This is a genomic window from Bacillus sp. T3, from assembly GCF_033449965.1.
In the GTDB taxonomy this organism is placed as follows: Bacteria; Bacillota; Bacilli; order Bacillales; family Cytobacillaceae; genus Bacillus_BU.
The window spans coordinates 3,575,633-3,633,303 of record NZ_CP137761.1; the positions used below are offsets into that span (position 1 = coordinate 3,575,633).

Below are 57,671 nucleotides of genomic sequence, written 5' to 3' on the forward strand. Positions count from 1 at the left end.
CGCCAGCCGTTTTAACATTGTTAGCAACAATCATATCGGCATTTTTCTTTTTTAATTTTCCCATCGCATATTCCTCAACATGCTCCGTCTCCGCAGCAAAACCAACTAGGATTTGATGGGTCTTTTTTTGACCAAGTTCAAATAGGATATCCTTCGTTCTTTCAAGCTCTAATACCTTTTCACCAGGTTGTTTCTTCATTTTCTGTTCGTGGCTTATTTTTGGACGATAATCTGCCACAGCAGCCGTCTTTATCACGATATCGGCCTCATCATATTGCGTGATGACAGCTTGATACATATCCTCAGCACTCTTTACATTGACAACGGTCACACCATTTGGGACAGGAATATTTACCGGTCCGGAAATTAAGATGACTTCTGCCCCTGCCTTTGCTGCTTCTTCAGCAATCGCATAGCCCATTTTTCCTGTTGAATGGTTGGTTATATAGCGAACAGGATCAATTTTTTCCTGGGTTGGGCCGGCTGTAACAATCACTTTTTTACCGACAAGCGTTTGGTTTGATTGATTAAAATAATGATCAATGATTTCGACAATCTTTTCCGGCTCTTCTAATCTACCTTTGCCGACATAACCACATGCTAAGTAGCCTTCACTAGGTTCAATAAAGCGATAGCCGTATTGTGCTAAAATCGCGATATTTTTTTTGACCGCAGGATGATCATACATATGGACATTCATGGCTGGGGCAATCCAAACTGGTGCGGTTGCGGCAAGTAATGTTGTCGTAATCATATTATCAGCAATTCCATTAGCCAGCTTCCCAATTGTATTGGCAGTAGCTGGTGCAACGATTATTAAGTCAGCCCAATCCGCTAAATCAATGTGAGCGATAACCCTTGAATCCTTTTCATCAAATGTATCGGTATACACATCATTTTTTGATAATGCTTGGAAGGTTAATGGTGTCACAAACTGTGCTGCTGCATCACTGAGGATCACTTTTACATTGATTCCTGCTTGCGTGAGCTTACTTGTTAGTGCTGCAGCCTTGTAAACGGCAATGCCACCTGGTTACACAAAGTAAAATCTTTTTTCCGTTCAACATATAGGTACCCCCACTATAACAATTTCTATCTTCCATTATGCAAGAATACTTCTTTTTTTTCACCTAAAATAAAATAACAACCTGCTAAAGGTTGTTATTTTACTTGTTTATTATTCAACAGAAGTATCATCATGTTTTGGTTCGTTCGTAAATGTTAGCTTTCCTGCATGGATTTCTTCCAATGAGCGACCTACATTTTTATGAGAAACGTATTTCCCAAGCTTGTAGTCGTTTGTTTCTTGTAGATTTCTAGCTCTTTTGGCTGCAACAGAAACCAATGAGTATTTTGAATCAATCTTAGTTAATAAAGAATCAATCGAAGGATAAAGCATGTTTAATCAACCTCCAGCATATTTTTATAGCGTTGTTCAATTCTTGTTCTACGGCAATGCTCTGCGATGACGATGGCCTTGATTTTCTCAACAGCATGTTCTACTTGATCATTCTCAACTACATAATCATATAAGGACATCATTTCTATTTCTTCTTTGGCAACTGTCATTCGATTATTAATAACTTCCTCAGTTTCTGTGCCCCTTGTCGTAATTCGATTCTTCAATTCGCTTAAAGATGGAGGGGCTAAAAATATAAATAAACCTTCAGGAAATTTTTCTCTAACCTGCTGTGCACCTTGAACTTCAATTTCGAGAAATACATCTTTTCCATTATCTAATGTTTCTCTCACATAATCAACAGGGGTGCCATAATAATTCCCAACAAACTCGGCGTACTCAAGCAACTTCCCTTGTGATATTAAGCTTTCAAATTCAGCTCGTGTTTTAAAGAAATAATCGACTCCATCAACTTCACCCTCACGTGGCAATCTCGTTGTCATTGAAATCGAATACTCAAAAGCCGTATTGGGATGGGAAAAAATTGCTTTCCGAACTGTACCCTTTCCAACACCGGATGGTCCTGGAAAGTACAATTAATAAACCTTTATCCTGCATATCTGTAAATCCTACCCTTCTTCAATGATATCCTCACGGTTATTTAATCTTTGCGCAACGGTTTCAGGTTGAACAGCAGATAATATCACATGATCGCTATCCATAATCATTACGGCTCGAGTCCGTCTCCCGTAAGTTGCATCAATTAAAGACCCTCGATCGCGAGCATCTTGAATAATTCTCTTAATCGGTGCGGATTCAGGACTTACGATAGAAATTATTCTATTTGCAGAAACAATGTTGCCAAAACCAATATTGATTAATTTTATCCCCATAGGAATCCCCCAACTTACCTCTCATTATTTTTACCGCAGATTTGATACCCTAAACCGTTTTACTCGATATTCTGTACCTGCTCTTTAATTTTCTCGAGCAAGCTTTTCATTTCCACTACTTCACTGGCAATAGTAGAATCATTTGCTTTAGAACCAATTGTATTGACTTCTCGATTCATTTCTTGAACAAGGAAATCAAGTTTTCTACCAACCGGCTCCTTAAGCAGGATAATTTTTTGAAACTGTTGTATATGGCTATCGAGCCTGGTTAGCTCTTCGCTAATATCCGCTTTTTCAGCAAAGACGGCGACCTCGGTTAATATTCTGGCTTCATCTATTTGTCCAGCAAGGAAATCCTGCATTCGCTTTGTTAATCGCTCTTGATACTGATTTACAACTCTCGGTGTCAGTTCTCTTAGCCCAATTACACGTTGTTTTATCTGGGTTAAATTTTCTGAGATATCTCGTGCTAAAGCCTCTCCTTCTGTCTGTCTCATCGCTTTGAGACCAAGTGCAGCTTCCTCAACCGCTTCAATAACTAGAAGTTCGAGTTCACCATTTTCTTCATCGCTTTCTTCAATGCTAATGATTTCTTCCCTTGCGATGAGTTCATTTAGAGAGATTTGTTGATCCAATCCGTATTTTTGATTGATGCTCGTTATGTATTGGTAGTATTGATCAAGCAGGCTCCAATCGATTTGAACTTTTCGATTAACAACGGCTTCACCGGATAAGGTTACAAATACTTCTACTCTTCCTCTAAGTATATGGTCACCTAGCTTCTTTTTCAATTTATCTTCTATTTTTAATAGTTGTCTTGGCATTCGAAAATAAAATTCACAAAAACGATGATTCACTGTTTTCAGTTCGACCGTGACGCTAAGGCGATCCGATTCTTTTTACTACGACCAAAACCTGTCATGCTTACGATCATAATTTTTCCACATCCAATCTATGAAGAAAATCAATTAAGGCAGGTGAATCCTTGGATCTTTAAGTAATATTCTCTGTTTAGCCTGTCTGTTGTTTTCAGCTACAGCTGCTCCAATAAACAACAGGCTTCTATAATAACAGTAAAATTAATTTCATTACAAAGAAAAGGTAATAGAGCCTCCCCTATTACCTTGTGAATTATATCATACTTTATTTTGATTTTCTTGCGAAAAATGAGCCGGCAAGTAAAAAAGTTGGAATAGAGGATAATGCTGTAATTAAGAACCAATCTTTCGGGATAATTGGAATCGTATGGAAGATTGGTTGTAATGGTGGATAGTAGATCACCACAAACATTAATAAAAATGAAGAAATGACCGCAAGCACTAAGTACTTATTTCCAAACGGATTCCGCGACAGAACTGAACGCTCACTGCGGCAGTCAAATACGTGAATTAACTGTGCCATTACTAATGTTGCAAACGCAACGGTTTGTGCATAAGCAAGCGTGTCTGGCGATTTGTATGTCGTCATAAACGCTGCTAACGTCACTACACCAATTAGGAAGCCCCGCGAAATAACCTTCCAACCTAGACCTCTTGCAAATACACCTTCTCTTGGACTGCGCGGCTTACGTTTCATTACATCCCCTTCAGGCTGATCAAGTCCGAGTGCCATCGCTGGCAGACCATCGGTGACAAGGTTTACCCACAGGATTTGAATCGGAACCAATGGTAACGGAAGCCCCATCAGCATCGCAAATAACATGACGAGGATTTCCCCTACATTTGAAGCTAACAGGTAACGGACGAATTTTCTAATATTTTCGTAGATATTCCGTCCTTCTTTAATCGCAGCTTTAATGGTTGCAAAATTATCATCTAATAAAACAATGGCAGAAGCTTCCTTGGCAACATCGGTACCGGTAATCCCCATGGCTACCCCGATATCTGCTGCTTTAATCGCAGGTGCATCGTTGACCCCGTCCCCTGTCATCGCTACAATATGACCACGATTTTGCAATGCTTTTACGATTTTTAATTTATGCTCAGGTGAGACTCGAGCAAACACGGATACATCCTCAACAACTTCTTCAAGCTCTTCAATTTCCATATCCGACAATTCCTTGCCTTCCATCACCTTACTCTTGCCGGTTAAAATCCCCAACTGCTTGGCAATCGCTTTTGCCGTAATGACATGGTCACCGGTAATCATCACGGTCTTGATTCCGGCTTCACGACATTCTCGCACCGCATGCTTTACTTCAGGTCGAGGCGGATCGATCATACCCTGTAAACCGATGAAAATTAAATCCTTCTCTGCCTCATCCTCATGAAGGATAACTGTATTTTCCGGCATTGGTTTAAAGCCGATGGCAATGGTTCTTAATGCCTGTGAAGCTAGCTCGGTGATGGCAGCTTGAATCGTCCCCTTTGTGTCTGCTGATAGGAATTGTGTTTTATTATCCCAAAGCGCCGATTGACATTTTCCTAACAGCACGTCCAGGAGCACCTTTCGTGACAATAAATTGCTTACCAGCTTGATCTTTAACCACGACGCTCATCATTTTCCGAGTTGAATCAAATGGAAATTCATGAATGATGTCAAACTGATTAAGCAATTGTTTGCGCTCATAACCAGCTTTCATTCCAGCAACGAGTAAGGCACCTTCCGTAGGGTCGCCATCGATAATATATTCTTTATTTTTCTGAGTAATTTCAGCGTGATTACAAAGCATACCAAACATCAGCAATTGTTGAAGTGCCTTATTATTTTGTGGGCTGATAGTTTGGTCACGATGATAGAAGCTTCCTCTTGGTACATAGCCCACTCCATCAACTGTCCATGTCTTGCCCCCACTCCACAAATGAGTGACGGTCATTTTGTTTTGAGTCATCGTTCCCGTTTTATCAGAACAAATCACCGAAGCACACCCAAGTGTTTCGACCGCTGGGAGCTTCCTTACAATTGCATTTTTCTTAATCATCCGTTGTACACCAAGGCTCAGGGCTACTGTTACGATTGCTGGGAGGCCTTCCGGTATGGCAGCAACGGCTAACGATACACCCGCTAAAAACATCGTATAAAGATCATGGCCTTGAAGCACACCTAAAACAACAACAAGGACGGTTAATAATAGAGCGGCAACAATTAATATTTTGCCTAATTGCTCCAAACGGCGCTGTAATGGAGTTTCCATTGTTTCTGCGGATTGAAGTAGGTCTGCAATTTGTCCCATTGCTGTTTTCATCCCGATCGCACAAACAATCCCAACCCCACTGCCGCGGGTAACCATTGTTCCCATGAACGCCATATTTTCTAGATCACCAATGCCAAGCTGCTGGTCCGCATTAAGAGAATCGGTATGCTTTTGGACAGGTAACGATTCCCCTGTTAACGCAGATTCTTCTATTTCCAAGCTTAATGCTTCTATTAATCTCACATCGGCACCAATTCGGTCGCCACTGACAAATTTTATCATGTCACCCGGAACGACCTCTTTCGATGGAATCTTAATCCAGTTCCCATCCCGTAATACTGTTACCTGCGGTGCAGACAGTTCCTTTAACGCCTGCAGCGATTTCTCTGCTTTTCTTTCTTGAAAAAAACCAAGAAAGCCATTCACGATTACAATCGCAATGATCGCAATTGCATCAATATATTCACCTAACAAACCCGAAATCAATGTGGCAGCAAGAAGAACAAGTACCATAAAGTCTTTAAATTGACTTAAGAATAGAAGTAAAGCGGATTGCTTCTCGCCTTCTTCGAGTTCATTATATCCGTACTGTTTTCTACGTTTGTTCACATCCTCATCGGACAATCCTAATGATAGGTCGGTGTTTAAGGCTTCTTCTACATCATTTCTACTCATTTCATGGAACTTCATCCGGCCATCTCACTTCCTCCTCTTATATACAAAGCAACATGAAAAGCGGAAGGCGCCCGCTTATCGGCTTGTGACCTCGAACCGATGGCGCCCGTAGCTAGACATTTATCTAAATAAAGCTTATTCAGACTCGTCCCAAAAAATGATAAAATGATTAGAAAAGCGGAAGAAGCACCCAAAGCAAGTTAATTACTCAGTGACTGGGACACTTGCGCCAAACTAATGGAATAGTCCTTATGCATATTAGCTTTGGACTGTACATAGAGAAAAGGATGTAATAAACATGTCTTTTGATGGATTATTTACGCGCGAAATTACGAACGAGCTTTCCCTGGCGCTTAAAGGGGGAAGAATCAATAAAATACAGCAGCCCTTTCCGAATGAACTGTTAATGGTGATTCGAGCAAATGGAAAAAATCAGCGATTACTGCTCTCGATTCACCCAAGCTATGCTAGAGTTCAGCTAACAAATGAGGTTTATGAAAATCCGAATGAACCTCCGATGTTCTGTATGCTGATGCGCAAGCATTTAGAAGGATTTATTTTGGAAGATATTCGGCAGATTGAACTGGACCGAATAATCGTGTTCGAGGTGAAGGGCCGGAACGAGCTTGGTGACATCTCTTATAAACAGTTAATCATTGAGATCATGGGCCGCCACAGCAATATCATTCTCGTTGATAAGGAACGGCAGATGATTCTTGACAGCATCAAACATGTTTCCTTTGCCGTCAACACGCATCGGGCCATTTTACCTGGACAGCCTTACATTCTGCCACCACAGCAGGATAAGGTGAGTCCGTTTGGTTTAACTGATGAAGAAATTTTGAAGCGATTGGACTTTAATGCTGGAAAGCTTGATAAACAGCTGGTGAGTAGCTTTGCTGGAATATCTCCATTGTTTGCAAAGGAAATAGTGCATCGAGCAGGGCTTGCCAATCGAGTGACACTGCCTAAATCTTTTTTAACGGTATTAAATGAAATAGAAAAACATGACTATCAGCCGGCGATAACAGTAAGTGAGGGGAAGGAATCTTTTTACTTATTCCCATTACAGTCATTGCGCGGGGAATCAAAAACATTTGCAAGCTTAAGCGAAATGCTCGACCGTTTTTATTTTGGCAAAGCGGTAAAGGATCGCGTCAAGCAGCAGGCAACTGATTTGCTGCGCTTTATCATCAATGAAAAAGAAAAGAATGAGAAGAAAATTAAGAAATTAGAAGCAACCATTGTAGAGGCTGAAAAAGCGAATGAATATCAACTGTTCGGAGAATTATTAACCGCGAATTTATTTGCTGTTCAAAAAGGAATGAAGGAAATCGAGGTCATCAATTATTACGATGAAGACGGGGCAAGCGTGACGATCCCGCTCGATCCACAAAAATCACCTTCAGAAAATGCCCAAAAGTATTTTAGTAAATATCAAAAAGCGAAAAATGCATTAGATATTGTGCATGGTCAAATTGAGCTTGCTCGTGATGAAGTCACTTATTTCGAATCGTTACTCCAGCAGGTGGAGACTGCTTCCACTCGTGATATTGAAGAAATTCGGGAGGAATTGGTGGAGGGCGGCTACATCCGCGACCAGGCGCAAACGACAAAATAAAAAGTCACAAGCATCCGCTAAACCGGTATTAGATAATTATTTTTCCTCTGATGGAACTGAAATCATCGTCGGCAAAAATAATAAACAAAATGACTATTTAACCAATAAACTGGCAGCGCGCGATGAAATTTGGCTGCACACGAAGGATATTCCCGGCTCGCATGTGGTGATTCGCAGTAAGACACTGGCCGAGCAAACGATTCTCGAAGCGGCTTCACTTGCTGCTTATTACAGTAAAGCACGGACCTCAAGCTCAGTCCCGGTTGATTATACATTAGTACGGCATGTAAAAAAACCAAGTGGGGCAAAGCCTGGCTTTGTGATTTACGATCACCAGCAAACAGTGTATGTGACGCCTAGTGAGGAGCTTGTGTTAGATTTGAAGAAATAATGGAAAAGATGCTGACTATTTGGTCGGCATCTTTTTTTGAAATTAACTGCTTTTTGAATCAATTTCTACTTTGGTTTCCGCTTTCTTCCTTTTTTGAGGCTAGTGGGCACCTAAGTGTTATTTGATTTCTTAATTAATAGCTCTTATGTCATACATAATTTTCTTCTTTTTCTGCACCCTATCCTTAGGAGGTGGCAGAGATGACCGAACCACAGCAACCAGGAAATAAAAAGATACCTGATTTCAAAGATTTAAACGACCAGGATAATTGCTGATAGTACCGAAGGACCCACTTTAGTAATAAAAACAAACCTCGATCCAAACGACGCAACTGAGGATAATCCATATTACAAAAACAAAGCACAAACAGATAAAGAAGCCTTTTTAGATTTTTTTAAGGAGTAGATTGTAGGATGGATAACACACTTGGATATTTACGGGAAACACTATCAAATTACACCGATCAATATGATATTGGCAAAAAGATTTATAAAAAACTTGTCGGTCACCATCATCATGGCGAGGGCGACTTCATTAAAGTGCTCAGCCAGGAGGAAATTGATTTTTTGGACCGGATTTTACCCGGATGAAATTAATTATGCTAAAGAAGAACAGGATAATGAGCGCGCTCGACAGTTAAATGAGGTTTACGAGCTGTTGTTTTAGGGTGGATGTCCGGAGCGGAGGTGAGTCTAGCTTGGGTTATTCGCCTGTTTTGGAGATTTATTCGCCAAAATTAAAATTTATTCGCCGATTTCGTCATTTAATCGCCGAAAATTAAATTTATTCGCCTAAATCTCAATTTTATTCGCCAAACACAAAATTCCATACAACAAAAAAGAGGATCAACCCGCACAACCAGGTTCATCCTCTTCCTCTATCTACTCAAAAATTACGCAAATTGCTTGCCCCATTCAGCTGGATCAACCCGCCATGCCGCAAGTGTTTCTGCATCCGCTGCTTCAATATAACCTTTCGCTGCAGCTACCTCAGCAAGCGTTGTAAAATCTGTTAACGAAACTGCTTTAACCCCTGCCTCAACAAGCATCTCTTCACCCTTAGCGAGCTGGTATGTAAAGATTGACACGACGCCCAATACTTCACAGCCTGCTTCACGTAACGCTTCTACTGCTGTAATCACGCTGCCGCCAGTTGAAATTAAATCCTCGACGACGACAACCTTTTGCCCTTCTGAAACACGACCTTCGATCTGGTTCCCTTTACCATGGCCTTTCGGCTTTGAACGAACATAGCACATTGGTAAATCAAGCAAATCGCTTACCCAAGCTGCATGTGGGATCCCAGCTGTAGCCGTTCCAGCAACAACCTCAACACCACTAAAATTCTCTTCAATCAACGTTTTCAAACCACTCGCGATTTCCTTGCGCACTTCAGGATAAGATAAAGTTAAGCGATTATCACAATAAATCGGTGAACGCAAACCTGAAGCCCATGTAAATGGGTTATTTGGCTGCAATGCTACAGCTTCAATTTCTAATAATCTTTCGGCAATTAAACGTTTCATGTTAAACTTACCCCTTCCCATGCTTGCTTGATGATGTGATAGCTCGCCACTGGATCTTCGGCCTGTGTAATTGGACGTCCCACAACAATAGCCGATACTCCCGCAAGTCTAGCCGTTTCCAGGAGTAGCGATTCGTTTTTGATCCTGCGTCGCATCAGAATTCAAACGAATTCCAGGTGTTACGGTCAAAAAGTCCGGTCCTAGTAAAGAGCGAATTTTTCCTGCTTCCCAGGTCGAACAGACCACTCCGTCCATTCCCGACCCTTGCGCCACACTTGCATAGTGAAGCACCGATTCCTCAATTGAAACCGGAATAAGCTGCTCTTTCTGCATTTGTAGTTCTGAAGTGCTTGTCAGCTGAGTCACCGCGATACAGTTTGGGCGAACCAAGCCGCTCGCTGTGCCAGCCTCGAGTCCTTCAATTGCCGCCTTCATCATGTCACTGCCACCAGCAGCATGAACATTGACCAAATCTGCTCCAAGACGTGCTAACCCCTTCATTGCCTTGTTCACGGTATTAGGAATATCATGTAGCTTTAAATCAAGAAATACTTGATGATTTTTATCCTTTAATTCCGCAATAATCGCCGGACCTTCTTGATAAAATAATTCCATTCCAACTTTTACAAAAAGGGACTCACCTTCAAAGCGATTAAGAAACTGGAATACCTGCTCCTTCGATGCAAAATCAAGCGCGATGATGAGCGAATTGTTCATGGCGTCCCCAGCTCCTTCCCGTACATTCTGAAATATGTTCATAGCCTAATTTTTTCAATAGATCAGGTAATTCATCGATAATGGTTGGACATACAAATGGGTCGACAAAGTTGGCTGTCCCAACTGCCACAGCACTTGCTCCAGCATAGAAAAATTCGATTACATCTTCTGCACTAGAAATTCCGCCCATACCGATGATTGGAATCAAAACCGCTTGACTGACATCATGAATCATTCGAATCGCGACCGGTTTAATGGCTGGACCGGATAATCCACCTGTGCGGTTAGCTAAAATTGGTTTCGCCGTTTTCAGATCCAAGCGCATGCCAAGTAATGTGTTGATCATCGTTATTCCATCTGCACCACCCGCTTCAACCGCCTTGGCGATTTCCACAATATTGGTGACATTTGGTGACAATTTCACATACACTGGAACCTCTGAAACTTCCTTCACCAATTTTGTTAAATGCTTTGCTGTATCTGGACAAGTACCAAAGGCAATACCGCCCGTTTTAACGTTTGGACAGGAAATGTTCAATTCTAACGCATGGACATTTGGTGCTGTTGAAATTTTTCGTGCTACTTCAACATAGTCCTCTTCCTTAGAGCCAGCGACATTCGCAATAATTGGAACAGAGAAGCGCTGGGCTAACCATGGGAGCTCCTCCGCCATAACTTTCTCAAGTCCCGGATTTTGCAGGCCGATTGCGTTAAGCATTCCTGCTTCTGTTTCCGCAACCCGTGGTGTTGGGTTTCCAAAGCGCGGCTCACTTGTTGTCGCCTTGATCATAATCGCGCCAAGCTTATCTAAATCAAATAGCTGACTATATTCTTTTCCAAAGCCAAAGCAGCCCGATGCAGGGATGACTGGATTTTTCAAAGACAGACCTGGTAATTCGATGTTTAATGAACTCATATGACGACCTCCCCTGCTTTGAACACTGGACCATCTGTACAAACCTTTTTATAAGTATGTCCGTCTGGATTATCCCCTGTATGGCATACACAAGCGAAGCATGCGCCAATACCACAGCCCATTCTTTCTTCAAGTGACAAGTACACCTTCTGGTTAGGGAAGCTGGTTTCAAGTGCCTTTAGCATTGGTTTAGGACCGCAGGCATAAAGGGTGTCAAACGCAATACCTTCACTCGTGATGACATCTGTCACAAAGCCTCGATGACCATGGCTTCCGTCAACAGTCGCCACATAGGTAGCACCTAATTCGGAAAATTTCTGTTCATAAAACACGACATTTTCTGTTTGGAAGCCAAGGATATGGATCACCTTGACTCCCTTTTTTACTAATTGCTGTGACAGTTCATAAAGTGGTGGAACTCCGATACCTCCGCCAATTAAGAGCGCTGTTTCTCCAGTCTCAGTTGCATCAACTGGAAATCCGTGACCAAGCGGCCCTAATACATCGACGGTTTCCCCACTTTTTTCTGGGAAAGAAGCGTCGTACCTTTCGCTTCTTTCCTATAAATCATCGTAAATTGACGATTTTCCTTATCAATATTAGAAATACTAATTGGTCTTCTTAATAATGGATCAATTGCGTTGGCAACCTTCAGCTGAACAAATTGTCCAGGTTCCTGCATTTCGAGCACTACTTCACCCTGTAACGTTAGTTCATAAACGTCTGCGGCAATTTCTTGTTGTTTTATAACGGTACATTGCTCTTTTTTGATCACATTAAGACCGCCTTTCGGACCTCAGGTGCACCTTCCATGGCTTCAGCTGAGAATGTCATCGATTCAATCACACTCAAGATCGCATCTGCTGTATCAAGTGAGGTTAAGCATGGAATTCCATTTTCAACCGATTCACGACGAATGCGGAAGCCATCACGCTCTGGCTGTTTACCTCGTGTAAAGGTATTGATAACTAATTGTGCTTCGCCTTTGCGAATGACATCAAGGAGATTTGCATCGCTCGCATCGATTTTTTCGACAACCATTACCTGGAATGCTGTTTTCTTGTAAATACGTAGCCGTACCACTTGTTGCTAAAAGCTGATAGCCGATGGCCGCAAATCTTTTCGCAAGATGTAATGCTTCTGCCTTGTCTTTATCGGCTACCGTTAACAACACTGTTCCCGTTTTTTGAATATTCATTTTCGCAGCAACAAAGCCTTTGTATAATGCTTTTTCAAAGGTTAAGTCTTTGCCCATAACTTCCCCTGTTGATTTCATTTCAGGTCCAAGCGTTATGTCGACACGACGTAGCTTTTCAAAGGAGAAGACTGGAACTTTTACAAATACACCTTTCTTCTCAGGAACTAAGCCAGATTCATAACCTTGGCTTGCAAGGCTGTGACCTAAAATCACTTTTGTTGCGACGTTAGCCATCGGTACGTTTGTGATTTTACTTAGGAAAGGCACAGTTCTACTAGAACGTGGGTTAACTTCAATAACGAATACGTCTTCATTAGCTACCACGTATTGGATATTTAGAAGTCCAATAATCCCTAATCCTTTTGCAAGCTTATCTGTGTACTCAATTAATTTCGCTTTAACTCCATCAGAGATTTTTTGTGGAGGATACACGGCGATTGAATCCCCTGAGTGAACTCCTGCACGCTCGATATGCTCCATAATTCCAGGGATAACAACATCCTTACCGTCACAAATCGCATCCACTTCGATTTCTTTTCCTGTTACATAGCGGTCAATTAGGATTGGATCAGAATTTTCTTTAACAGCATTTTTCATGTAATATCTTAATTCATCTTCTTTATTTACGATTTCCATTGCTCTTCCGCCTAGTACATATGAAGGACGAACAAGAACCGGATAACCGATTTCAGTCGCAACCGCAACCGCTTCTTCAACCGTTAAAGCCGTTTTCCCTTTAGGCTGTGGAATGCCAAGCTGCGATAGAGCACTTTCAAATTGATTACGGTCTTCAGTTCGGTCAAGATTTTCTAATGTAGTTCCTAAAATCTTAACTCCTCTTTCCACTAATTGACCTGCAAGATTAATCGCTGTTTGACCACCGAATTGAACAATAACGCCTTCAGGCTTTTCCAAATCGATAATGTGCATAACATCTTCAATCGTTAATGGCTCAAAGTAAAGCTTATCTGAAATACTAAAGTCGGTTGAAACTGTCTCAGGGTTGTTGTTAATAATGATTGCTTCATAACCTGCTTCCTTGATGGCCCATACGGCATGAACAGTTGAATAATCAAACTCAATCCCTTGACCGATGCGGATTGGCCCAGAGCCTAGGACGATTACGCTTTTGCGATCAGTTACTAGTGATTCATTTTCTTCTTCATAGGTTCCATAGAAGTAGGGTGTTTCCGATTCAAACTCCGCTGCACACGTATCAACAGTTTTATAAACAGGAACGATTCCAGCTTGTTGAGTTCTCCAGTTATACACATCTATTTCTTTCGCATTCCATTTTGCAGCTAAGGTTTTATCGGAGTAACCCATTTCTTTTGCTTTTCTGGTTACTTCTACATCAAAGGCGTTCTGCTCGACAACCGCGTCAAATTGAATGATTCCTTCAAATTTTTTGAGGAAAAATAGGTCAATTTTAGACCATTCATGAATCGTTTCAATCGTTACTCCGCGTTTAAGTGCTTCAGCAAGATAGAATAGTCGCTCATCTCCTGCTTTACGGATTCGTTTTTCAATTAATTCATCACTCATTTGGTCTGCTTCTTTAAGCTCGAAGTGATAGATTTTTGCCTCTAATGAACGGATTGCTTTTAATAACGATTCTTCAAAGGTACGACCAATCGCCATAACCTCACCAGTTGCCTTCATTTGCGTACCAAGCAAGCGGTTTGCAGATTCAAATTTATCAAATGGCCAGCGTGGAATTTTTGTTACGATGTAATCCAGAGCCGGCTCAAAGCATGCATACGTTTTTCCAGTTACCGGGTTCATCATTTCATCAAGAGTAAGACCGACGGCAATTTTTGCAGCGAGCTTCGCAATTGGATAGCCCGTTGCTTTAGATGCTAGAGCAGATGAGCGGCTAACACGTGGATTTACTTCGATAATATAGTAGTTAAAGCTATCTGGATCAAGAGCTAGCTGAACGTTACAACCACCTTCGATTCCAAGCGCACGAATAATTTTTAACGATACATTTCTTAATAATTGGTACTCACGGTCACTTAGCGTTTGGCTAGGTGCGACAACAATGGAGTCACCAGTATGAATTCCGACTGGATCGATATTTTCCATGTTACAAACAACAATGGCACTGTCATTCGCATCACGCATCACTTCGTATTCAATTTCCTTGAAGCCTGCAATGCTCTTTTCAAGTAAGCATTGATTTACCTGGGCTATTTTTTAATCCGCTCGTAACGATTTCAATTAATTCTGCTTCATTGTGGCAAATCCCGCCACCAGTTCCTCCAAGCGTATAAGCTGGACGAACAATGATTGGGTAGCCCACCACATCTACAAAGCGGTAAGCTTCTTCTAAGCTATGAATGATATCACTTTCAGGGACTGGCTCACCAAGCTCGTTCATTAAGTCCCTGAACAACTCGCGGTCTTCTGCTTGTTTAATGGCTGATAATTTCGTTCCTAAAATTTCGACATTGAGTTCATCTAAGATGCCAGACTCAGCTAATTGTACTGCTAGGTTTAAGCCTGTTTGCCCACCTAATGTTGGTACAAGTGCATCTGGACGTTCTTTGCGGATGACTCGAGAGATAAATTCAACCGTTAACGGTTCGATGTAGACAGCGTCAGCAATCTCCGTATCCGTCATGATCGTTGCTGGGTTTGAGTTAACAAGAATGACACGGTACCCTTCTTCCTTTAGTGCCATACAAGCTTGCGTTCCCGCATAGTCGAATTCAGCGGCTTGGCCGATGATAATCGGTCCAGACCCAATTACTAAAATACTATTAATATCGGTACGTTTAGGCATTATTTAGCACTCTCCCGTTCTCTTGTTTGTGTTGTTCAATCATACTGATGAAACGATCAAATAATCCATTTGTATCTTCTGGTCCTGGTGAAGCCTCAGGATGGAATTGGACAGTGAAGGCAGGGTATTCTTTGTGCTTTAACCCTTCGACTGTTCCATCGTTAAGTGCAATATGAGTCACTTCTAAATTTGTTCCAGAAATCGAATCTTCTTCCACTGTATAACCGTGGTTTTGTGAAGTTAATGCGACTTTGCCTGTAAGTAGGTCTTTTACTGGATGGTTTGAACCACGATGACCAAACTTCATTTTTTCTGTGTTTGCTCCACATGATAGTGCGAATAATTGATGCCCTAAACAAATTCCGAAAAGCGGAACCTTACCAATTAGACCAGCGATCATTTCCTTCGCTTCAGGTACACTCTTTGGATCCCCAGGTCCGTTCGAAAGCATCACACCATCAGGGCTTAATTGTAGAATTTGTTCTGCTGAAAAGTGGTATGGTACGACAATCACATCACAATCACGATGGTTTAATTCTCTTAAGATACCGTGCTTCATCCCGAAATCCACTAACACGACACGATTTCCTCTACCTGGGCTAGCGTAAGGTGCAACTGTAGAAACTTTTTTCACCTGATCCGTTTGGAGAGGCTTTTCTCTTAACATTTCGACTATTTTTTCTGCATCTTCTTCGATACTGCAGATAGCACCCTTTAATGTACCATGATTACGAATGATTCTTGTTAATTTTCTTGTATCGATACCGGCAATCCCTGGAATGTTTTTGATTTTAAAATACTGATCAATCGGCATTTCATTTCGCCAGTTTGATGGGAAATCAGTTGCTTCCTTAACGATAAAGCCTTTGATAGCTGGTTGAATCGATTCAAAATCATCTCGATTAATTCCATAGTTTCCAATTAACGGATAGGTGAGGGTAACAATTTGTCCACAATAGGATGGATCCGATAAGATTTCCTGATAACCTGTCATCCCTGTGTTAAAAACGACCTCTCCAATTGTGTCGGTATCACTTCCAAAACCTTCCCCAATCATGATCGTTCCGTCTTCAAGTATCAATTGTCTTTTCATAGCTTCACCGTCTCCTTTTTCCAAACGATTTTTCCTTCAACGATAGTTAGCACTGGCCAACCCTTACAATTCCAACCGTCAAATGGTGTATTTTTTCCTTTAGAAAGAAAATTGGTTGAATCGATTTTTTCTTCATGCTGTAAGTCAAGTAACACAATGTCTGCTGTTGCCCCTACTTCGATTTTTCCAAACGGAAGATCAAAAGGTTCTGCAGGCTTTATGGTTAAGAAATCAATTAGTTGTTTTAGTGTTAAAATTCCTGTTTCAACAAAATGTGTATACATTAGCGGGAATGCTGTTTCAAGTCCAACGATTCCGAATGGTGCCAGCTGCATTCCTGCGTTCTTTTCTTCCGCAGTATGTGGTGCATGGTCGGTTGCAATGAAGTCAATCGTTCCATCTAGTAACCCCTCAATCAGAGCCATTTTGTCTCCAATACCACGAAGCGGTGGATTCATCTTAAAGTTTGGATCCAACCCCGGGATATCCTCTTCACTTAACAGAAGATGGTGAGGCGTTACTTCTGCTGTGACTTTAATTCCGGCACGCTTTGCATCTCTTACCGTACGCACAGATTCCTTTGTGCTGATATGACAAACATGATAGTGACAGTTTGCTGCTTCAGCTAATAATACATCACGGGCAATTTGGACCGATTCACAAACAGATGGAATACCGTTTAGACCATTAGCTTTTGAAAATTCCCCTTCATGTACACAGCCTTTATTGATTAATGAATTATCTTCACAATGAGCGACAATCGCCATGTTAAGCTGTGCTGCTTTTTTCATTGCCTCAAGCATCATTCCTGCTTCCTGAATCCCAACACCATCGTCGGTGAATGCAAATGCACCGGCTTCTTTCAATTCTTCAAAATTAGTAAGTTCTTTACCTAGCTCCCTAATAGAAATGGAAGCATAGGGTAAAACCCGAACAGCAGCTGTTTCCTGAATTCGGTTGTTTAACCAGCCTAATTGTTCTTTTGAATCTGGAACAGGTCTTGTATTTGGCATTGCCGCAAGTGTTGTAAACCCACCTCGAGCAGCAGCCTTTGTTCCAGTTTCAATTGTTTCCTTTTTCTCTCCCCCTGGCTCACGAAGGTGAACGTGCAGGTCAATAAATCCTGGTGCAATTAGAAGTCCAGCTCCATCAATTACTTCATCTGCATCCCTAGTAATCTCTTTATTTATCTCGACAATTTTTCCATTTTCAATGTAAAGTTCTGCTTGAATTTGTTCTCCACTCTCAGTTAGCAACTGGCCATTTCTGATGATGATTGACATTCTCACTACCCCCTTGTGATGTTTCAATAACCCGTTTTAACACTGCCATCCGAACATAAACTCCATTCTCCATTTGCTTGAAGATTCTGGACTTTTCGCATTCAACTAGGCAATCTGCAATTTCCACACCTCGATTAACTGGTGCTGGATGCATGATAATACTTCCTTGCTTCATCCTTTGTTCTCTTTCAACCGTTAGACCATATTGAAGATGATATTCATTGAGATCTGCAGTTTCTGTCTCATTATGACGCTCATGTTGAATTCTAAGTAACATAACGACGTCTGATGTCGAAATCGCACGGTCTATCGGTTCCATTATACACCCATGTGGCATTTCTTCGTCAAACCAAGCCTCAGGCCCTGAGAAAACAACCTGTGCTCCAAGGCGAACTAATGCATCTGCATTTGATCTTGCAACACGGCTGTGGCGAATATCCCCTATAATTGCTACCTTTAAGCCTTCGAATTTTCCGAATTCCTGTTGTATCGTTAAAAGATCCAAGAGCGATTGGGTTGGATGATGACCGCAGCCATCCCCCGCATTAACGATGGAAAGATTAAATTTATTTTTTAACTCATTAAAGTAATTATCTTGCTCGTGGCGAATCACGACTGCGTCAAGGCCAATAGATTCTAACGTGCGGACTGTATCGTACAATGTTTCCCCTTTTAATACACTTGAGCGACCTGCTTCAAACGGAATTACCTGTAATCCAAGCTTTCGTTCAGCCATTTCGAAGCTGCTTTTCGTTCTCGTGCTCGGTTCAAAAAACAAATTAGCCACATATGTAGTTTTCTGTGGTGTCCACTGTTTTCCTTCGGCAAAGAGCTGTGCATCACTTAATATTTGTCTTATGTCCTCGGTTGATAGCTCCGTAGTTGTAAGTAAATGACTCATTTACACCCATCTCCTTGGTATTGAAAAATTTTTAGGTCACCAAAATCTTTATAAAAAAACACCCAGATTTTAAGATAATCTGGGTGTCAAAATAAAATCTCAGCGAAGATAAGAGAATGATTCAGCTCTTATCTCCTTGAAATTAACACCCTTGTAAGTCTCTCTGGACCTAATTAAAAGGTTTAATTATGCAACATCATTTTTTTCTGTTTCAAACATATCTTCTTTCATCGGTTCTCTTCCAGGAAGAACTAGGTTGAGTAACACACCAATGATGGCAGCAAGTGCCATTCCTTGGATTTGGAAGTCATCACTTACTTTAATAAACGCACCGCCAATTCCGATAACTAGGATGACAGAGGAAATCATTAAGTTACGATTGTTTCCAAAATCCACTTTGCTGTCAACGAGCATTCTTAAGCCTGATGAAGCAATAATTCCGAATAATAGGATCGAAACTCCACCCATAACCAGGGTCGGTATCGTTGAGATCAATGCTGTTATTTTGCCAACAAACCCGAAGATTGTAGCAATGACAGCTGCACCGAATAATACATACACACTATAAACCTTTGTAATCGCGAGGACGCCAATGTTTTCTCCATAGGTTGTTTTTGGCGGACCACCGATTAAACCGGAAATCATGGTCGCCATACCATCTCCTAAAATCGAGCGGTGAAGACCTGGGTTTTTAATATAATCACGACCAACAACTTTACTTAGAACTAACTGGTGTCCGATATGCTCTGACAATGTTACAATCGCAACCGGTACCATTAGCAGAACAAGATCTAATGTAACTTTTACTTTATAATCAACAAATGGGAAGATGAAGTCTGGCATTTCCAACCATTTTGCTTCTCTTACTGGTGAAAAATCAACAACTCCGACAGCTAGCGCATAAACATAACCAACAATAATTCCGAATAGGATTGGGATTAAGCTTAACATCCCTTTCATGTAAATCGAGCAAATAATCGTTGCTGCTAAAGTGACAAGCGCGATTGAAAAGTAAAGTAAGCTGTATTCGCCTTTAGCGTTATTCATCGCCATACCAACCGCTGTCCCAGATAATGCTAAACCGATAACAACGATAATCGGTCCTACTACAACTGGTGGAAGTAAATTCATAATCCATCGGTAACCTGCTTTGTAAATCACTAAGGATACCAAACCATAAACTAGACCGGCTAAGAATGTTCCGATCATCGCACCGCCAGGACCGCCGCTCGCTTTGGCTGCAATAACTGGAGCGATAAAAGCAAACGATGAACCAAGATAAGCTGGTACCTGCCATTTCGTAATAATCAAAAAGGCGATTGTACCGAGACCACTTGAGATAAGGGCAATTGAAGGGCTCAATCCAACTAAGTATGGAACAAGGATGGTTGCGCCAAACATTGCAAATAAGTGCTGGAGACTTAATGTTAACCATTTTCCTGGTGATGGTACTTCATTGATATCTAATGCTGGTTTATTCATAATCTCTCTCCTTAAATAATAACCCTCTTTCACCGAAGGCAAAAGAGGGTAAATAGCTTTGGCGACATACTAGTAGCATGTTTGCCATCCCCCCTTTCGCCAGCCTCACAGGACTGCATTTAAAAGGGTTAATTTATTTGTCGTAAATACTTACCTGATCTGTTTCATCAACTTCTGTTAATTCAACTACAATTTTTTCAGAGCTTGAAGTGGGAATGTTTTTTCCTACGTAATCCGCTCGAATCGGTAATTCTCGATGTCCTCGATCCACCAATACAGCCAGTTGAACAGATGCTGGACGACCGATGTCAATTACTGCATCAATTGCAGCTCTGACCGTTCTGCCAGTAAACAAAACATCATCCACTAAAATCACGATTTGATTGTTTATATCAATCGGGATGTTATTTCCTTTTACAAGAGGCTGTTCGTCTACTGTTATTTTTGTCAAATCATCACGATATAATGTAATATCAATTTCACCTACAGGAACTTTTGTGCCTTCGATTTGTTCGATCCGTTCACTTAATCGATTTGCTAAATAAATCCCTCTAGTCCTAATTCCAACGATGACGCAATTTTTAATTCCTTTATTTCTTTCAATAATTTCGTGGGCTATTCGTGTAAGTGCTCTGCGTATTGCTTGTTCATCCAAAACAATTGCTTTTTGGCTCAATGTTGATGTCCCCCTTTCCAATTGAAAGTAAAAAACCCTCTCACCGTAAAAGTGAGAGGGTTGTGTGTGTACACATAAAGACATTCCTGCCGTTAGATGATTTCATAAATCTTCCAACGAGGAAATCCGTTTCCTTCTCAGCCTCACGGGACTGTATTAAAGGTTCATTTAGCTATTGTTAGATTAAATTAAAAGTCGATTTTTGTCAACGATTATTTCGAAGTTGGTCTAAAATTATTTCGAATTCTGAAGGAAGTGGTGCTTCGAATTCTAAATGCTCGCCTGTTCGCGGATGCTCAAATCCAAGCACACCAGCATGAAGCGCTTGCCCATCGAGGTCAATTGTCTTTTTCGGCCCATATTTCGGGTCCCCCGCTAATGGATAGCCAATGTATTTCATATGAACACGAATTTGATGAGTTCTTCCTGTTTCTAATTGACACTCAATAAAGGTGAATTCACCGAGACGCTCCAAAACATGAAAATGGGTCACTGCATGCTTTCCATTATCCACAACAGTCATGCTTTGTCTATCCTTCGTGTCTCTTCCGATAGGAGCATCAATCGTCCCGAATTCATGTGGGATGTTTCCATGTACAATGGCTTTGTATTTCCGTACGACCGTTTTATTTACTAATTGATTCACTAGGCTCTCATGAGCGAGATCATTTTTTGCAACCATTAAAAGCCCTGACGTATCCTTATCAATTCTATGCACAATACCCAGGGCGTAGAACACCGTTTATTCCTGATAAATCCTTACAATGAGCCATCAGGCCATTTACTAGTGTGCCACTTAAATGACCGGGAGCAGGGTGTACTACCATTCCACGAGGCTTATTCACAACCAATACATCCTGGTCCTCATAGTAAATATCGAGATTCATTTCTTCGGCTTCTACATCTAGATTTTCCGGCTCAGGGATGGAAACGGTTAATTCATCTCCAATATGACATTTATAGTTCGTTTTTACTGCTGATCCGTTGACAAGGACATGGCCTTCTTTAATCCACTGTTGAACCTGAGTGCGGGACCATTCTGCATTTATCGCCGCAATCACTTTATCAATACGATCGTTTTTTTGTTCTTCAGGGATGATATATGTGATGGATTCCATTATTTACTCCTTTTTGCTTCACTTTCTTCTTTTAACATTTGAATCATTAACAAAATAACACCAATTACTAACGCAGAATCGGCTATATTAAATACCGGGAAATCATACCCGAAAATATAAGTATTGATAAAATCGACAACTTCTTTTCGAACTACACGGTCAATAAAGTTTCCAATCGCACCACCAAGCATTAGTCCGAGCGAAACTCCCATCAACCACTTCCCTTTTACTGCCTTTTGGATATAAATTACAATCGCAACAATGACAACGATGGTAATCGCATAGAAAAACCACATTTGCCCCTGTAATATGCCCCACGCTGCACCACGATTTCGATGGGAGGTGATATAAAGAAAGTTTTCGATTATCTCTATACTTTCCCCAATCTTGAGATTTTTAACGATTAACCACTTGGTAAGTTGGTCGAGGAAAATAACAAACAAAGCAATTATGTAATAAAACACAAAGGTACCTCCAAGTCTACACAAATATATACCTTTGCATTTTAGCATACTCTAGCAAAAAACGATAATGATTCTTCTACAGTGAGACATTATAAGTGATCGGTTTACGATAAAAATGGTGGAGTCCGTCGATGTCCTCCATTGTCTTAATGGTTGGCATAACTTTTAAAAAATCAAAAGGGATTTGTTCGCCCGAGATTTCACATTTTCCGTAATTCCCTAGTGTGATTTTTTGGATTGCATTTTCGACATCTTGAATTTCTTCCATTATAAGGGATTGTAGTGTAGGTGAACCAGTGTTGACGTTTAAACGATTCTGTAATTCCTTGCTTGATTTACGGAGTTCGGTATAAAGCTTTGCTAAATCTAATGTCGCTTCCATATCTATACCTCCGATGATTTTGTTGATTATATTATGACCCTAACGGAGGTGAGCACACGTTTAAACAATTGTCAAATGGCACAAAGATTAGTGGAAGTGGATAAATAAAGAAAGTACCTGTGTGGGATGAAGATGTATTAGTGTTAAGACTGCCAACAACAAAAAAAGGCTAACCCATAATTGAGTTAGCCCGTAAAAAACGCTTAATAATTTTCCTTAACTACATTAGCGCAGCGTGTACAAAGTGTTGGGTGCTCTGCAACTTTTCCAACTTCAGGAGTAACCGTCCAACAACGTTCGCAAGTTTCACCATCTGCTTTAGAAATAACAATTGCCGCATGCTCTAGCTTCAAAGCAATTTCAGGCGCATCACCATAAGTTCCAGCCACTTCAAAGCCTGAAACGATGAATAATTGCGTTAAGCTTTCATCGATCGAATCAAGCAATTCCCGTGTTGATTCATTAACATAAAGAGTGACTTTAGCCGTTAATGATTTTCCGATTACCTTTTCATTACGAGCTTCTTCAAGTGCTTTTAATACATCATCACGAAGCTTCATGAATGAAGACCATTTATCTTCAAGCCCTTTGGCATTTGGTAACTCCTGGTACTCTGGGAGATCTGTCAATTGTACACTAGCTTCCTTTGCGGTTGGGATATAAGACCAAACCTCATCTGCAGTATGTGGAAGAATTGGTGTAACAAGCTTCACCAAGGCAATTAAGCACTCGTGTAATACTGTTTGAATACTACGACGCTCGAGGTTGTTGCTCGCTTCAATATATAAAACGTCTTTCGCGAAATCTAAATAGAATGAGCTCAAATCTAATGTGCAGAAATTATTTACTGCATGATAAATTGTTGCAAATTCATAGTTCTCATACGATTCACGAACGGATTTAATGACATTGTTAAGCTTCACTAGCATAAACTGATCAACTTCACGAAGTTGTTCAAAAGCAACAGCGTCACTATCAGCGTTAAAATCAGCAAGGTTTCCTAATAAGAAACGGAATGTATTACGAATTTTACGATAGACTTCAGCTACTTGTTTTAAAATCGCATCGGAAACGCGCACATCCGCTTGATAGTCAACAGAAGCGACCCATAAACGGAGGATATCGGCACCAAGCTGTTGCATAACCTTGGCCGGAATAACCACGTTACCAATTGATTTACTCATTTTTCTTCCTTCACCATCTAGCGCAAATCCATGGCTGAGAACACCTTTATACGGTGCCTTGCCTGTTACAGCAACACCTGTTGAAAGTGATGAATTAAACCAACCGCGATATTGGTCAGATCCTTCTAAATAAAGATCGGCTGGACGCTGAAGATCATCACGCTCTTCTAAAACAGCTTGGTGAGAAGATCCAGAATCAAACCATACATCCATGATATCCGTTTCTTTCGTAAATTCACCATTTGGACTACCCGGATGCGTAAATCCTTCAGGTAATAGCTCTACCGCTTCCCGCTCAAACCAAATATTTGATCCGTTCTCACGGAACAGTCCTGAAACATGATTGATCGTTTCGTCTGTAATAATCGCTTCACCATTTTCAGCATAGAATACTGGAATTGGTACACCCCATGCACGTTGACGGGAAATACACCAGTCACCACGATCGCGAACCATGTTAAACAAACGTGTTTCGCCCCATTCAGGTACCCACTTTGTTTCCTTAACAGCTTCTAGAAGCTCGTTACGGAAATCTTTAATAGAAGCAAACCACTGTGCAGTCGCACGGAAAATGACAGGTTTCTTTGTTCTCCAGTCATGCGGATAAGAGTGAGTAATAAAGGATAACTTTAATAGCGCTCCATTTTCTTCTAGCTTTTCCGTAATTGGCTTATTGGCATTTTCATAAAATAACCCTTCAAAGCCTGGAGCCTCATGTGTCATGTGCCCCTTATCATCTACTGGATTTAATACATCTAAGCCATACTTTTGACCAACATGGAAATCGTCTTCACCGTGACCAGGTGCTGTGTGTACACAACCAGTACCTGCATCAGTTGTTACGTGCTCGCCAAGCATGACCAGTGATTCACGACCATAAATTGGATGAAGGGCGATAATGTATTCCAATTCGCTTCCTTTAACCTTTTTGACGACCGTTGGATTTTCCCAGCCAACTTCACTAGTAACAGCTTCTAATAATGCTTCAGCCACAACGTATTTGCTTCCGCCTTCTTCAACGACAACATACGTTAATTCTGGATGAACAGAAATTCCAAGGTTGGCCGGAATAGTCCATGGAGTTGTAGTCCAGATAACGATTTTTGTATCGGTATCTAATACATTTTTTCCATCTTTCACGTTAAAGGCAACATAAATAGAGGCAGAACGCTTATCCTGATATTCGATTTCTGCTTCTGCTAAGGCTGACTCACTTGACGGTGACCAATAAACAGGCTTCAGACCTTTATAGATGTAGCCTTTTTTCGCCATCTCGCCAAACACTTTGATTTGCTGTGCTTCATATTCAGGCTTTAAAGTAATATATGGATTATCCCAGTCAGCACGAACACCTAGACGTTTAAACTGGACGCGTTGATTGTTCACTTGTTCATAAGCATATTGCTCACAAAGTTTACGGAATTCAGCAACGGTCATTTCCTTCCGTTTAACTCCTTTGTTTGTTAAAGCCTGCTCAATTGGTAAACCGTGTGTATCCCAACCCGGAACATATGGTGCATGGAATCCGCTCATTGATTTGTAGCGAACGATGAAATCCTTGAGGATTTTATTTAATGCATGGCCCATGTGGATGTCACCGTTGGCATATGGAGGACCATCGTGCAATACAAACATTGGTCTCCCTTTCGTTCTTTCTTGGACTTGCTGATAAATATTCATTTCTTCCCATTGTGCCTGCATGTCAGGCTCACGCTTTGGAAGATTCCCACGCATCGGAAATTCCGTTTGTGGCATCAATAACGTATCTTTATAATCCATTTCATTTCCTCCTATGGAATTTATTTTTGGTTGTTTTAAAGTTAGTTGTTGATTTCCGCTGCAGGTGCTCACTTTCCGCGGGGCGGGCGGTGAGCCTCCTCGGCGCATAGCGCCTGTGGGGTCTCACCTGTCCCACTGCTCCCGCAGGAGTCTCGCACCTTTCGCTCCAATCAACTTTGTAAATACAAAATGACAACAAAAAAAACCTTTTCATCCCTGATGAAGGGACGAGAAGGTTTTCCCGCGGTACCACCCTAATTGACAAAGCATATGATAGCTCTGTCCTCTAGTTATTCGTATCGTGAATTCACGCCAAAGTTTACTTTACCTATCAAAAATAGTGTTCAACCTGGAACTCAAGGGTGATTTTTCGAATTTTCGGCTTTCCTAGGCTTACACCATCCCTAAGTCGCTTTAAAAGCATGTTGAAAAAACGTACTGTCCCTATCATCGTCATTCTTATTTAAGGTTCTATTGTTATGCATTATATGCGATTTATAATTCGTTCGTCAAGTTATGCTAATGAATCTTCTTCAGCTGCCTTCAATTCAGATGCATCTAACTCATATTGGAGTAAATGATCCCAATCATCATTGCTTAATAAATCAAGCTGTGCTTCAATCAGCATTTTAAAGCGAGTTCTGAATACCTTTGATTGCTTCTTAAGATCTTCTATTTCCAAGGCAATTTTTCTTGCCTTTGTAAGCGATTCATTAACAATCCGATCAGCATTTTTTTCTGCTTCCTTGATGATTAATTTTGCTTCCTTTTGCGCATTTCTACGTACTTCTTCCCCAGCTTCTTGAGCAATTACAATCGACTTGTTAAGGGTTTCCTCAATACTAGAGAAATGCCCCAATCTTTCTGTTTGATCTTTTAATTTTTCTTCTAATTCCTTTTTCTCACGGATCAACAATTCATAATCTTTAATAACCTGATCAAGGAATTCGTTTACCTCATCCTCATCATAGCCTCGAAATCCCTTGCTGAATTCTTTATTGTGTATATCTAACGGTGTTAACGGCATAACGCCACCTCCAAATCAAGACTCGTATGTATAACCATGTATTCGACAATCCCTTTTATAATCCTGCTAAATCCAATAATTTATTTTTGCTGTTTCGCTATAATTCGCCATTTGTCCTTTTTTGTCTTTCCTTCGATTGAATCAATCTTAACACGGCCAAAGCCGCGGACCGATAAAGTATCACCTTCACCACATTCGAATGAAGAAGATTCAATCACTGTCCAATTAACTTTAACCAGGCCTTGTCCAATAATAACCTGTGCTTTTTGCCGCGATAATGGATACGCAGTAGAGACTAAAACATCGAGGCGAAGTGATGAACAGGTCATTGAAAGGTCCTGCCATACTTCCTCCACTTTGACTACTTTTTCAAATGGTATTTCATTAATTCGAACCTGCGCCCTTCCAATTGACTGCAACTCCATTCGAATATACCCATCAATTTCCTTGGCTGCAAAAAATTGAACAGTATCACCATGAAAGAGAATGTCACCAAACTTCCCTCTTTTTAACCCAATTGACATTAGGCTTCCTAACACTTGGCGATGCTCTATTGTGACAAATTTACTAGGATAATGAATTTCAAACAAAGAAATTTGGAAATCCTCTTTTGTTTCTTGGTAAAAATCAGGTGAAAGAAGTGCTCTTTTTCTTTCAGCTTTTTCAACTCCACCAAAAAAGGCCACTTTTACTTCTCCATGTTCACCAATAATCGTTTTGACAATTTGTTGCTCACGAGGATCTAAGAAATCGGTCAACTTTGGTGTATAAGTACTTTCAACATTGTATTTCCAATCTACAACTTGATCGATAAAATCTCGTTCTTCTGGCCGAAAATGTTGGTAGATGTTCATAAAAAATACTGCCTTTCTGCTAGATAATCTAAAATAAAAAAGGCTCATTTTATTTTAAACAAAAAGAGCCTTTATCGATTAGATCATATTTGCCAAAAAGTGTAGACCTCTAGTTGCGAAGTTAAGCACTAAAATTGCCACAATTGGCGAAATATCAATCATTCCAAGTGGAGGAATAATTCGACGAAACGGATCTAAATACGGCTCACAAATATTTGTTAGGATGCGGCCGATTCCCGTTTCACGTGCATTTGGAAACCATGACATTAAAATATAAATAATCAATGCCCAGGAATACAACTGAATTACTTGTATTAATATGCTAAACAAAAAATCCATTTAAAACTCACCTCGAATTTTGAAAGTCGTGTTCTTGAAGAAATTCGGTAATATTTCCGGAGACTTCTACGTTGTCCGGAGTACAAAGAAAGATTTCGTTACCAATTTTTTGGATTTCGCCACCAATGGCATAGACCGTACCGCTTAAAAAGTCAACAATTTGACGCGCGTGGCCGGCATCACTACGCTGCAGATTTACAACAACAGAACGACGGTTTTTTAAGTGGTCTGCTATCTCCTGAGCTTCAGCATACACTCGAGGCTCACATAAGACAAGCTTTGAAGATTTTTGAATACTTTGCAGACTGACTACATTTTGTTTGGATACTGGCTGAGGCTGCTTATATTCCTTATATTCTCGTCTAGGTTCAGGTTCCTCTTGGACGTATTTTTCCTCATAATCATCTTCTTCCTCATCTAAAAAAAAGAAGGTTTTAATTTTCGATTTTATGCTCATCCCTGTGCACCTCCTCTGCTTCATTTCCTACGAGTGCGGTTCCGATACGGACCATGGTTGCACCCTCTTCAACAGCTATTTCGTAATCATTGCTCATTCCCATTGATAATTCATGACAAGGGGCATACTCTAGTCCAATGGCTTGTATTTCAGTCCGAAGTATTCTTAATTTGCGGAAGCAATTCCGCAAAATGTCTTCGTCATCAATATTAGGAGCCATCGTCATCAACCCGGCCACGATGATATTAGGAAACTCGCCTAGTTGTTGGACAAATTCGATTACCTGGTTAGGTTCTAATCCATGCTTTGATTCTTCACCCGAAACGTTAACTTGTACAAAACAATTGATTTTCTTTTTTGAGCGTTTACTTATTTCTGCTGCTAATGATATTCGGTCAACTGAATGAATATAGTCTACCTTATCAATAATATTTTTAACTTTTCTAGTTTGTAAAGTTCCGATGAAATGCCAAGTAGGCTTGTCCTGCAATACATTCCACTTATTTAATAATCCATCATCACGATTTTCTCCCAAATGATGAATTCCTGCATCTAGGGCTTCTTGGGCTCGTGCAATGCTAACATACTTGGTCACAGCAATTATCGTGATTTCAGAAGCATCACGACCAGATTTGACGCAAGCATTGTCTATTTGCTGCTGGATTGTTTTTAAATTTGCTGAAACATTCATTTCGAATGCTAAACCTCCTTCCAGCCGATAAAACTTATCATTCTTCCTGATTTTCCATTGTCTTTGCGATGCGAGAAAAATAGGTCTCCATTACAGCTCGTACAGTATTGGGTCATGTTTATTTGATTTTCCTGCACCCCTGCGCTAATTAACAATTGTCGATTGGCTTCGGGCAGGTTAAGTTGGTATTGATTGGCTTTTATTAAATTATAAGGCTTTTCTTCGACAGCTTCTAGTTTATTTTGCAAAAGCGAGATGACACGATCGTCAACAACATAACAATTTCCGCAAATAGATGGGCCGATTACGACAAGGACCTCACTCGGGTCAACGCCCTCCTCTTTAAAAGAGGCAATCATTTCAGGACCAATTCCAGCAACAGTCCCCTTCCAACCTGCATGCGCTACGCCAATAATTCTTTTTTTCGGTGCAAAAAAATAAAGTGGTACACAGTCAGCAAAAGCTAATGTTAATAATATTCCTGATTCCGTTGTGAAAAAACCATCGGTATCTTTAAATGAATCCTCATAGCTGATAGATCCTTTTCCTTGATCCGTTCTGGTTACCCTTTGAATTTTTATCTGATGAGTTTGCTCTGCCCCCACCCATTTAGTTAAAGGAAAAGCCAGCTGTCTCGCTAACGTTTGTCTGTTTTGAATGACATCCTGATTGTTGTCCCCTACATGAAATCCAAAGTTTAATGATTTAAAAGGGGCTTTACTAACACCACCGTGCTTTGTTGTAAAGCCCGCTGTTAACTTCGAATCTATATTTGTCCATTCATTGATTTCAAAAAACGTTTTTTCCTTCTGAATAAACGGCTCCATGAATCAGTCCCCATTACATTTTCCTCTAGTTTACCACATTGCTCCTACTGCTCACAGTAAAAAAACGTCACTTAAGCTCGGTTTCAAGGTATTTTCCACTTCTTGTGTCCTGGTATCGTACAAGTATGACATCCTGACCAATTTTAATGATATTCTTCCATGGAATGACAATTTCGTCATCCCTTCCAAACAATCCGAGGACTTTACCTGCCCCCCCTATCACAACAGCATCTATTTTGCCTGTGTTTAAATTTATATCGATATCAGCTATATGGCCAAGTCTTTTGCCATCAAATACGTTCACAACATCTTTAATTTGAAATTCGGAAATTTTCACCATCAGTTTCACCTCTTTTGAGCTACTATTTCATTATATGATTCATAGGTGTTAGTTTAGAATGTTGATTTCCGCTCCAGCTACTGAACCTAAAAAACGAAAAGCTGCCAATTGGCAGCTTAGTGTTGAATGTTTTTATTCATTTGTTTGATGGCCGCCTTCTCTAACCGAGAAACCTGCGCCTGAGAAATTCCGATTTCTTCAGCGACTTCCATTTGTGTTTTCCCTTGAAAGAATCGCTTTCTTAAAATTAGTTTTTCTCGTTCATTTAATCGCCGCATACCTTCTTTTAAGGCTATTTCTTCAATCCATTGTGTATCTTTATTTCGCTCATCACTTAATTGGTCCATTACATAAATTGGATCTCCACCATCATTATAGATAGGCTCAAATAAAGAGACAGGGTCTTGAATCGCATCTAACGCAAAAACAATTTCTTCATGCGGTACTTCTAAGACCTTTGCAATTTCCTCTGCAGTCGGTTCGCGGGAAGTTTCACTCATTAATCGTTCTCTTACTTGAAGTGCCTTATAGGCAATATCTCTTAATGAACGAGATACCCGAATTGGATTATTGTCCCTTAAATAGCGACGAATTTCACCAATTATCATTGGAACAGCGTAAGTAGAAAACTTTACGTTTTGACTTAAATCAAAATTATCAATTGATTTCATAAGGCCAATACAACCAACCTGAAACAGGTCGTCAACAAACTCGCCCCGGTTATTAAATCTTTGAATTACACTAAGTACTAACCGGAGATTGCCATTCACGAGTTTTTCTCTGGCGGTAATATCACCCTTATGCATTTGCCTGAAGAGCTCTCGCATTTCCTCATTTTTTAAAACTGGAAGCTTTGATGTGTCAACCCCGCAAATTTCAACTTTGTTTCGAGTCAATCCATTCCCTCCTCACAGGAGTTGCTGTACAAAAAACAGTATCTCCTTGAAAAGGAAAAATATGCACAAGCTCAAATCGACCAAATTTGGAAAAAATCATAAAAACGGTGATAAATATGGAAAAGGCTAGCTAAAAAAATTTTAGCTAGCCTTAATAATATCCAGTTTTATTTTAATGAATTTCAAAACTCAATCCTCTTGATTTAAACCATTTTATTAAATTCCTTGCGCAGTCTTTTAATAATTCTTTTTTCTAATCTTGAAATATAGGACTGAGAAATACCTAGCATATCAGCCACGTCTTTCTGGGTTTTTTCCTCACCACTCCCCAACCCAAACCGCAGTTCCATTATTTGTTTTTCTCGATCTGATAACTGATGTAAAGCTTTAACTAAAAGCTTTCGATCAACATTTGCTTCTAAATCCTTCGTTATGATGTCATCCTCAGTCCCAAGCACATCTGAAAGTAGCAATTCGTTGCCGTCCCAATCGATGTTTAAGGGTTCATCAAACGACACCTCAGAACGGATTTTATTATTTCTCCTTAAATACATCAGGATTTCATTTTCAATACAGCGGGAAGCATATGTAGCCAGTTTAATCTTCTTTTCAGGATTAAATGTATTAACAGCCTTGATTAACCCGATTGTACCGATACTGATTAAGTCTTCAATGTTAATCCCGGTATTCTCAAATTTTCTAGCTATATAAACCACAAGGCGAAGATTCCGTTCGATCAGCATCGAGCGAGCTGTTTTATCTCCATTTGGCAGTTTTTTTAACAGGACTTCTTCTTCCTCTTTTGTCAACGGCGGCGGGAGTGCTTCACTTCCACCAATATAATAAACCTCATCGCTCTTAAGTCCTAGCTTCATTAATAATTTATACCAATAATAATAAAGGCGCAGTTTGATTCTTTTCATAAATTGTCCTCACCTTCTAAAATTTTGTTTAATGAGTATAGTATTATTAGCTTACTTTTGATGTGGTGCACTCTTTCGGTCCAGACATCATTTTAGGATGAACGATACATTGAAAAGAATCCTCACTCGATAACTCCTGCATAGTGAAGGAAATTAATCCCTTTTTACTGGTATAACTATGCTCTTTATCTTGAATCACAATTTGATCAGGCTTCAATGCAATGATAAGCTGATGCTCTTTTCCCACCACCTTACAAGGAATAATCCTCATTCTTCCTTCTAAATCACCTGACACCTGTTCATTTCCAAATAAAACGGCTTCAGGATTTTGAGCTAAATGAAGCAATTGAGGCGGAAGTTCTTCTAAATGGTTTTTCACAGAAACTAACATGACTGGGGATTTAGAGATGGGATCATAAAGTTGATTCCCACTATCGACTAATCCTAAAAACTCAAACCTCAGCTGATCTAAATAAATATGCACCTTCACAATATGATCAAATTGAATCTTAGCTGTTTCAATTTTTTCAATATTTGTGTTTGAAAAGTGCCACGCAATTGGGAATCCAAGAAGGACAAAAAACCAACTAATGGGGTCTCCAAATCCTTTCACACTTGCCAGCATGACCGATGAAGATAATTCGAAATCAAAGTTAACGAAATAATGTGTTCCTATTAATGCACCACCAATCAAAAAAGTGGTGAAATAAAAGGTCATTAATCCCGAAATAAAATACCTAAATCTCTTGTAGCCGAAAACAATTAACACCATAAAAATAGAAAATAGCAACTTTGATATTGGGTGTCCGGAATAGGGCTGAAGAGGAGTCACAGCTAATAAAATAATGATTGAACCAAGTAAACCACCGCTGAAGATTCGCCACTTAGAAACCTGCCTCTTCAAAATAATTGCAGTTAAAAAAAGAAGAAGACTATCAAACAGCAGATTCAAAGCCCATATTACATCGAGGTAGACGGTCACATAGTACCCCCCTTCCCTAGACCGTTTCTAAATGAATCGTGACTTCGGCATGATTTTATACTTTGGCATTACGGCAAATCTAGTAGTCTGTTACGAAAAAGTATAACGTATATAGGTAACAGAAGTATGTCACTTCCTGTACACAAAAAAGGGGAAGTTTTCACTATATGCTACGGTTTTTGTCAGTTTATTTGGAAAGATTTATTTGGGGAGAAAATGAAGGATAACAATAAAAAACATGGCTCATTTCTGAGCCATGTTTAACGATTCTATTATCTTCTACGATTACGGTTACGTAGAAATGTTGGAATATCAAGTGTATCTTCCGTTTGTTGTGGAGTATGTGTTGCACGGATTGGTTCTGCCTGAATTTCCTCACGCTTTGGCTCACGTTTAACTGAATTCAAACCTGGTTTAACTTGTCCAAAACCTGGACGAGTCATTTTTTGTGGCTGAACAGTTTCTTCATTAAAGCCAGTAGCAATGACAGTTACAACAATTTCGTCCTTTAAATTCTCGTTAATTACAGAACCAAAAATCATATTTACTTCTTGATCTGAAGCAGTAGCAACGATATCCGCAGCTTCCTGAACTTCATAAAGACTCAAGTTTGTACCGCCCGTGATATTCATTAGAACACCTTGAGCCCCATCAATGGAGGTTTCCAATAGTGGAGAGGATATGGCCTTTTTAGCTGCTTCTGTTGCACGATTTTCACCTGAGGCTACTCCGATTCCCATCAATGCTGAGCCTTTAGATGACATAATCGTTTTAACATCAGCAAAATCGAGGTTAATTAGTCCTGGTACAGCGATAAGGTCGGAAATACCTTGAACACCTTGGCGTAGGACATTATCTGCTTCACGGAAAGCTTCAAGCATTGGAGTGCTCTTATCAACGATTTCTAATAAGCGGTCATTCGGGATGACAATTAGCGTATCGACCGCTTCTTTCATTGCCGCAATCCCACCAGCTGCTTGTCCAGCTCGTTTCTTGCCTTCAAAAGTAAATGGACGAGTTACAACCCCAACAGTAAGAGCCCCTAATTCTCGAGCAATTTGCGCGATAACAGGAGCTGCTCCAGTTCCAGTGCCGCCACCCATTCCAGCTGTAACAAACACCATATCGGCACCTTTTAAAGCTTCTTCTATTTGCTCTCGGCTTTCTTCCGCTGCCTTTTTCCCAACTTCTGGGTTTGCACCGGCACCAAGTCCTCGTGTTAATTTTCCACCAATTTGCATTTTAATTTCTGCTTTTGATAGGTTCAAAGCTTGGGCATCCGTATTGACTGCAATAAAATCAACTCCTTGAACGCCATGCTCAATCATTCTATTTACAGCATTGTTTCCGCCGCCACCAACGCCGATGACTTTTATTGTAGCTAGTTGATCTAAATTTGTATCAAACTCCAACATGACAAATCCTCCTAATTCGTCGTATTCGTGATAGCCGTTTACTCAAAAAAGTACCCTAGGAACTTTTTCATCCTTGTTGACATTTTCTCTTCTGGATGTTGCTTTTCTGGCTTTGCTTTTGGTTGCGGCTGTTTTTGAACACGCTTTTCCTTTAACTCTTGACCTTGTGAAAATTGATCAAGCTTTTTGCCTTTTAATCTTGCATTCTTATAGGCAAATTGAATTAAACCCACCGCAGTGGTATATTGTGGTTCACGAACACCAATATAGTCTGGTATAGCCATTCTAACACGGTTTTGGAAAACTACCTGTGCTAATTCCAATACTCCCTGCATGTTTGCTACTCCACCTGTTAGGACAATCCCACCAGGTAGATCCGCAAAACCTAAACGTCGTATTTCTGATTGAATCAATTCATAAATTTCTTCCATGCGTGCTTCAATAATATCAGATAATTCAACTTGATTAAATTGTTGATGTTGATCACTGCCAATTGTTGGAACACTAAAAACTTCATCTTCTGAAGCATGGTCATAAAATGCATGTCCATACTTAATTTTTATCTTTTCAGCATCCTCAGTAGACGTTCTTAGTCCGACCGAGATATCTTTGGTTATATGGTCGCCACCAACAGGTAGAACACTAGTCGCTTGCAAATATCCATTTTCGAAAATGGCAATTGTGGTTGAGCCACCACCAATATCAACTAACGCTACCCCAAGGCTTTTTTCATCCTTTGATAGAGCAAAAGATCCTGCAGCTAAAGGATGGAGCGAAATTTCCAAAATATCTAATCCTGCTCGCTCCACACATCGGAGTGTATTATGTAGTATCGTTTTCGAACCAGTAATAATCGTTCCTTCCATTTCTAGGCGAACTCCGATCATTCCACGAGGATCGGTTATTTCATCAAGACCGTCCACAATAAATTGCTTTGGAATACAATCGATAATTTCCCGTTCTGGTGGAATTGAAATAACCTGAGCCGCGTCAATGACACGCGCAACATCTAAATCTGTTATCTCACGATTTTCACTGGAAACGGCAACGACACCATGACATGGTTGCAGGGAAACATGATTCCCTGTTACTCCAACTATCACTTGTCTTATTTCCATCCCTATCATGCGCTCTGCTTGTTCGATCGCCCGTTTAATTGAATGAACGGTATCATCTATATCCACAATGGAGCCCTTTCGCAAACCTTCAGACTTCACATTGCCAACACCAATAATATTTAAGGAGTCATTGACCATATCACCAATGATAACTTTTACACTGGATGTACCGATGTCAAGACTTACGTATATTTCATTGCTGTTCATTCATTGGCACCTCCTTTTCGCTATTTCTGTTATTGAACAACAGCCTTAAAATGCAAAAACAGAATATCTTATAGAATTATTCGTCAAAATACCATTATTCCCTTTTTTATAATTCAATTTTTTTCTAATTTTTCCCGCGGTGTTGACCATTTTGTCAATAATATTCGTCGAATCACAGCAATGTTCTGGAAAAGCCTTACTCCAAAAGCAAAAACCGCTGCTAAATACAAGTCTACACCAAGATGTACACCCAGAAAAGCTAAACTTGCAGCTAGGATAATATTAAAGAAAAAGCCAGAGACAAACACCTTTTCGTCATAAATATTTTGCAAGTGCGCTCTTATGCCACCAAACAATGTATCAAGTGCAGCTAAGACTGCAATCGACAAATAATTAGAGTATTCATCAGGTATCCTTAAATCCGTAAGCAATCCAAGTATGACCCCAATGACTAGCCCGATTAAGGGAAGCCACATATCCTTAACTGCCTCCTTTGCCAGATTCAACAGGTTCCATATTTCGCACCCGTATCGTATCTTGATATGCCGGAACAGTAATTTTATCTGTTGGCTTCGACACATTTACACGGAGACTGTCAAACTTATACAGTTCTTCGGCAGCCTGTGAAGCCTCCATCACATTGTACAGTTTTTCTGCTAGTTCCGTTGTTTCTGCAATCACTTTAATTTCAATAGGAAGATTCTTAAGTGAATGACCATCAATTTTCGTTTCGTTATTAATATCACGAATAACAGAAGTATTGATAAGACGTTGATCATCTATGGATATATACAAGGCCCCATTCATGTTTAATTCATTTATTAATCTTTTTAGGGAATCAGGTGATATCATCGAATCTGAACTACCTAATGCAATTTCTTCATAGGCTGGTCCAATCGAAAGAGTAATCCCAGGTCCAGTTACTTCAGTGAGACCAACCTGCATTTTTAATTCATCGAGAGTTTCCCGTAACACCTGTTCTTTACCTTGTTTTCTTTCTGATTCATATTTTGCTAATTTTTCTTCGTTTGATCGGATTTCTTGAATGAGCTTCGAGTACAGCTCCCGCTCTTTTAAGTAATCTTGCTGAAGCTCCCATGTATCACGTGTATCCCTTATCACCGGATCCTTAACAGTTTGAAATTGGATCGCAAGCATAAGACCTACAATAACAGCAACAGCTGTAAAATTAACATATTTCTTGTCCACGCTTCTCACCTAACTTTAGCTGCCCAGAATGGGATTTAATACGATACTTTCTTTTTTCTCGATTTTTACGATGATGTTATCACTAACCAACTGATCCTTGATCCCACCCGTAATATTTAACGCTGCATCAAGCACATCAGGATCACCGATTGCGGTAATAACAAAGGGAGCAGGCTGTTGGGTACCGTCAATCGTAATAACTGGTCCATTACAAACGATGTAAGAGTTATAGGAAAGCCTTTGACCGTTAATCGCTACCGCTTGAGCGCCCGAAATATATAATTCATTAATCACTTTAAACACATGTTGCTCGTGAACAATATAATTGTTGATGTTATCATCTTTTGGATTATAGTCACCATCATCTAAGGTAACTTCCACACCCTTACCCTTTACTTTCACTTTACCTAAAAACATCCGATATTTCTCTGTGTCTTCAGCAAGGTTAAAATAAACTTGGGTTTCTTTAGCTAGATCTTGTTCATTTTCAAGAATCTGTTCCTGAGTTTTCGTTAATTCCTTTTGGAGCTCCCGATTCATTTCTTCTTGTTCAATTAGCTGATTTCGCAAATCCAAATTCCTCTGCCACTGCTTGTCCGAAATAACGTCGTTTTCGTTTTGTGCTTGGGTTCTTTGGTATGAGAAGGCAATCATAAACCCTAATACTAAACAAACTAAAGAAAGAACGGCATGCTTACCCTTCACCTTCATCTTCAAGTTGTTCAGCTCCTTCCTGTTCGTAAGCTCTGAAGTAGGAGCCTACTTCAAGGTCGATGATTCCTTTTTCATTTTGATCCAATTGGCTTATAATCGAAGGATAATGAGCCATTTTTTCATCAAAACTTCTCAGGGTAGCAAGCACCTGGAAACCATCATTCATGTAAAGGGTTATACTATATTTATCGGTTTCTTTCGGGGTATAATAAATCTCTGAAATTGAGTTCACAATTCCATCAGGTAATTTCTCAAGACCATCAATCATTTTATTTAAGATGTTTCCCTTCGTAAATCCATTTAGGATAGGAGCTTGTATCGGAAACGTTTCTCGTTTCATTTTCGGAAGAATCTCTCCGTTCTCTAATACGGCAGAAAAGTTTTCTCCCTTCGCGATATAAGCTATTTGTTTATGTTCCTGAATTGTAATCACAACGCTAGAAGGAAATTTAACGAGAACTTTGACTTTCTTAATCTCCGGCAACTGTCCTAGCTTCTTTTCGATTTGCCCTTCGTTAATCTTCCAAATATTCGTTTTCGTCGTCAATCCTGAAAGGTCCTTAATATCCTCAGATGAATACACTTCATTACCCTTTACATGGATTTTCCTCACATGACTTAGGGGAGATTGGAAGTAGATTATGCAGCAAACTAAGAGAAAGAAAACAAACAATAACATGACCAATCTTTTGTTGGCCTTCCTCTTTCTTTGCTGTTTTAATTTTGGTATACGATCTTCAAGGGAGACAATTTTCCCTTTCTCCACTCCACTCACCTCTTGAAGCTTGTCAATTATACAATAAAGTGAAAACAACGGCACGATATCATGCCGTTATTTACCGAGACCTTCCATTGTCCTATTCAATAATTATATCATATTAGCGGGTTCAAACCGAATCATTTCTGTAAGTTTTTCCCGATTATTTCTACTTCTGTTTCCATTTTTATTTCATATAATGCAAAAATTTTATCTTTAATATATTGAATTAAATCTTCAACATCCTTAGCCGTTGCGTTTCCGCTATTGACGATGAAATTCCCATGCATTTCTGATATTTTCGCCCCGCCAATCGAAAAGCCTTTCAAGCCAGCGGCTTCAATTAACTGCCCTGCATAGTTGGGAAGCGGGTTACGAAAAATACTTCCAGGCACAAGGATAATTCCATGGTTGTGTATGTTTTCGGTAATCTTTATTTTTTTGCATTTCGGCAACAATTGAATCTTTTTCGCCTTTCATCAACTCAAATACTGCCTCGACGACAATTCCAGGGCGTTTCTTTTGTAAGACGGATGTCCGGTAGGAAAACTCCATTTCTTCATTTGAGAGCCACTCCATAGTGCCATCAGGAAAAAGAATATGAGCTTTCGTTAGAATCTTAGAAATATCGCTCCCGTGTGCACCAGCATTCATATAAACGGCACCACCAACAGAACCAGGAATACCACCGGCAAACTCTAGGCCAGACAGACCTTTTTTACAGATCATTGTGGCAAAGCTTACGAGTGATGCCCCTCCACCAACTTTGACCTCTGTACCATTTACCTCTAATTGATCGAGGCCTGCTCCTAATTTAATAACAACCCCTTCAAGTCCTTGATCCGAAACAAGTAGATTCGAGCCCCTGCCTATGGCACGCCATTTTATATTATATTTACGGATTAACCTCATTGTTTTTTGAAGATGTTCAATCGAAGATGGTTCAATAAAAAGCTGAGCTGGTCCGCCAATTTTCATCGTTGTATGATTTGCTAATAATTCATGTTCCTTAATCTTGCCAACCTGTTGTTCTTTTAGTTCAGTAAGAAAAGCGTTCATGGTTACCTCCCTTTCATGATTAGGTTCGGTGTAATTTATTTTATGCTAAAGGGATATTCTGGGCTACAACTCACTATCGTTTTGTGATTTCCTTCATGACTTGCAATAATCTGCCAGCAGCGTCAGGAATCCCAAGTTTCCTTGCCGCTATTTTCATTTCTGATAGCTTGTTTGTATTCAATAAAATATCATCAATTTTTTTTATTAGTTTTGCAGAATTTAGCTCAGATTCTAATAATAGCTCCGCAGCACCATGGTCACTAAGGGCCCTTGCATTTTTCTCTTGGTGGTTATTTGTCACATATGGACTAGGAATGAGTATGCTCGGTACCCCTAAAGAGGTTAGCTCAGCTAAAGTGGTGGCACCAGCACGCGAAACAGTCAAGTCAATTCCCGCTAGAACTTCAGGCATATTATGTACAAACGGTTTGATTATGACATTATTAGGATTTCCTGAAATCTCAGCTTCTTGCTTCACCTTTTCATAGTGAGCATCACCCGTCACATATAAAAGTTGATATGGCTTTTCACCAAACTGTGACAAAGATTTTAGGACGGCTTCATTGATTGGTCGTGCCCCTCTGCTTCCTCCAAAAATCAGGACAGATGGGAGGTTTTTCGTTAAACCTACAGACTTCTTACCTTTTTCGCCATCCTGTCCAAGCACTTCTGATGCACGAGGATTTCCCGTTAGTACAACCTTTTGTTCTGGAAAATACTGCTTTGCTTCCTCAAAGCAAATAGCCACTCTGTCCACATAACGACTTAAGAATTTATTTGTTAACCCAGGGACACTATTTTGCTCATGAACTATGGTCGGAATGCCTAATTTAGCAGCTGCATACACAACCGGTCCACAAACATATCCACCCGTGCCAATCACAACATCTGGTTTGAATTTTTTTAAGATGACTTTACTATCATGAACACCTTTTAAAAATCGATAAATCGTTTTAACATTTTCAAAGGATAGCTTGCGTTTAAATCCAGTAATTTCAATGGCTTCAAACGGAATATTTTCTCTTGGTACAAGCGTACTTTCAAGCCCTTTTTTTGTTCCGATATATAGAAATTCAGCGTTTTTTTCTGTCTTGTTGATTTCTCGTATTAATGCTAAGGCAGGATAAATGTGGCCTCCTGTTCCTCCGCCACTAACAACAATTTTCATCTTACTTTCACCTCAATTTATAAAAGCGTGAGCATCTAAACTAAAATCAACTCACTGATTTTGAAAACGTACCTTTACAATTTTACTATAAAATTGTACTAAAATAATCATTCAATTTAATCTTAATTGTTTTGTAATAAAAGAAACATATGTTTCATGGGTATTACATAAACACTAGTACGACCAAATGTATAAAGAAAGGGGTAAGTTACAGTTAAATGCTGATTGGAGCGGAAATCAACATTCAAACTGAACACATCCATAGAAAAAGAAAGAAACCCTGTAATAACAGGGTCTGTCTACAATCTTGCGTACCGACTTATGTTTAAGAGGACACCAATTGCCATGAGCATTAAGGTGAGCGAGGAGCCTCCGTAGCTTAAGAATGGAAGCGTAATACCCGTTACAGGCATTAACCCCGTTACAACGCCGATATTGATCATCACTTGGATGGCAATCATCGCGATTATTCCTACCGCTAAGAAGCTTCCATAAAGATCTGGAGCACCTAATGCAATTCGAATGCCCCTCCATAATAATAAAGCAAATAATAATAAAACAAATGAGCCACCGATAAACCCAAGCTCTTCTGCTAAAATAGCAAAGATAAAATCAGTCTGTGGCTCGGGTAGGTAAAAGAATTTTTGACGACTTTCTCCCAGACCTAAACCGAACAATCCACCAGGGCCGATTGCGTAAAGTGATTGAATGATTTGAAATCCACTCCCAAGCGGATCCTGCCATGGATCCATAAAGGAGGTAATACGCTTCATTCGATAAGGAGCTGAAATGATTAAGCCCACAAACCCTGCTACACCAAGTAACCCTAAACCAACGAAATGACTAATTCTTGCACCAGCAATAAAAATCATCACGACACATGTTCCGACCATTACTGTTCCTGTTCCTAAATCAGGTTGAAGCATGATCATGGCAAATGCAGTGAACACCAGAGCCAACGATGGTACCAGTCCAAGTTTAAATGACGTAATTAATTTTTGACGTTCGGATAAAAACTTCGCTAAAAAGGCAATCATAGCCAGCTTCATAAATTCAGAAGGCTGAATCGAAAAAGCTCCAACGCCAATCCAGCTTCTTGAACCATTTCTGACATTTCCGATACCAGGGATCAAAACAAGAATTAATAAAACAAAACACGTAATGACCAGTACCTTTGCCCATGTTCTCCAAGTCCAATAATCAATGTTCATAATGAAGAACATAGCAAAGATTCCAACACCTGCAAATAGTAATTGTCTCTTCGCGAAGAAAAATGAATCATCAAATTTATAATCGGCCCAGACTGCACTTGCACTGTATACCATAATCAGGCCTACAGCGAGCAATGTAAAAGTAATGATCATTAGCAATAAATCAGGAGTAGTCTTTTTTTGCGGCAATGCAACACACCTCGACTGTGAGTTTAGAGCCTGAATCCCGAATAGCACTGGAGGACAAACCCTTACTAAAGCTTATGCACCGCTTCGATAAAAATGTCTCCCCTTACTTCGAAAGTTTTATATTGATCCCAGCTTGCACAAGCAGGTGATAAAAGAATTACATCGCCCTTTTCAGAAAGTTCGAATGCAACGGGAACGGCTTTCTCCACATTATCGACGCGTTTAATCGCTTTTATTCCTGCCGCTTTTGCTGCTTCTTCTAATTTTGGTGCTGTTTGACCAAATGTAATCAACGCTTTCACATTTTGCATTGAAGGAATTAGTTCATCGAAGCTATTACCGCGATCTAATCCCCCTGCGAGTAAAACAATTGGGGTTTCAAAGGCAGCGAGCGCTTTTGAAGTAGCTAAAATATTCGTTGCTTTTGAATCATTATAGAAACGACGACCTTCTTTTTCACTAATAAATTGCAAACGGTGCTTAACCCCTTTAAAGGTACTTAACACTTGATATATCGCTTCATTTGAAACTCCACATAGCTTTGCTGCTGCCACAGACGATAAAATATTTTCTAAGTTATGTACTCCAGGAAGAACGATATCCTTAATTCTAACAATCTGCTCCAATCCAAACATAACCCAACCGTCACGGATATACGCACCTTCACCTAAATTCTTTGTCGTTGAAAAGTAGATCACTTTCGCGGCAGTATTTTTTGCTAATTCCACACACTGCTGCTGATCACCATTGATTATTAAATAATCATGTTCAGTTTGATTTCCTGTAATTCTTGCTTTTGCGCCCCAATATTCACTTCTTGTTCCATGATAATCAAGATGGGCATCATAAAGATTCGTTATGATCGCAATTTTCGGTCTGAATGTAGTAATCCCCATCAATTGAAAAGAGGATAATTCAATCACAATTGTATTGTCCGAAGTAGCTTTTTCGGCAACGCCAGATGCTACGGTACCTATATTTCCAGCAATTAATGGTTGCTTTTGCCCGATATTAAGCATTTCAAAAACCAGTGTCGTCGTCGTTGTTTTTCCATTTGTTCCTGTAATACCGATAAATGGTGCTTCCGAGATTTGATAAGCAAGCTCTACCTCTGTAATGACAGGAATTTCTCGATCTAACGCGCCAACAATCATCGGATTATGATACGGAATTCCAGGATTTTTTACAATAACTTCAAACCCCTCATCTAAAAGTTCAATCGGGTGGTCACCGCAAATTACCTTAATCCCCTGTTCTAGTAGCCCTTGGGCCTCAGGATTTTCAGATAATGGCTTTTTATCATTTACCGTTACAAACGCGCCAAGCTTATGAAGCAGAGAGGCCGCACTTACCCCGCTTTTTGCTAACCCTAAAACTAGTACCTTTTTATGGCGATATAGTTCAATCATTTTCATTTTATAACCACACCTCTATATAGATTCCTAACACGGCAAACAGTAAACCAACAGTCCAAAACGTTACAACGACGCGCCACTCCGACCAGCCTACTAATTCATAGTGATGATGCAATGGACTCATACGAAATATTCTCTTCCAGGTCGTTTTAAACGATGCAACTTGCAAAATAACAGATAGCGTTTCGATTACAAATACCCCACCGATAATGATGAGTAGAATTTCTAGCTTTGTTAAAATCGCAATCGTCGCAATCGCACCTCCTAATGCCAATGAACCGGTATCTCCCATAAATACCTTTGCTGGATGAGCATTAAACACAAGAAAGCCCAACACAGCTCCTACAACCGCGACAGAAAATATCGCAATTTCAAATTGCGACTGATTCCACGCTAAAACAGCTAACGCTCCAAAGGCGATTGCAGCAGTCCCAGATACTAAACCATCCAAACCATCTGTTAGATTGACTGCATTAGAGAAACCAACTAGCCAGAAAACAACAAACAGCAGATAGAACCAACCAAAATCAATGGAATAATCTACAAAAGGAATATTGACTTCAGTTGAAAAATCATTTTGTATATAGACGAAATAAAAAATGCCTGAAATAATAATTTGCCCTAAAAGCTTTTGCTTCGATGTTAAACCAAGGTTTCGTTTCATTACAACTTTTATAAAATCATCTAAAAATCCTAGTAATCCAAATCCGAACGTTACAAATAATAATAAATATGTTTTTACGGTTGGCTCTGCAAATTTACCGGTCATCACCAAGGTTGTCACAATGATGGAGAGGAGAATCATAACCCCGCCCATTGTTGGTGTTCCTGTCTTCTTTTGATGTGACTTTGGCCCTTCTTCTCTAATGCTTTGTCCAAATTTTAATCTTCTTAAGAATGGAATAAAAACGGGAGAAAGTAAGACAGTAATCAAAAAGCCCATTAATATCGAGAAAAATATAACTTGCTCCATCATTTTTATCCCCTCCTTACATCCTCAAGTGTTTGCATTAGCTGCATAATTGGCTTAACCTTATCAGAATCATCATATGTTTTCATTTTTTCATTAAGAAGTTCTACGTTTATAAAATTGGACATTTGTGTTCTTTCCTCTTCCTGCTTTACCGTTTCAATGTAACTTTCAAGCATAATTTTAATATCTGTTTCTAAATCTTTTGTAAAAAATATTGGGAAATGGTTAGGCGTGTAAGCGGGAAGTTTATGGTCCTCTTCCCATATTGCTGCTATCGCCCCATTATGAATCGCATCCAATAATTCATTTGAATTTCCCCAAAGCGGAATAAATAAGCCGCGAGGCTGCTCTTCTTCCCCATTCGTTGCCACAGTGTCAAATTCTAGACTTAAATCTTGTATGCCTGCTGTTTTTGAAAAAATAGTAGTTAACCATGCATATCCGATTTTCATTCTTTCCGCTCCTTAATCGCCTCTTTCGCCACAATTCGGTCATCAAAGGAGAGAATTTGTTCACCGATTATTTGATATGTTTCATGTCCTTTTCCAGCAATTAAAATAATATCATCACGATTTGCTGAATCAATCGCAAAGGTAATAGCTTCTTTGCGATCAACAATCACTCGATAATCTGCTTTACTTAAAACTCCTGCTTCCATGTCGTTTAGGATGGCATTTGGATCCTCGCTCCGTGGATTATCTGAGGTGAAAATTGGATCGGTTCCATATTTCACAGCTATTTGTGCCATAAGTGGACGCTTCGTTTTGTCGCGATCTCCCCCACAGCCTACCACAACAAAAATCCGTTTTTCAGCAAACTGTTGTATCGTTTTTAATACATTTTCGAGACTATCTGGTGTATGAGCATAATCGACAATGACAGCGTAGGATTGACCTTCATCCACCAGCTCCATTCTACCAGAAACCCCTTGTACCTCTTCGATCGAAGCGATAATTTGTGATAGAGGTATACCATATACAAGCCCTGAGGCAATACTAGCAAGTACATTGTAAATGTTAAATTTACCAATCAATTTCATCGTAACTTTCTCAATACCGATTGGGGTTTTGAGCTCAAAGCTTGTTCCACTGGCATTCATCCTAATATTTGTCGCACGTAAATCTGCTTCAAAATCAATTCCATAGGTTAATATATGAGCAGCAGTCGATTTTTCATATCCTAAAGATGCCTCGTCATCCACATTAAGAATGGCAAATTTCGGTGTTTTTACATCAAACGTGTTACCAAGCTGAGAGAAAAGCAATCCCTTCGCTCTTTTGTATTCCTCCATCGTATGATGGTAATCCAAGTGATCCTGAGTTAAGTTCGTAAAAACAGCCGTATTATAATCACAGCCATGTACTCTCCCCATATCTAATGCATGGGATGAAACCTCCATTACCGCTGCTTCAACACCAGCATCAACCATTCTTTTGAAGGTTTTTTGCAAAGTTAAACTCTCAGGTGTTGTATTTTTAGTTTCTTCAACAACATCCCCAATTTTTGTGTACATTGTCCCAATTAAACCAGTTTTCTTCCCGGCATCGGCCAATATTTTTTCAATTAAATGGCTCGTTGTAGTCTTCCCATTTGTTCCAGTAATTCCAATTAAGTGCAGTTTTTTTGTTGGATGACCGTAAAATTGATCGGCGAGCACTGCCATTGCTCTTATCGTGTTTTTAACGACAATTACGGGTACATCTAAGTCTAATTCTCTTTCTGCGATCACTGCTACTGCTCCATTGGAAACTGCTGAAGGGGCAAATTGATGCCCATCGACTGTATAGCCCTTCACGCATATAAACAAGCACCCTGGCTGGACCTTTCGATTATCATTTTCAATCGAAGTAATTTCTACATCTTCAAAGTCAAACGGTGCTAATGGATGTAAACTTTCCAGTAAACTATGTAAATTCATTTAATATATCAATCCTCTCATCGAAAGAAGCCGATTCACATTAACTAAATACTTCTTACTAACAAAAATTATGAAAGTATAAGTTTAATCTAAAAAATATAGCGGTTTTATTTTACACGATTCCAATCAATTAAGCCACGACATCGAGATAATTTTTTCTACTAAATGTGTTTCCACGCAAAAGGAGCGGCGAAATAAATTTTGCCGCCCCTTCAATGTTCTATTCCTTCTTTTCTTCCTTATCCTTCTGATCAGTTTTTGCTTCATCCGAAAAATACAGCCTTATTGTTGAACCCACTTTAACCTTAACTCCAGGTTGTGGCGATTGCTTGACGACAGTATTTCCTTCACCACTCGAGTCAATCTTTAAATTGATAAATAACTCTCTCAATTCATTCTTCTCAAATCCAACAACATCCGGTACCTCGATCATCGGAACATCTCCAAAAGCTTGTTTCTTAGGGATTTGCTCTTTACGAGGTTCAACACCAAGAACAGGCAATGCATCCTTCAGGATATTCCCAACAATTGGTGCAGATACCTGACTTCCGAATTGAACCGTTCCTTTAGGGTTATCTACCGCGACATACACAACAATTTGCGGGTCATCCGCGGCGCAAATCCAATAAATGAGACGATGTGATTATTTTCAAGATATCGTCCATTTTGTGCTTTTTGGGCTGTACCTGTTTTTCCACCAACTCGATACCCATCAATAAATGCCTTTCCTCCAGAACCCTGGGCGACTACATTTTCTAATGCATAACGAATCTTTTCCGAAGTTTCCTTAGAAATAACGTTTCGTTTTGCCACTGGCGTTTTTTTCATCACAATCTCTCCAGTGGTTGAATCGATAAGCTCTTTAGCTATATACGGCGTATAAAGGGTACCGCCATTTACTGCTGCGGAAATTGCTGTAACTTGCTGAATGGGGGTAACCGAAACCCCTTGACCAAATGCGGTCGTTGCCAGTTCAACTGGTCCGACCCTATTTAATTTAAATAATATCCCCGTACCTTCTCCTTGAAGGTCGATTCCAGTTTTTTCACCAAAACCAAAGTCTTTAATATACTGAAACAGTTTTTCTTTCCCTAATCTTTGACCAAGCTCTACAAACCCAGGGTTGCAAGAGTTCTGAACAACTTCAAGGAAGCTCTGACTTCCATGTCCGCCTCTCTTCCAGCACCTTAACCTAGAGCCGCCAACCTCCACAAAGCCAGGATCATGAAAATGATCCTTTTCAAGGTCTACCTTGCCTTCTTCGAGTGCAGCTGCTAAGGTAATAATCTTAAAGGTCGATCCAGGCTCATAGGTACTCCAAACAGGTAAATTTCGATTGTACACCTCTTGGGGTACATTTCGAAAATTGGCCGGGTCAAAGCTTGGACGACTGGACATCCCCAATATTTCTCCATTGTTTGGATTCATCGCAATCGCGATAATCCCTTCTGGCTGATAGGTTGTTTCAGCAATATCAAGTTCACGTTCAAGTATCGTCTCAATTTTCGTATCGATGGTAAGTTTCAAATCTAAACCATCCTGCGGCGCCTGGTAATCATCCGCCATATCGTTCATCCGTTTTCCTTTTGCGTCAGCGTAAAACTTAACAGAGCCTTTTTCACCTTTTAATTCTTTATCATAATACTTTTCAAGACCCATTAAACCTTGGTTATCGACTCCGGCGAAGCCCAACACATGTGATAAATATGTTCCGAATGGGTAACTACGCTTTGAATCTTCACCAATATAGACACCTTTTAAGCCTAGGGAACGGATTTCTTTTGCTTTTTCATGGGAAATCTTCCTTCCCTCAGGAATTCTCTCAATTGAATTCTTTTTCGTGATATGCTGATAGGCTTTTTCCTTTGACATATTCAAAGCAGCTGCTAATTTTTCAGCCGTTTTATCAGGGTCCTCGATCTGACGCGGAACAACATAAACAGTTGGAGAACTAATATTAGTGGCAAGCTTCACCCCATTGCGGTCGACAATCTCGCCTCGTTTCGGTTCAAATGGTATATTTCGACTCCAAGAATCCTTGGCCCGATCTGTTAATAAATCTCCTAAAAAAAACTGAACATATCCAAGCCGTAAATCAATCACTAAAAAAATCAGGATACCGACAATTAGCGCGATGGCGAGCCGCTTGCGAACCGTTACTTGTGATACACGCATATAATGAACGAAACTCCTTTCTCATCCTCTCGGACTGTTCCGACGAACCCTGATCCTCATTTTTAATGGAGGAATCCTTAGAGTCCTTTAACAGGCTTGTTCATTTATATGCTTGTACCATTTAAATTAGAACGGTAGGTGGTGTTAATCGTGGACCTCATCCTCTTGACTTTCACCTTTTGCTGCTTTATCCTCTGATGCTTTTTTAGCTTCATCTGGTGTTAAACAATTGACGATTAAATATGTTCCCTTCTTTACAACCGTTCCTTGGGTGAGATTTTGACTAACTGCATAACCATTCCCCGTAATCGTTAATTTCAAATCAGCCATTTTGGCCAATATTAATACATCACGTCGTGACCACCCAGTTAAATCTGGCATCTTAAGCTCACCGTCTGTTTTCAAGATGACCTTCTCCCCTTCAAGAACAGAGACATTTGGTGCTGGAGTCTGTTCGAGGACAGTATTGCCATCACCAATAACGATTGCATCAAGTCCTTTTTTGGTTAAGTCATTTAGCGCAGTATCAATCGAATGATTAGCATAGTTAGTAAGTGTGTTGGTTTTCGCCTTTTCCATACTTACTGGTTTAATATTTAAATATTGAAGACTATTTTTCATTACCGAGTTAAAAATTTGAGAAACCGGGATGGATCCATCAAAATAGGTCTTAATTTCTGGTTGCTGGACCGCAACATAAACGATTAATTCCGGATCATCCTTTGGAGCCATACCTAAGAAGGAGAAAATATAATTTTGAGCACCGGTCAAATATCCTTTAGCTCCTGGAATTTGCGCAGTTCCAGTTTTCCCAGCAACAGAATAGCCGTCGATTTTATATCGGCTTCCCGTTCCTTTTGGCGACGTAACAACCGTTTCTAAAATATCACGAACCTCTTTTGCTGTTTCTGCGGAAATAGGTTTACCAGCTACCTTTGGTTCACCTTCCTTTACGACCTTTCCAGAATTTGAATCCACTATTTTACTTACTACATAAGGCTTCATCATTTTCCCATCATTTGCAACAGCTGTTGCTGCTTGAATTTGTTGAATCGGTGTAATGGCTGTCCCTTGTCCAAACGCAGTTGTGATTTTATCAATCGGATATTGGTACACTATTTTTCCTGATGTTTCATTCGGTAAATCGATACCTGTTGGTTGATCAAATCCAAATTTTGTTAAGTATTCACGATACGTATCAAAACCCAGCTTTTCATTTGCTAGTCTAGCAAATGCCACATTCGATGAACGTTGTACACCTTCAAGGAAGGTAATGGAGCCCCATCCGCTACCATTATGGTCCCGAATCGGCTTAGAATTCGGCGTGACTCTATATGAACCTGATTGGTACCATTCATTTGGATTAAAAACACCCTCTTCAACCGCAGCTGATAAGGTAAAAATTTTCATGGTTGAACCTGGTTCAAATGAGTTTTCAATTGCCTCATTATGCCAGCTTTTATCAATACCCTCTCTTGTTTTAGGATGAAATGATGGTCGTTGCCCCATCGCAAGGATCTCCCCTGTTTTCGGATTCGCAACAATGGCAATGATTTTTTTTGGTTGATATTCTTCATTAACCTTGTTCATTGCATCCTCTAAAAAAGTTTGTATTTTTTTATCAATGGTTAAATAAACGTCGTTTCCATTTTGTGCCGGTTTAATATTTTCCTCTCCATCTGGGAGCAAATAACCCCAAAGGTCACTTTCGTATTTTAACGTGCCATTTTTTCCGGTTAACTCATTGTTTAAAGCACTCTCAATCCCCATTCTTCCAACTGTTTTACTAGTGCCGTCTGCTTTTTCTTCCTTTTCAACAAAGCCTACTAAATGGGAGGCAAAAATTCCATTCGGATAAAATCGCTTTTTATCACGGACAAAAGTGATTCCTGGAAGCTTTAACGCTTCAATTTCCGACTTTACCTGATGTGAAATATCACGGCCTGCATTTCCAAACTCAACCTGGAAAAGACCCTTTTTTTGAGCCGCTGCAAAATTTCCGTTTCACTCATTGGCAGGTATTTAGCTAGTTTTTTAGCGGTCATTTCTTTATCAACAACATGGTTTGGTTTATTCGGGTCCGTCGTCATTTTTTTATCTAATATGGCGACAACCGTATATGAAGTTGTGTCCTTCGCCACTACTTCCTCATTTCGATCAAAAATTGTTCCTCTAGAGGCATCAATGACTCTTTCTTTCGTATATTTCTGTTGGGCCTTTGCAGCCAACGCTTCACCCTTGGCTTCTCCCGTCACTTGAATGGTTACATAATGGAAAAGTAAGACAAAAAAGAGCAGGCTGAATATTACAAATAATATCGCTGCTCCCCGATTCATATTGGGTTGTTTTTTTAACATTACTCTTGCACAACCTTAACATTGTCGTTTAATTTTAATCCAAGTTCCTTTGTGGCTATCGCCCATATCCGTTCATAAGTACTTAATTCAGCTACTTGAACATTTAAATCACTGTTCACCTTTTGCTGTTCCTGGATTTTAGTTTCGACATCCTGAATCCCTTTATTTACCTTATAAATATCTGCTTGATTTGAAACAATTTGAATTGACCCAATACACACACATGCTCCAAAAAGCAGACCTAAGATTTTTTCACCAGGGGAAAACCATGCTTTTTTTACAACTTGAGTTTTTATTTGTTGTTCCGTGCGTTTTTGCGTTTCTTGTTGCAGCTTTTTGGCTAAGTTGCTCATTCATTTCCCTCCCGAATATATTATCTATTTATTTCTTTCTGCGACACGTAATTTAGCTGATCTTGCTCGATTATTTAATTCAAGTTCCTCATCTGATGGTACAATCGGTTTGCGCGTAATAAGCTTCATATCTGGCTCGTATTCTTTTGGTATCATCGGTAGACCCGGAGGAAGCGGTGGCAATTCACTTGCCTTTTTAAAAGCAACTTTGCAAATTCGATCCTCTAAAGAATGGAAAGTAATGACACTGATTCTCCCACCCGGATTTAATATATCCATTGCGTCCTGTAATGATTTTTCGAATACGCCCAATTCATCATTCACTGCAATTCGAATAGCTTGGAAAACTCTTTTTGCAGGGTGACCACCTTTTCTCCTTGCAGGTGCTGGAATTGCATCTTTAATGAGTTCTACTAATTCATTCGTCGTTTCAATTGGTTTAATGGCTCGTGCTGCTTCAATTTTTCGAGCGATTTGTTTTGAGAATTTTTCTTCACCGTATTGGAAGAAAATGCGGACTAAATCTTCGTATCGCCATGAGTTGACAACATCGTAGGCGGAAATGGAGGACTGCTTGTCCATTCGCATATCTAGTGGGGCATCATGATGATAACTAAACCCTCGTTCGGGATTATCTAATTGTGGGGAAGAAACACCTAAATCATACAAAACCCCATCTACATGATGAACACCTATTGCATATAATTCTTCTTTTAGGTTTGAAAAGTTACTTTTAATAATCGTAATTTTATCTTGATATTGCTCTAGCTTCTTTTTTGCATTGGCAATTGCAGTTTCATCCTGATCAAAGGCAATCAAACGACCCTTATCCGATAATTTGGAAAGGATGAGTTCACTGTGACCTGCACCACCTAATGTACAATCCACATAAATGCCATCTTGCTGGATATTCAATCCGTCTACTGCCTCATGCAGCAACACTGTTGTATGTTCAAACATGTAATTCTTATTCCACCTTTCTAATGAATCCTTCGCGGAGAGGTTAAATATCAAACCCAATCATATTTTCTGCAATTTCTGCAAAAGATTCTTCGGACTTTAAGAAATATTCTTCCCAAAGTTCCTTGCTCCAAATTTCAATTCGATTAGAAACTCCAAGAACGACACATTCTTTTTCTAAATTGGCATATTGAAGCAGTGGGGCCGAGATATTGATTCTCCCTTGTTTATCCAGTTCACATTCTGTGGCACCAGAAAAGAAAAAGCGCGTAAAGGCACGAGCGTCCTTCTTTGTTAAGGGAAGACCTTTAAGCTTCTCCTCGAGTAGCTTCCATTCATTGAGTGGGTATCCAAACAAGCATTGATCTAGACCACGCGTTAAAACAAACATCTCGCCCAGTTCATCACGAAACTTAGCGGGTACAATTAAGCGGCCTTTGTTATCAACGGTATGATGATACTCCCCCATGAACATATACACTACCCCCACTTTCCTTTCTAAATTTACCACATCCCCCCACTTTTCACCACATATTTTTAGTATTCTCTAATTGCTAGAGATTCCCCTTCTGTTTATCAGAATTTTCTGCCTTCGGAACATTTTTTTCGTCCGACAAGAAATCTTTAATTCGACGAAGCCTTATCCTGTCTAGGTTTATATTAGTTAGGTCAAATGGATTATTTTATCGAAAAACTCCGAGTTTTATAAAATCAAAACACTATAGTTATTTATACTTACATTAGTTCGACATCTCCGACACAATATTGTCGAATATTGGCAGAAAACTGTGTATTTTATCACAGAAATAAAAAGAAGCTGCCTCAAATATGAGTCAGCTTCCCTGGTTATAGCTTAATCACCTTGTGACTTCCATCAAATCGATAGTCCATTTGAACTAATTGGCGAATAAATTCAAATCCATACTTATTTAAAAAATAAAATGGATTTAACACTCGTTCCTGAGGTGAGCCGTTAGGTCTTAACGCATTGCCAACACGGTCAATTTTCCGCAAGTTAACAACATGCTTCCTGTGAATCGATTCAATAATTTTATCTTCAAGAAAACGAACTTGCTTCTGAATCAATTCCTCATTCTTCTTGATTAAGGGGTTCATCCCTTTATCAATTTCTTCTGTTTTTTCAACAATGGTTTGATAATAGCCTGTTAGATCGTTCCTTAAACGCAAAAATAACTCATCTAAGTCAGGGTCCTTCACTGAAAGAAGAAACTTTTCTCTATAATCCGAAACACCCTTCACCAATACGTCTTCTAAACTGAAGTCCAATTCCTTTAGGTCAGTATCAACGGACCTTTCTAAAAGAGTAATATTCAATCTAGGGACGATTGGTGGCATTTTGATATCATAATGCTCAAAAACTTGTTTTAATTCACTCCAATAAGCAATCTCACCTGGACCCGCAATAAACGCTAAGGTTGGAAATAACCACTCTTGCATTAAAGGCCGTGTTACAACATTATTACTAAGACTTTGTGGTTTATTTTTTGCAAGCTCGACTAATTGTTCATATGTAAATTGAATCGAACTGTTCTTACCAATAAACAATTTGGTTTTAGGATGATACTCTAACAAAATCCGTGAGCTAGTTTCCTCATCATAATAAAACAGATTGGCTGCATTTTCTTTTATTTCAAGAGCGTTTGCAAAGCCCAATTGCTGAATTTCTTCTTGCTGATTTAAAACCGCCTCTGTAATCTTTTGATGATCTCGAATTTGTAAAAGGAAACTGTCTCGCTCTAGAATACGAAGGTTTTTATCTCCAGAGTCTATGATTAATAGTCCAAAATCCTTAAACATTTCCATTATAATATGAGCAAAAAAATCAACTAAGGAACGTGAGCGTTGTACAGCTTGTTCTGTAAAAGCTAAAATCGTATTCGTATATTCTGTCTCCCCGAATGATTCAATAATCTTTTTTACCCACATAAAGCATTTTTCCTGGTCGAGTAAAATATCAGACACCATTTTTTTATCCGATACCACTTGCGGAAAAGTTGATTTTTCGATTTTTTGATTAACCTCTGTATAAAGATGATTGACTTCAAGGTAGTCATGGTCTTCACCAGCAATCCAAAAAACTGGCACTACTGGTACACCCAACTCTTCCTCCTTTTGTTTGGCTAAAACGATAGTAGAAATGACTTTATGTATCGTATATAGAGGACCAGTTAGCACACCAGCTTGCTGCCCACCGATTACTACTACGCTATCTGCAGCACGAAGTTTATCTAAAGACTGCTCAACAGCTTGAGATGATGGAAAATCGGCCATATAACGTTCAATATGATCCGCAACAGCACCTCTTTGAAATGTTCTTTTATTCAGTTCTTCTAGCCGACCCCGATAATTTGTTGCTTCTTGATACCGATAATGAAAAAACTTCATAATATCAGGCGTTTGTGCCAAATAATCAGTTGCAAACCGGTTATTTGCCGGAAGCGAGAGATTTAACATCTCCATTTATTTGTACTTCCTTTCTAATCAACGATAGTTATTCCTTAAAGAGTATAGCATTTTCATATTTGAAAAGGAAAAAACTTTGCCTAACTAATTATTAATTAATTTATCAAAGACTACTCAGTCTTTGAATTAAACCAAAGGCAATTAAAAACAAATAGGCCGTTAAAAATAGTAAAAAATTCATTCGCCATACCCCTTTGAGAACAGGTAAAAATAATATCTCTTGTTTTGTTTTCCAATGAATGATCACAAAAACTACTGCTACCGATATCATCAAAAGCAATAGTACCCAAAGATACGAATGATTCCAAATGACGATAATTAAGTGGTGCACAGAAATGACCAACAGCAATGTACTCAAATCAATCGCAACACGGACCGCCTTACGATGATTTTTAAGAACCAGCTTACTAATGATAAATACTAGAAAATAGCCCAATAACGGGATCGTAATGACAGCAGCTATTATATTTGAAATGAGAGCTCCCATTTATTCCGCTCCTTTTTGGTTGCTTATCCCCTTAATTAGAAGATAAAGCATATTAATCAAAGGTGCCTTCATTCCTTTTAATTCAGCTTCTTCAAGGACATACCCTAAAATCGCGTCTATTTCGGTCTCCTGATTTTGGTCTAAATCTTTCAGCATCGAGGATCGATTGTTGGCAGTTTTTTCACAAATTGCGAGGACATGCGCAAAATCATCATCTGGATTTTCTAAGTTCAATATTAACTTCAATTCCTTAAAAACATTCATCAATATGGTATAGAAGGATTCATTTTTGATTAAAGCACCGTTTGGTACTTTTAAAATTGCAGTAAGTGGATTAATCATTGAATTAACAATTAACTTTTTTATTAACATATCATCATAATTGTCTTCAATGACGATTGGGAAAGAATCCGAACCTAGCGTAATGAAGTCATCCAAAAGTGCTTTGTCTCCATTAAGTAATGCTATTCTCGTTACTCCATTCCCATTATGAACAACAGAATTTTCTCCATTTCGGTAGGCACCATGTTCGACCGATCCCACAAATATATTGTAACTTGTTAATTTTTTAAGTGGTCTGATATGCCCCATTCCATTTTGAAGAAATAAGTAGCAACTATTACTCTTATGGTTAGACTGGTTCGCTATATTCTCCAGCACTTGCGCTAATTGATATTGCTTAACAGTAACCAGCGTAATTTCTTCCTGTCCCTTCCAAAATTCAAATGGCTTAGCTGCAATTCGGGTGTGGATTACCCGCTCCCTTTGATAACAATAAAGACCTTCTTCATTAATTTTTTTAGCTTGCTCCGCCGTTCTAGTATATAGTGTAACGTTGGCAGACTGGCTAAGGTAATAAGAGAACAGAAGACCAATGGATCCCCCACCAATAATTCCAATATTCATACACAATAACCTCTTTAACCTTTGATAGATTTTATTGTAACAACAAATGAATAAAAAAACATTTCGAATATGAAAATTTTCAAGAGGTTATTTTTCCTAACTTATATTAAATGATCTCTTATAATGGGTTGTCCTATAATATATTCTATTACTTCAACACCGCTATCCCTAAAGCAAAAAGGCAGAAAATTATAACATTTTATTATATAATCATTTTATAAGGTTAATAAACCTAAGTAAGTTGTTAATATGTTGCTTTCACAAGTTTTGGACTAATTGATATTGGAGGAAACGAAGTGGATGTAAAAGTTGAAAAATTACGGGTTAACTACAAAACTTTAGAGGAATTTAAAAAGTTCAAAGAATACGGTCTCCAAGAGCTATCAATGGTTGAGGATTTAGAAACAAATATCACAGAAAATGATAGCGCTTCACCCTTTTACGGAATCTATTTTGCCGATAAACTCGTGGCGAGAATGAGCTTATACCAAGTCGAGGCAAAATATAATCGTTATTTCACCCCACCCAAGGACTACCTAGAGTTATGGAAGCTGGAAGTATTATCAGATTACCAAGGAAAGGGTTTAGGCACAGCTTTAGTTCAATTCGCGAAAAGCTTCGGCCTCCCTATTAAAACAAACCCACGCGTGAAATCGAAAGAATTTTGGGAGAAAATAGGCTTTTATCCAGTTCGATATGAAACCAGTCGTGACCTTGGCGAAAATCCACTCATTTGGTTCCCTACTGGATTTGAAGAAAAAATAGTTTAATCAAAAAAATATTATTGACCTCCAGCTATAATTAAGATTCAAAAGAAGGGCTTCTTCAATTAATACTAAAAAAAGCGGACAGATGATCGTCCGCTTTTCTTTATTTCTCAATCCGTTCTAGATTTCCATTTTTATCCATCTGGAATTTCACCTTTTGTTGCCTGTCTTCTTCCTGCAAAACAACCATTTTCCTTGCTCGTTCCATTATCTCAATTAACGCTCGATAGTCTTCCTCAATCATTTTGAGTTCCTTCGTTAATTTTTCATTTTCTGACGTTAAATCTCTTGCTTGCTTTTCTAAAGCTTTTATCTTTCCTTTATATTGATCGAGATTAACACTTTGATCTTTGTGTTTTTCTGCTTTCTCATAAAGCCCTTTCAAGAAATCGACTACTGTAACAAAAGAGAGAGTTTGTTGACCATCATGATCGATCATTTGCGCTCTGGCCTCTTCGACAATTTCGATCATATTATCATCAAAATCATGACCTATTGGTTTTTTTACCTCTTTCCGCTGCTTTTTCGCCAATTCTATTCCTGATTTATATTGTTTTCGCACATATGAATTCCAGCGGAAGCCACAAGCCGCAGCGGTTCTTGACAATTGTCGACCAACCTCCTCAAAAGCTTGAAGCTGTGTACCGCCATCTCTAATGTGGCGTAACACGACTTCTGCAAGCAAGAGATCTTCATCGTGAGTCCAGGCATCTTGACGTGTTGTTGGCATCGTATCCCTCCTAGTGTTTTTATTCATACATATGCATTCACTAGAAAAGATAGACTGCAAAACCAAATTTACTTTTTAGATAAAAAGTTATTCACAACATTATGATGAGCTTCTGATTCCCATAGACGAGAATTCGTACGAACCT

42 protein-coding genes, 14 pseudogenes and 1 other annotated feature (2 of these 57 running past the window's edge) are annotated in these 57,671 nt (G+C 39.5%); of the genes and pseudogenes, 3 read left to right on the forward strand and 53 right to left on the reverse strand.

Annotation, left to right across the window (positions count from 1 at the left end):
• From coaBC to RGF10_RS18260, 6 genes and pseudogenes are all read right to left on the reverse strand, one after another.
• Positions 1-1,067, reverse strand: a pseudogene (gene coaBC / locus RGF10_RS18235) (bifunctional phosphopantothenoylcysteine decarboxylase/phosphopantothenate--cysteine ligase CoaBC); it reaches 125 nt to the left of the window's first position.
• A gap of 110 nt (positions 1,068-1,177) precedes the next feature.
• Positions 1,178-1,399, reverse strand: coding sequence for a DNA-directed RNA polymerase subunit omega (gene rpoZ / locus RGF10_RS18240; RefSeq protein WP_318504868.1), 222 nt, complete (start codon positions 1,397-1,399; stop codon positions 1,178-1,180).
• A gap of 2 nt (positions 1,400-1,401) precedes the next feature.
• Positions 1,402-2,017 (reverse strand): annotated as a pseudogene (gene gmk, locus RGF10_RS18245) (guanylate kinase).
• Between the two features lie 11 nt (positions 2,018-2,028).
• Complete coding sequence (remA, locus tag RGF10_RS18250) at positions 2,029-2,292, reverse strand: extracellular matrix/biofilm regulator RemA (RefSeq protein WP_318504869.1); 264 nt, start codon at positions 2,290-2,292, stop codon at positions 2,029-2,031.
• Between the two features lie 59 nt (positions 2,293-2,351).
• A pseudogene (locus RGF10_RS18255) lies at positions 2,352-3,226 on the reverse strand (YicC/YloC family endoribonuclease).
• A gap of 209 nt (positions 3,227-3,435) precedes the next feature.
• Positions 3,436-6,115, reverse strand: a pseudogene (locus RGF10_RS18260) (calcium-translocating P-type ATPase, SERCA-type).
• A gap of 283 nt (positions 6,116-6,398) precedes the next feature.
• Here RGF10_RS18260 and RGF10_RS18265 point away from each other — a divergent pair.
• Both RGF10_RS18265 and RGF10_RS18270 read left to right on the forward strand, forming a co-directional pair.
• Positions 6,399-8,112, forward strand: a pseudogene (locus tag RGF10_RS18265) (NFACT family protein).
• 413 nt (positions 8,113-8,525) lie between these two features.
• Positions 8,526-8,778: pseudogene (locus tag RGF10_RS18270) on the forward strand (sigma-G-dependent sporulation-specific acid-soluble spore protein CsgA).
• A 226-nt stretch (positions 8,779-9,004) separates the two neighbouring features.
• Here RGF10_RS18270 and pyrE read toward each other — a convergent pair.
• The 45 genes and pseudogenes from pyrE to RGF10_RS18495 form a co-directional block, all read right to left on the reverse strand.
• A complete protein-coding gene (gene pyrE / locus RGF10_RS18275; protein WP_318504870.1) occupies positions 9,005-9,637 on the reverse strand; it encodes an orotate phosphoribosyltransferase in 633 nt (210 codons plus the stop codon).
• Positions 9,634-10,354: pseudogene (gene pyrF, locus RGF10_RS18280) on the reverse strand (orotidine-5'-phosphate decarboxylase). Before pyrF ends, pyrE begins: the two are co-directional and overlap by 4 nt.
• On the reverse strand, positions 10,326-11,270 hold the full coding sequence (locus RGF10_RS18285) for a dihydroorotate dehydrogenase (protein ID WP_318504871.1): 945 nt from the start codon (positions 11,268-11,270) through the stop codon (positions 10,326-10,328). The pseudogene pyrF and the gene RGF10_RS18285 overlap by 29 nt, the downstream one beginning before the upstream one ends.
• Positions 11,267-12,045 (reverse strand): annotated as a pseudogene (locus RGF10_RS18290) (dihydroorotate dehydrogenase electron transfer subunit). The gene RGF10_RS18285 and the pseudogene RGF10_RS18290 overlap by 4 nt, the downstream one beginning before the upstream one ends.
• A pseudogene (carB, locus tag RGF10_RS18295) lies at positions 12,042-15,256 on the reverse strand (carbamoyl-phosphate synthase large subunit). The pseudogenes RGF10_RS18290 and carB overlap by 4 nt, the downstream one beginning before the upstream one ends.
• Positions 15,249-16,349 carry a carbamoyl phosphate synthase small subunit gene (locus tag RGF10_RS18300; RefSeq protein ID WP_318504872.1) on the reverse strand — a complete coding sequence of 367 codons (1,101 nt, stop codon included), beginning with the start codon at positions 16,347-16,349 and terminating at the stop codon, positions 15,249-15,251. The pseudogene carB and the gene RGF10_RS18300 overlap by 8 nt, the downstream one beginning before the upstream one ends.
• Positions 16,346-17,632, reverse strand: a complete 1,287-nt coding sequence (locus tag RGF10_RS18305) for a dihydroorotase (RefSeq protein ID WP_318504873.1) — start codon at positions 17,630-17,632, stop codon at positions 16,346-16,348. The genes RGF10_RS18300 and RGF10_RS18305 overlap by 4 nt, the downstream gene beginning before the upstream one ends.
• A complete protein-coding gene (locus RGF10_RS18310) occupies positions 17,595-18,533 on the reverse strand; it encodes an aspartate carbamoyltransferase catalytic subunit (RefSeq protein ID WP_318504874.1) in 939 nt (312 codons plus the stop codon). Before RGF10_RS18310 ends, RGF10_RS18305 begins: the two co-directional genes overlap by 38 nt.
• Before the next feature lie 186 nt (positions 18,534-18,719).
• Positions 18,720-20,015, reverse strand: a complete 1,296-nt coding sequence (locus RGF10_RS18315; RefSeq protein WP_318504875.1) for a solute carrier family 23 protein — start codon at positions 20,013-20,015, stop codon at positions 18,720-18,722.
• Between the two features lie 133 nt (positions 20,016-20,148).
• A complete protein-coding gene (pyrR, locus tag RGF10_RS18320) occupies positions 20,149-20,691 on the reverse strand; it encodes a bifunctional pyr operon transcriptional regulator/uracil phosphoribosyltransferase PyrR (RefSeq protein WP_318504876.1) in 543 nt (180 codons plus the stop codon).
• Between the two features lie 205 nt (positions 20,692-20,896).
• A pseudogene (locus RGF10_RS18325) lies at positions 20,897-21,809 on the reverse strand (RluA family pseudouridine synthase).
• Positions 21,809-22,273, reverse strand: a complete 465-nt coding sequence (lspA, locus tag RGF10_RS18330; protein WP_318504877.1) for a signal peptidase II — start codon at positions 22,271-22,273, stop codon at positions 21,809-21,811. Before lspA ends, RGF10_RS18325 begins: the two are co-directional and overlap by 1 nt.
• Before the next feature lie 76 nt (positions 22,274-22,349).
• Positions 22,350-22,655, reverse strand: coding sequence for a hypothetical protein (locus RGF10_RS18335; RefSeq protein WP_318504878.1), 306 nt, complete (start codon positions 22,653-22,655; stop codon positions 22,350-22,352).
• A 203-nt stretch (positions 22,656-22,858) separates the two neighbouring features.
• Positions 22,859-25,618, reverse strand: coding sequence for an isoleucine--tRNA ligase (gene ileS, locus RGF10_RS18340; RefSeq protein ID WP_318504879.1), 2,760 nt, complete (start codon positions 25,616-25,618; stop codon positions 22,859-22,861).
• Between the two features lie 220 nt (positions 25,619-25,838).
• Positions 25,839-26,078 (reverse strand) — a binding site (T-box leader).
• Positions 26,079-26,132: 54 nt separating this feature from the next.
• Positions 26,133-26,645, reverse strand: coding sequence for a DivIVA domain-containing protein (locus tag RGF10_RS18345; RefSeq protein WP_318504880.1), 513 nt, complete (start codon positions 26,643-26,645; stop codon positions 26,133-26,135).
• A gap of 80 nt (positions 26,646-26,725) precedes the next feature.
• A complete protein-coding gene (locus tag RGF10_RS18350; protein WP_318504881.1) occupies positions 26,726-27,499 on the reverse strand; it encodes a YlmH family RNA-binding protein in 774 nt (257 codons plus the stop codon).
• A 78-nt stretch (positions 27,500-27,577) separates the two neighbouring features.
• Positions 27,578-27,838, reverse strand: coding sequence for a YggT family protein (locus tag RGF10_RS18355; RefSeq protein ID WP_318504882.1), 261 nt, complete (start codon positions 27,836-27,838; stop codon positions 27,578-27,580).
• 7 nt (positions 27,839-27,845) lie between these two features.
• Positions 27,846-28,295: a cell division protein SepF gene (locus tag RGF10_RS18360; RefSeq protein WP_318504883.1), complete on the reverse strand. Its 450-nt coding sequence runs from the start codon at positions 28,293-28,295 to the stop codon at positions 27,846-27,848.
• A complete protein-coding gene (locus RGF10_RS18365) occupies positions 28,273-28,986 on the reverse strand; it encodes a YggS family pyridoxal phosphate-dependent enzyme (protein ID WP_318504884.1) in 714 nt (237 codons plus the stop codon). The genes RGF10_RS18360 and RGF10_RS18365 overlap by 23 nt, the downstream gene beginning before the upstream one ends.
• Before the next feature lie 8 nt (positions 28,987-28,994).
• Positions 28,995-29,813 (reverse strand): peptidoglycan editing factor PgeF, encoded by an 819-nt coding sequence (gene pgeF, locus RGF10_RS18370; protein ID WP_318504885.1) that lies wholly within the window; start codon positions 29,811-29,813, stop codon positions 28,995-28,997.
• A 67-nt stretch (positions 29,814-29,880) separates the two neighbouring features.
• Positions 29,881-30,153, reverse strand: coding sequence for a YlmC/YmxH family sporulation protein (locus RGF10_RS18375; RefSeq protein WP_318504886.1), 273 nt, complete (start codon positions 30,151-30,153; stop codon positions 29,881-29,883).
• A 116-nt stretch (positions 30,154-30,269) separates the two neighbouring features.
• Positions 30,270-31,049, reverse strand: a complete 780-nt coding sequence (sigG, locus tag RGF10_RS18380) for an RNA polymerase sporulation sigma factor SigG (protein ID WP_318504887.1) — start codon at positions 31,047-31,049, stop codon at positions 30,270-30,272.
• Positions 31,050-31,252: 203 nt separating this feature from the next.
• Positions 31,253-31,972, reverse strand: a complete 720-nt coding sequence (sigE, locus tag RGF10_RS18385) for an RNA polymerase sporulation sigma factor SigE (protein WP_318504888.1) — start codon at positions 31,970-31,972, stop codon at positions 31,253-31,255.
• 46 nt (positions 31,973-32,018) lie between these two features.
• Positions 32,019-32,954: a sigma-E processing peptidase SpoIIGA gene (spoIIGA, locus tag RGF10_RS18390; protein ID WP_318504889.1), complete on the reverse strand. Its 936-nt coding sequence runs from the start codon at positions 32,952-32,954 to the stop codon at positions 32,019-32,021.
• A 272-nt stretch (positions 32,955-33,226) separates the two neighbouring features.
• The gene (gene ftsZ / locus RGF10_RS18395; RefSeq protein WP_318504890.1) at positions 33,227-34,369 is read right to left on the reverse strand and encodes a cell division protein FtsZ; all 1,143 of its coding nucleotides are present in this window, start codon (positions 34,367-34,369) and stop codon (positions 33,227-33,229) included.
• Positions 34,370-34,407: 38 nt separating this feature from the next.
• Entirely contained in the window at positions 34,408-35,694 is a 1,287-nt protein-coding gene (gene ftsA / locus RGF10_RS18400) for a cell division protein FtsA (protein ID WP_318504891.1), read from the reverse strand.
• 113 nt (positions 35,695-35,807) lie between these two features.
• Positions 35,808-36,170, reverse strand: a complete 363-nt coding sequence (locus RGF10_RS18405; RefSeq protein ID WP_318504892.1) for a small basic family protein — start codon at positions 36,168-36,170, stop codon at positions 35,808-35,810.
• A 4-nt stretch (positions 36,171-36,174) separates the two neighbouring features.
• Positions 36,175-36,903 carry a DUF881 domain-containing protein gene (locus RGF10_RS18410; RefSeq protein ID WP_318504893.1) on the reverse strand — a complete coding sequence of 243 codons (729 nt, stop codon included), beginning with the start codon at positions 36,901-36,903 and terminating at the stop codon, positions 36,175-36,177.
• Positions 36,904-36,918: 15 nt separating this feature from the next.
• Entirely contained in the window at positions 36,919-37,614 is a 696-nt protein-coding gene (locus RGF10_RS18415; RefSeq protein WP_318509570.1) for a DUF881 domain-containing protein, read from the reverse strand.
• Positions 37,598-38,383 (reverse strand): cell division protein FtsQ/DivIB, encoded by a 786-nt coding sequence (locus RGF10_RS18420; protein ID WP_318504894.1) that lies wholly within the window; start codon positions 38,381-38,383, stop codon positions 37,598-37,600. Before RGF10_RS18420 ends, RGF10_RS18415 begins: the two co-directional genes overlap by 17 nt.
• A gap of 131 nt (positions 38,384-38,514) precedes the next feature.
• Positions 38,515-39,433 (reverse strand): annotated as a pseudogene (gene murB / locus RGF10_RS18425) (UDP-N-acetylmuramate dehydrogenase).
• 73 nt (positions 39,434-39,506) lie between these two features.
• The gene (gene murG, locus RGF10_RS18430; protein ID WP_318504895.1) at positions 39,507-40,601 is read right to left on the reverse strand and encodes an undecaprenyldiphospho-muramoylpentapeptide beta-N-acetylglucosaminyltransferase; all 1,095 of its coding nucleotides are present in this window, start codon (positions 40,599-40,601) and stop codon (positions 39,507-39,509) included.
• Between the two features lie 299 nt (positions 40,602-40,900).
• Positions 40,901-42,001 (reverse strand): stage V sporulation protein E, encoded by a 1,101-nt coding sequence (spoVE, locus tag RGF10_RS18435; protein WP_318504896.1) that lies wholly within the window; start codon positions 41,999-42,001, stop codon positions 40,901-40,903.
• Between the two features lie 65 nt (positions 42,002-42,066).
• Complete coding sequence (gene murD / locus RGF10_RS18440) at positions 42,067-43,416, reverse strand: UDP-N-acetylmuramoyl-L-alanine--D-glutamate ligase (RefSeq protein WP_318504897.1); 1,350 nt, start codon at positions 43,414-43,416, stop codon at positions 42,067-42,069.
• Between the two features lies 1 nt (position 43,417).
• On the reverse strand, positions 43,418-44,392 hold the full coding sequence (gene mraY, locus RGF10_RS18445) for a phospho-N-acetylmuramoyl-pentapeptide-transferase (RefSeq protein WP_318504898.1): 975 nt from the start codon (positions 44,390-44,392) through the stop codon (positions 43,418-43,420).
• 2 nt (positions 44,393-44,394) lie between these two features.
• Entirely contained in the window at positions 44,395-44,841 is a 447-nt protein-coding gene (locus tag RGF10_RS18450) for a hypothetical protein (protein ID WP_318504899.1), read from the reverse strand.
• Positions 44,838-46,307 (reverse strand): UDP-N-acetylmuramoyl-L-alanyl-D-glutamate--2,6-diaminopimelate ligase, encoded by a 1,470-nt coding sequence (locus RGF10_RS18455; RefSeq protein ID WP_318504900.1) that lies wholly within the window; start codon positions 46,305-46,307, stop codon positions 44,838-44,840. The genes RGF10_RS18450 and RGF10_RS18455 overlap by 4 nt, the downstream gene beginning before the upstream one ends.
• A 220-nt stretch (positions 46,308-46,527) precedes the next feature.
• A pseudogene (locus RGF10_RS18460) lies at positions 46,528-48,482 on the reverse strand (stage V sporulation protein D).
• Between the two features lie 144 nt (positions 48,483-48,626).
• Positions 48,627-50,839, reverse strand: a pseudogene (locus RGF10_RS18465) (penicillin-binding protein).
• Positions 50,839-51,192 (reverse strand): cell division protein FtsL, encoded by a 354-nt coding sequence (gene ftsL / locus RGF10_RS18470; RefSeq protein ID WP_318504901.1) that lies wholly within the window; start codon positions 51,190-51,192, stop codon positions 50,839-50,841. The pseudogene RGF10_RS18465 and the gene ftsL overlap by 1 nt, the downstream one beginning before the upstream one ends.
• Positions 51,193-51,216: 24 nt before the next feature.
• Positions 51,217-52,152 (reverse strand): 16S rRNA (cytosine(1402)-N(4))-methyltransferase RsmH, encoded by a 936-nt coding sequence (gene rsmH, locus RGF10_RS18475; protein ID WP_318504902.1) that lies wholly within the window; start codon positions 52,150-52,152, stop codon positions 51,217-51,219.
• Between the two features lie 43 nt (positions 52,153-52,195).
• Positions 52,196-52,627, reverse strand: coding sequence for a division/cell wall cluster transcriptional repressor MraZ (gene mraZ / locus RGF10_RS18480; protein ID WP_318504903.1), 432 nt, complete (start codon positions 52,625-52,627; stop codon positions 52,196-52,198).
• 371 nt (positions 52,628-52,998) lie between these two features.
• Positions 52,999-54,633 carry a bacillithiol biosynthesis cysteine-adding enzyme BshC gene (gene bshC, locus RGF10_RS18485; RefSeq protein ID WP_318504904.1) on the reverse strand — a complete coding sequence of 545 codons (1,635 nt, stop codon included), beginning with the start codon at positions 54,631-54,633 and terminating at the stop codon, positions 52,999-53,001.
• Between the two features lie 106 nt (positions 54,634-54,739).
• Positions 54,740-55,123 (reverse strand): DUF3397 domain-containing protein, encoded by a 384-nt coding sequence (locus RGF10_RS18490; protein WP_318504905.1) that lies wholly within the window; start codon positions 55,121-55,123, stop codon positions 54,740-54,742.
• Entirely contained in the window at positions 55,124-56,029 is a 906-nt protein-coding gene (locus RGF10_RS18495) for a 2-dehydropantoate 2-reductase (protein WP_318504906.1), read from the reverse strand.
• Positions 56,030-56,325: 296 nt separating this feature from the next.
• Here RGF10_RS18495 and RGF10_RS18500 point away from each other — a divergent pair, with 296 nt between their 5' ends.
• Positions 56,326-56,799 (forward strand): N-acetyltransferase, encoded by a 474-nt coding sequence (locus RGF10_RS18500; protein ID WP_318504907.1) that lies wholly within the window; start codon positions 56,326-56,328, stop codon positions 56,797-56,799.
• 100 nt (positions 56,800-56,899) lie between these two features.
• Here the strand turns inward: RGF10_RS18500 and RGF10_RS18505 are convergent, their stop codons facing one another.
• Positions 56,900-57,526, reverse strand: coding sequence for an RsfA family transcriptional regulator (locus RGF10_RS18505; RefSeq protein ID WP_318504908.1), 627 nt, complete (start codon positions 57,524-57,526; stop codon positions 56,900-56,902).
• Positions 57,527-57,594: 68 nt separating this feature from the next.
• Positions 57,595-57,671, reverse strand: a pseudogene (locus RGF10_RS18510) (enoyl-CoA hydratase/isomerase family protein) (it continues 686 nt past the right edge of the window).

Bases quoted from the DNA above. Each gene is read 5' to 3' on its own strand.
- ftsA (WP_318504891.1), bottom strand. From the start codon at position 35,694: ATGAACAGCAATGAAATATACGTAAGTCTTGACATCGGTACATCCAGT.
- mraY (WP_318504898.1), bottom strand. From the start codon at position 44,392: ATGATGGAGCAAGTTATATTTTTCTCGATATTAATGGGCTTTTTGATT.
- RGF10_RS18365 (WP_318504884.1), bottom strand. From the start codon at position 28,986: ATGAATGTTTCAGCAAATTTAAAAACAATCCAGCAGCAAATAGACAAT.
- RGF10_RS18375 (WP_318504886.1), bottom strand. From the start codon at position 30,153: ATGGTGAAAATTTCCGAATTTCAAATTAAAGATGTTGTGAACGTATTT.
- remA (WP_318504869.1), bottom strand. From the start codon at position 2,292: ATGGGGATAAAATTAATCAATATTGGTTTTGGCAACATTGTTTCTGCA.
- ftsL (WP_318504901.1), bottom strand. From the start codon at position 51,192: ATGAGCAACTTAGCCAAAAAGCTGCAACAAGAAACGCAAAAACGCACG.
- ftsZ (WP_318504890.1), bottom strand. From the start codon at position 34,369: ATGTTGGAGTTTGATACAAATTTAGATCAACTAGCTACAATAAAAGTC.
- RGF10_RS18300 (WP_318504872.1), bottom strand. From the start codon at position 16,349: ATGAAAAGACAATTGATACTTGAAGACGGAACGATCATGATTGGGGAA.
- rsmH (WP_318504902.1), bottom strand. From the start codon at position 52,152: ATGTTTGAACATACAACAGTGTTGCTGCATGAGGCAGTAGACGGATTG.
- RGF10_RS18450 (WP_318504899.1), bottom strand. From the start codon at position 44,841: ATGAAAATCGGATATGCATGGTTAACTACTATTTTTTCAAAAACAGCA.
- RGF10_RS18505 (WP_318504908.1), bottom strand. From the start codon at position 57,526: ATGCCAACAACACGTCAAGATGCCTGGACTCACGATGAAGATCTCTTG.
- RGF10_RS18495 (WP_318504906.1), bottom strand. From the start codon at position 56,029: ATGAATATTGGAATTATTGGTGGGGGATCCATTGGTCTTCTGTTCTCT.
- RGF10_RS18315 (WP_318504875.1), bottom strand. From the start codon at position 20,015: ATGAATAAACCAGCATTAGATATCAATGAAGTACCATCACCAGGAAAA.
- sigE (WP_318504888.1), bottom strand. From the start codon at position 31,972: ATGAAAAGAATCAAACTGCGCCTTTATTATTATTGGTATAAATTATTA.
- RGF10_RS18350 (WP_318504881.1), bottom strand. From the start codon at position 27,499: ATGAACATCTACCAACATTTTCGGCCAGAAGAACGAGATTTTATCGAT.
- pyrE (WP_318504870.1), bottom strand. From the start codon at position 9,637: ATGAAACGTTTAATTGCCGAAAGATTATTAGAAATTGAAGCTGTAGCA.
- bshC (WP_318504904.1), bottom strand. From the start codon at position 54,633: ATGGAGATGTTAAATCTCTCGCTTCCGGCAAATAACCGGTTTGCAACT.
- RGF10_RS18305 (WP_318504873.1), bottom strand. From the start codon at position 17,632: ATGTCAATCATCATCAGAAATGGCCAGTTGCTAACTGAGAGTGGAGAA.
- murG (WP_318504895.1), bottom strand. From the start codon at position 40,601: ATGAAAATTGTTGTTAGTGGCGGAGGAACAGGAGGCCACATTTATCCT.
- rpoZ (WP_318504868.1), bottom strand. From the start codon at position 1,399: ATGCTTTATCCTTCGATTGATTCTTTATTAACTAAGATTGATTCAAAA.
- RGF10_RS18490 (WP_318504905.1), bottom strand. From the start codon at position 55,123: ATGGGAGCTCTCATTTCAAATATAATAGCTGCTGTCATTACGATCCCG.
- RGF10_RS18310 (WP_318504874.1), bottom strand. From the start codon at position 18,533: ATGAGTCATTTACTTACAACTACGGAGCTATCAACCGAGGACATAAGA.
- pgeF (WP_318504885.1), bottom strand. From the start codon at position 29,813: ATGGAGCCGTTTATTCAGAAGGAAAAAACGTTTTTTGAAATCAATGAA.
- RGF10_RS18360 (WP_318504883.1), bottom strand. From the start codon at position 28,295: ATGAGCATAAAATCGAAAATTAAAACCTTCTTTTTTTTAGATGAGGAA.
- RGF10_RS18405 (WP_318504892.1), bottom strand. From the start codon at position 36,170: ATGTGGCTTCCCTTAATCGGGCTAGTCATTGGGGTCATACTTGGATTG.
- RGF10_RS18355 (WP_318504882.1), bottom strand. From the start codon at position 27,838: ATGGATTTTTTGTTTAGCATATTAATACAAGTAATTCAGTTGTATTCC.
- ileS (WP_318504879.1), bottom strand. From the start codon at position 25,618: ATGGATTATAAAGATACGTTATTGATGCCACAAACGGAATTTCCGATG.
- murD (WP_318504897.1), bottom strand. From the start codon at position 43,416: ATGAAAATGATTGAACTATATCGCCATAAAAAGGTACTAGTTTTAGGG.
- RGF10_RS18285 (WP_318504871.1), bottom strand. From the start codon at position 11,270: ATGAGTTCATTAAACATCGAATTACCAGGTCTGTCTTTGAAAAATCCA.
- RGF10_RS18455 (WP_318504900.1), bottom strand. From the start codon at position 46,307: ATGAATTTACATAGTTTACTGGAAAGTTTACATCCATTAGCACCGTTT.
- RGF10_RS18345 (WP_318504880.1), bottom strand. From the start codon at position 26,645: ATGCCGTTAACACCGTTAGATATACACAATAAAGAATTCAGCAAGGGA.
- RGF10_RS18335 (WP_318504878.1), bottom strand. From the start codon at position 22,655: ATGGAAGCGACATTAGATTTAGCAAAGCTTTATACCGAACTCCGTAAA.
- mraZ (WP_318504903.1), bottom strand. From the start codon at position 52,627: ATGTTCATGGGGGAGTATCATCATACCGTTGATAACAAAGGCCGCTTA.
- RGF10_RS18415 (WP_318509570.1), bottom strand. From the start codon at position 37,614: ATGAAGGTGAAGGGTAAGCATGCCGTTCTTTCTTTAGTTTGTTTAGTA.